Raw genomic sequence first — 57671 nt, forward strand, 5'->3', positions numbered from 1 at the left:
TTTGGAAGAACTTAAAAGAGAAATAATAAATTATATGACGTACTATAACAATTTCAGATATCAATGGAACTTAAAGAAGATGACTCCTGTTCAATACGTGGCCACTGAAAAAGTCCATATTATTTAAACAGAACACCTTTCCTCGATTTTATCGAGGAAAGGTGTTCTGTTTTCTTGTATACTAGTTTTACTAATACTAGGTGGTGCTTTCGATGATTTCTAACCAACAATCTTTGAATCTCAGTCCCTTTATGGCAATCTACGATCTTGTCGTGCCAAAGGATAATATGCTTCGTCAAATCAATGAATTAGTTGATTTTTCCTTTATATATGAAGAATTGCAGAATAAATATTGCCTCGATAACGGTCGCAATGCTGTGCCGCCTATTCGCATGTTCAAATATTTACTGCTTAAATCCATTTTTGATCTTTCGGATGTGGATATCGTCGAGCGTTCTAAATACGATATGTCCTTCAAATATTTTCTCGACATGGCGCCAGAAGATACGGTTATTAACCCGAGTTCCCTAACGAAATTCCGTAAGATCCGTCTAAAAGATGTGGGCTTATTAGACATGCTTATTCAAAAAACAGTTGAAATCTCACTTGAAAAAGAACTCATCCAAAGTAAATCTATCATTGTCGATGCTACACATACAAAAGCACGCTATAATCAAAAATCACCGAAAGAATTTCTTATGGAGAAATCCAAGTTACTTCGTAAAAGCGTTTATCAAGTTGATGAAAAGATGAAAGAAAAATTCCCACCAAAATCAACGACGGATGAACTATCAGATGAGATAACGTATTGTCAAAAAGTTATTCAAACCGTTGAAAATGAAGAGGCGATCCGTAACTATCCTAACGTCAAAGAAAAACTCCACTACTTAAAAGAAATTGTCGAAGATTATGAAGAACACCTGGCCTTTTCGGAAGATCCAGATGCACGTGTGGGGCACAAAACGGTTGATTCCTCTTTCTTTGGTTATAAAACACATATCGCAATGAATGAAGAACGTATTATTACGGCTGCAGTTATTACTACAGGTGAAAAAAATGATGGAAAACAACTTCAAACATTGATAGAAAAAAGCCACGAAACTGGGATGGAAATTGATACAATCATTGGAGACACAGCCTATTCAGAAAAAGATAACATTCAATATGCGAATAAAAACAAATTACAATTGGTGTCAAAACTAAATCCCAATATCACATACGGCACACGTAAAAAAGAAGATGAATTTGAGTTTAATAAAGATGCAGGCATGTACGTATGTAAGGCTGGCCATATGGCGATTAGTAAAGCACGTACAGGAAAAAAAGGAAAGAACAATAATCAAAAACTCACCTATAACTTTGATATTGAAAAGTGTAAAATTTGTCCTTTCAAAGATGGATGTTATAAAGAAGGCGCTAAAAGCAAGAGTTATTCTGTCACAATTAAATCTGCAGAACACCAGGAACAAATCCAATTTCAAGAAAGTGAGGCGTTCAAAGAAAAAGCGATAGAACGCTATAAAATTGAAGCGAAAAATAGTGAACTGAAACATAGACACGGGTACGATGTTGCATCGTCCACGGGTCTCGTTGGCATGCATTTACAAGGAGCGATGGTCATATTTGCCGTCAATCTGAAACGAATTATGACACTCATGAAAGAAACAAAGTAAAAAGAAACATAAAGAAAGGCGACCTTCCGTTCAAAGTTGAACAAAAAGTCGCCTTTTTAGCTTTACATCCGCTTTATTAATTAAAAACGCAAGTTTTTCAGTGGCCTCGTTCAATACAGAAATCACCTTCTCCAAGTGGCATGACCTTTTTTAAAAATGTCCTTTACAAAGGGTACACTTTAATAACTGGTTGACCTTATAATACGAAAGTATATGGTGGTAAATACAAAGTTTCAATTAACAGTAATGGGCATGTAAGTAGTGCATATCCTGTTAAGTAAGAAGGTGAATAAATATGAAAGAATGCTTAGAATTTAAGAGTTATGTTTCTAATTATGTTCCAGAGCTAGGTTATTTAACGAAGGAAGAAATTAAATTTCTTCCGATTGACCACTCGTTAGCGGAATTAGCTGCCCAAAAGGTATTAGATTACGAACAGAATGAGTATTTACCCGGATATATTAAGGTTACGTATGGTCAGCACAGTATACTATCCGATCAACATGAAACGGACGATTTATTGGATACATGGGATGGTTTATCTTACATTGTAAAGAATCAAGCAACTGAAGATAAGTATCCAATCACCCTTTTAGGATATCCTATTGATGTGTTCATCCTAAAAAAACAGAAACAATTTTACTTCGAAATCAATAATGGTAAAATGGTAAAGAGATCACTAAGTATTCCAAAAGAGGAGTTATTAAAATCAATCCTCAAAGGTTATAGAGATTTTATTGATTTTTGTAAAAAAGAAAGCTTGACTTTTGGCGAAGACACCGTTTACAACTCGTCTTTAAAAACTTTGAATAACATCAATAATATGGAAAAAATGAAGAATAAAAAATAAAATAATTCTTATCGTCCTTTAAGATGGACTAAAGACAGTTTTTTCTTTATTCGACTAAAAAGGTTTCTCAGTATTATTTAAATATACTGGAAACCTTTTTTATTAATACTAGAAAAGGATTCTTTATGGTATGGTTAAAAATTTGGAAAAATATACTAATTCTCACATTCACATAAAAGTACTTAATTATTTGAATTTAGGAAATCCCAAGCTCCGTAATCTTTATCAATTAAATCCTTGTTTCAGTATATTTGTGTCAATCTTTAAGTAGTTTTGTGACACTCGTCAAGAGAGGGAGGATGGGTTAACCCTCCTCTTTTTTGTATAAATCGCGTTAAATGACAATTTAACGAAGATTAAAGGTAGTAATAAGAATATCTGTTTGGTATAATAAAAGGACTAGAAATTATCGCTAGTCCTTTTATTGGTATGGACAATACGCACTACTAATTAAAAATAATCAGCGCGGTGAGTAATTCTCTCTAAGCAATACATAACGTGTCGCAAGTTTATGGGCGCAACAAGATATGTATTACATAATTAAGTATCTGTTTTATGCCTGGCTAACGAAATGAAGGAACTCGGGCAGGCATTCGCTCAGCACCAAGTTCCTTCTATTTCTTCTCATTTATTAGTATGACCTTATAATAACAAATAAATTTAATGTTCGCAAGGAGATATCATTTATGATTGCTAAATTAAATAACTCAATCCTCAAGAATGTTTATAATCTTTCCACTGACTCACAGTGCCTATTTGTACAAAAATGGAGTGAAATGTTTTTTTATAAGACGATAAATACATACCAATTTAGACTTAGAAATGCACATACAATTTTAATTGAAACAAAACAAGTATTACAACTGATAAGAGAAGAACAAAATATATCAGCCTCTAACCTTAAAGATCTAACCTTAGAATCCAAAAAGCTTTTAGAGAAAGACTTGTGCTTTAGAAAACATTATAAAGACTTACTCCCCACTCTTCTGAAAGGATTAAAAATTAATTCAACTGATAAAAATGATCTTCTACAACTGGAATACAGACTAAATAATGCTCTTAGATTTATATCAAATACTTACTTACAAAACTTAATAAAGGACTTAGAGATTGCAATAATCTCTAATGATTTTTATCAGGTAGAACACTATTCAGAAATCCTTGCTAGTGAATTGATCCATTTAGGATGGTCACCTAGAAGTCTTTCACGTTTAATAAAATTGTATTTTTTGTCTAATACTTATAAGTATCTAACATTTGAAGAAAAATGGGAAAAGTTTATAAGCTCTACTACATCAAACACTGGTATTTTTCATTGTTATTTTAAACTGAGTAGAAACCAATCAGACTATTTAAGTAAATTAAAGGCTTCAGATTTAAGAGTAGTAAATGGTGAAGAAATACTTAGAACATTTGTTAGTATAAATTCACATATTCAAGAGGATGCTTTTTACATAGTTGAAAATACTGAAGCATATTATGAAGACATCCACTCAGCGGTAGAAAAATGTAGATACCAGCTTGCTATAAGACAGTCAGTACTATCTTATTTTAATATCGAATTGGAGAATTTTGATAATGCACTTGTAGTGTTTCCAAATGAAGATAAAATCGTTGATTATACTTTAGAACAAGGTACTGATTTAGAAGTTGAAACGGATAATGATGATATTCAATCTATAATAAATCTTCTAAATCAAGACAAAATTTTACCCCGAGATAACAGGAGATTAATAAATTTTTTCAGACAGTATGACCTATCGATAAAAGCTATTTCCCTTGAAACAATCTATTCTAATTTATGGAGTTCTGTTGAATCCCTTTTAGTTACCGGGCATCATGGGTCTAATATTGAACATATTAAAAAAATTATCCCTTCAATAATGTGCAGTAGGTATGTTCAAAATTTGTTCAAAAATTTTCTTTATGATTGTTATCGCGCTGGGGTTAAACCGATTATAAAAGGTAAACAGATAAAAACTGAAGATTTTAATTCTCTAAATGATGTTTTCGAAATGCTTACTGATGAATCTGAATCTATTAACTTTCTTAGTTCACTTAATGACTATACCCTACTTAAACAACGAGCAGCTGAACTTTCAAATGAACTAATGAACAGTGAAACATTAAAAGATTTAATGACAAATCACTATAATACGGTTACATGGCAAATTCAAAGACTTTATCGAGTAAGAAATAATTTAGTTCATTCTGCAAAAGCTGAAAGAGATATTAATTTATTAATTGAACACTTACACTTTTATATAAGATCTACAATAAATGAGCTTATTTTTAGATTAAATAATAATGATTTTAATAGTTTGGGTGATTTATATCTTGCTATAGAAGACAATTACTATACGTTAATTGAAGTCTTAAAGAATAATATAAGTAATTCTAAAAAAGGTAGTATACAAAAATTTGATTCTGAACTAATATTTACAGGCGCTATTTTTGGATACAAATGACCTTAAATCATGACTATTGTTTAAACCGCTCTTTTACAAGCAGAAATCAAATCATACTTAAATATGGATTATTAGGGAATACATGGTTTCTATATCGATAGAAAAATTTATTAAAAGCTATCTAAAAAATAACAAAGATGTAAATACAAATGAAATAAAAAAAGCTTTAAAAGGTTCAGTTAAGGATAAGGAAAATGGGACAACGTGTATGAAATGTGGAAATCCAATATGGTCTATTGGTAAAGCTATAGTTGGTTGGAACGGTTGTTTTACTTGTATTACTGGGGAAACAGAGCATGATGATGATTATGAGATTAATGAGGTAAATTTTTAATTATAAATACGATCCTCTCCTCAACCTACACGAAATTTAAAGTTGGTGATTTGTATTGCTAGAACAACACATTGAAATTAACGAATCTGTGATAAGTAAACAATATCCTATATTACGTGACTTCACACTCCACTACTCTTACTATAAAATACTTATCGTAAATTCAAAAAAGCTAAAAGGTTCCGATGTTTTTTGGACCTATACAACCACTAGTCACCTGGCTTATGCAGTACCATTATGGTGCATGGTATTTGGTGCTAAATCCAATGATACGCATTGGAAACATGCTATTAATAGTGAGGAGCTAGTAAATAACTTTCGGGATGGTTTATTATGTCATCTTGGTATGACCAGTGAAGAATGGTTTGAATATTGGAATCAAATTATCGATTTTAGAAATAAGTTCCTTTCTCATAGAGAGTTAAAAAAATTCAACAAAAATGTCCCTTTTTTTCAAAAAGCTCAAGAAGCTGTTTTCTATTACGATAAATGGCTACGGGAGGTTTCACCCCGCAACGGTATAATGATTGAATTCGACACCTTAAAACAACTTGCAGATCAGTATTTAAAGGATGTCGAGGAAACCACTTTACCGATCATTACATAATTATCAAACAAAGAACAAATGTTCGTTAAAATTATATTTAATGTGAAATTCGACAAAAAAACGACAGGAGACAATAATGAATGGCTTCTCAATCACTAGAACAACAGAAACATGAAAAAAGATTAGAAAATCATCTTAATGAGTTTCCTAAATATGTAATCGAGTATGTTCAAGCACAAAAAAGAAAAAAACGTTCCCCCTCTACCCTTCTTGGCTATTTACATGACTATAAGAAGTTCTTCTTATACCTGCTTCAAGAAGGTATAGCGGATTGCGAAACTATTAAGGATATCCCCTACTCTCTCTTAGAGAAATTAAGGAAAGATCAACTTGAGTTTTACATAGATTTTTTGAGAGAAGAAAAGATTGAAGTTCGTAAAGGAGTTAAAAAAAATAGATCTAATGAGGCTATTAACCGAAATATTTCAGCTCTCACCTCTCTCTTTAACTATTTAACTACGGAAACTGAAAATAAAGAAGGCGAATGCTACTTTTATCGAAATGTTATGAGTAAAATAAAAATTGCTAGAAACTCAGAATCTGCAAGCAGACGTTCCAAGAATATGAGTTCGAAAATTCTACACGATAGCTCTATTACTGACTTTTTACATTTTGTAAAGAATATATATCAACAGGAAATTGATGGTAAGCAAAAATCACGATTTACCAAGAATAAGGAACGCGACATTGCTATTCTATCTTTATTCTTAGGGACAGGACTAAGGGTTAGTGAATTGGCCAGCTTAACACTAGATGCAATTGATTTTAATGAATGTCAGATTGATGTTGTTAGAAAAGGGGGTAAAGAAGATACGGTTGAGATTCTAAAAGACTCCTTAGAGGATTTAGAAGCCTATTTAGGCGTTAGGAATGCAAAGTACAAGGCTAAGTCTCAAGACTATTATGTCTTTGTGACGAACTACCAGGGATCGGTTAAACCTATCTCCGTTCGTGCAATACAGAACCTAGTGGAACGATATTCTAAAGCTTTTAATAAAGGGCAACGTTCATTAAGTCCTCATAAACTTCGTCATTCATTTGCTGGGGAACATTTAAAGAATAGCAGTGGCAATATTGTTCTGTTACGAGATCAATTAGGACACAATTCTATTGAAACAACCGCCTTATATACAAATCTAGATCGTAAAGAACATAAGAAAGTTATGAAGAATATGACAGAGTCTAGGAAAAAATAAAATGGGGGTTTTAGTATAGTCTGGAAATTGAAGATAGTTACAATTCCTTTGGTGCTTTCTAAGGTTTCAAACACCTAATTTAAGTAACTAAACACCTAGAGCGATAACCATAAATAGGTTACCGCTTTTTTCATTTTCGTACATCCAACTTATATAATAATTCCTCAAAATCACTCGCAGCATCTTCAATTACGATCCAATAATGATCGTCTTCGAGGCTTGTAAGAAAATAATACTTATTTAGAAAGCTATTGATACACTCTCTTTTTACTACATCGTTACAGTTTATATAATAGGGTGATAACGCTGAGCTAAAGGCTGCTAAACCGCAATTATTCATAATTCCTTCTACCTCAATAATTCCTCCTAAATGAGTTGCATTTGAATCTCCTAATTTATTATGATCTCCTTCAGGACGTAACCACTTTTTTTCAACGGATCCTATGCACTCTTTAACCAGTGTTTCTATTTTTAATGAAATTTCTAATCTTCTCAAAATATATTACCTCTCTCATTTAATAGAAGTATTTTTTTAGTTAATATCCGATCAATACAATATAAAGCTTTCCTTTAATTACGAACGTGAGTTCCTGTATAGTTGAGCTATTACTTATGAAAGATGGTGTTTTAAATGTTAAGAGATAGAAAACTGATTAAGTATCAACCGTTCCTTATACCTGAACACAAAGCTCTATTATCTATAGTGGACAAAGAAATAAATGAACATAAAAAAAAACCCGATCTAGATGAAAACAAATTAGATGAATTTAACGAATTAGTCTCATATGCCATGAGTGAAAATAAAGAATTACTCTTTACTTATTATAAAGATTATAATTTCCATTTATTAATTGGATTTGTCCATTATGCTGATCCTGTTCTTCTCACATTGCGCATATTAGATAAATTTGATTCTCGGACAGACTTGAACCTTAAAGATATAGTGGATATTAGACTCAACTAATAGGAACCAGGTATGCCTAAGTATGTTCCCATTTTCTTGGTGACATAATTCCTTAATGCAGCATTAAAAAAATGGAACTGAGCATTGTAACCTCTTACGTAATATTTATATTCAATAAAGTCCTCGTTAATCGGTATTCCGCTTAGTACCTTAATACCCTGTTCTTTCATTTTTGCTTTGGTTATAGTTAAGTCCCTTCTAACTTCTTTTAGAATACTCTCAAGTAAGTTATTGTACGGTTCGTAGAGCTTAACTGGTGCTTCATGAAATGTCTTGAGGTCATCTTCTATTTGTTCAATTAAGATGCCTAATAATATGTAGTCAGTTGCTATGTCCTTTTCTTCTTCTGATATCATCTGCTTCCTCCCTACAAATATTAGTGATACCAGCATAATTTAATTCATCTCTACTTATCGGAGTTGGTCGTTCTTTTTTTCACCCACTATAATTATACACAAATTAAAAATAGAGTCTGCACTAATGCAAGACTCTAATGTTTTCTACTTTATGATACCCACTCTACAAATGATGGGATTCGAAGTTTCCCGTTTTTCGTAAGGTTTCGGTATTTTACTTTGCATTTCATCAGGGGATCTAGAAAAACAAAGTCTTTATTTTCCTCTATTTTGAGTAATTTACTATTTCGGTAGATTTCTTTTCTAACTTCTGGTGGCGCAAACTCCATAATCCCTAATGATTTACCTTCTTTAGAAGTGAGTAAAACACCGAATTTTTCTTTGCGAACCCCACTTATTAAAACAAAATCATAGTAAGAATAAGCAATCACTTTTCTCCAATTAGGTGAGCGGGCATTAATGGAGTACGGGGAGGTAGCCTTCTTTTGAACAATACCTTCTAACTGATTTTGTTTTGTCAATTCAAAGTACTCTACTGCGTTCCCATAAATCCATTTTGATGGAACGATATTATAATTATCAGAGGGAACGGCTTCTTCTACCAGAGCCTTTCTATCAATAAGAGGAATATTCGTAACCTTTTCTCCCTTGTAATAAATAATATCGAACACAACAAATTGTACTGGTGTTGTGTCATAATTTGATTGAAACCTTCTCATAACTGCATCAAAGTCGGGAGAGGGATTTGCAACAATTAATTCTCCGTCCAGTATGGTTCCGTTAGGTATATCGAGGTTTATTAACTCTGGAAATCTTGAACTTATTTCATTGTTATGTCGTGTATATAATTTTATTTTATTGTCGAATTTTGATAGTAACAATCTAATTCCATCTAGTTTTAATTCTGTGATCCAACTCTTATCGTTCACAGGAGCGGGATATTTGTCTAGTAACATCGGAGATACAAAAATAACAATCACCTCATATGTCATTATACCATTGTGATTGTAAAATATTTACTGGTTATTTATGGTTGTCTGTCACTATTGTCAACTGACACGTCATCATAATAGCAAAAAAAGATAGTGACAAACGGTGTAATTAATGGTATAATTTCTTTATAAAGCACTTATAAAGAAAAATGGCGGTGAAAATAATGAATACTATACTACATTTTGCTGATGCAGCGTTGCAATATTCAAGAGGTAAACAAACAGGACTATGGGGATTGATCGGAATTGTCCTAGCTATACTAACTATTAAGTTCTGGGATAACCTACAACCTATTTTTGAGTTTTTGGGAATAGTAGCTTTACTTGATAAACTTGGTTTAATCCATGAAACGGCACCCGAAATGACCTTCTTTCATATTTTTGTGGCATCAGTGGGACTTTATATTCTGCTCGTAATAGTAGGACTTGTCTTGTTAGGGATTGTAGTAGGTTTATTGGCTTTCTCTCAAAATGAGATTGGTCAGAAGGTAATTTTAGCTTCTCTTTATCTAATCTTCTTGCCTTTTATTGCTTTTTATGGATTATGCAAGCTAATTCTATTTGCTCAAGAAAAACAAGAGGAAAAAAGAGATCCCGAGGCGTATACTGAAAAAAAACGATTAGAAAAAAATAAGAATGTTTTAGACTATTTAATTCATGCGGGTGTGGAGAAGGAAAGGATTCGTTTAGAATATCGTCGTGAATTAGAATTAGATCAATTAAGTTCAAAAGATTGGGAAGCCTATAAGCAGTTAAGAGACGAACCCATTTATCATAAAGAAGATAATTCGCTCTCTTATACTGAAGCCTATAATCGATTAAATAGATTACCTACTACAGGTGATAGTTTCTTTTTGCTAGGTGTTTCATTTGATAGAGAGATTTTCATTTTACTCCCCAGACCTGTTACACCATTGGATAATTCAAATAAATGTTTTTATGGAGAAAAAATGGATATTAAGGGTAAAGTTAATCAGATATTAATTAACAATAAATGGACATTCGAGTTCCAATTAGAAATTAAAAAGGGGTACTCGATTAGTGAGTTGGATTCAAGATCATCTTACACTAATATTTTAGAGGATTTGCCACACAAGACTTTTGAACATTTCCTTGATCCTAGACTAATTGAAGAACTAAAAGAAACGATCGAAACTTATCATACTTCTAGTTTATACAGTACGTTTGTCGAACATATTCAAGATCAATATTTTAACCAAAAAGAGCGCTTAAAACGTCTAATTACAGATGCAGATACAGCTGAAAAATTCGATAGATATGTTCAAGAAATTTCAGACTATAATGCTGGGAACGAAGGTGTAGTTTATCATATTTGGGAAAATAACAAAAAAGCAAACCATTCATACTATTGATAGAAGTTTATTTATGACCAAATGATTAAAAAGTAGTTTTACCTTACTAATAAAAGCTCGGAAGAAGGAAAAATTATTGAAAATATATACTAAAGAATCTTTAATAGAAATTGCACAAACCCACCCTCGATACTTTACAAGTAAAAGAGCATGGAATGAATATGCAAAAGTTCAAGGTTTACCCTCTTCTCAAACATACATTGTTCATTTCGGCTCTTGGAACGAAGCCAAAAATGAATCTAAGCTTGCTCTTACTGCAAAAAAGGGTGCTCCTAAGTATTCATTTGAGGAAGTTCATAATGTACTCACAACACATGGGAAAAATTTAGTGAATCGAAAACAGTGGGATGAATATGCCCATAAACATAAACTACCCACTTATAAAACATTAAAAAAGCATTTGGATTGGGATGAGATTCTAGAGTATTCTAATAAGAAGAAAAAATTCAACCTTACTAATGAAGAACTTTTAAAAATAGCCCTAAAACACTCAGAAACGTTCCTGAGCGCTAGTATGTCTAGTTGGAATGACTATGCCAGGGAAAACCAGTTACCCTCAAGCACCACCTATTATAGAGCTTTCGGTTCTTGGAAACAGGCTAAGATCGTGGTAATAAAAAAAGCACAAGATTTACTCTGTAAAATTAAAGACAAGTGATTGTAACTATTTATACACAGAGTAAGTGTTTGTCTTTAATGTCAGACATAAAATAAAAATTAAGTACATCACTTATATATAGTGGTGTACTTTTTTTTTATTAGACCTCTAAATGACCTCATTTACTACCACAACTATGTAATATAGTTAATTATTTACAGCAATAATAATGTTGTACTATAATAAGAACGTATATTCCTGAAACATACATTCTTATGAGGGGTGTTGTAATGACGAAAATATATTCAGTAAAAGAGGTAGCCGAAATCCTAGGAAAGCACGAGGAAACAATAAAACGGTGGCTTCGTTCAGGTAAATTACCTAATTCATTTAGAAATAGCGATAAAGAAGGATGGAAAATTCCTGAAAGTGACTTATTAAATTTAAACAAAGTTGTTGTTCCTGTCGGAACAATTGAACAACCAGAAGTGGAATCTGATGTCGATGAAACAGAGTTAGTTAAATTGGCATACGAAGCTGTTACCCTTACTTCTCCTACCGATGATATTTTATCAGTTCTTTCTGTTATAGGAATCAAACGAACGTTGGAGATACTCCTTATAATGCAGCAGTCCACAACAAAAGTTAAAAATTCTGACGGATTTATTAAAAAAGCAATTCGTGAGAACTGGAGTCCCACTTCTGTTCCTGTAAAGTTACCAAAAAAGCAAAGTAAAAGAATATATGATTTAGCACAGCGGGACATCAGTAATGCTACAAATTCTTATAATGAGCCTTATAAAAGAAAGGTTCCTTTTTATAATTGGCTTGAAGAATAGGTGGCAAACAATGTGTAAAAAGCAAGGGGGTAACTTTTATGGGAAACTATCAGTATCACTATTGTCCTGAAGGAATTGAAAGTCGTTATGAATTATTGGTCTTTAACGGTGAAAGAGAGCCATTTCTTCCTTTGACAGATCATTACCACGATTGTATAGGAAGAATAGACAAAAGTTCCGCCCTTTCGTATTTGAAATGTCTTCTTCCTTTCTTTAGATGGCTAGACGTGTCAAGTAACTACCAAGGCAAACGCATTCAATGGAATGAACCTCCTGAAATAATACGAACAGCTGTTGAAGATTATCTAATGAATGAAATGGGATGCAAAGTTCGTGAAAAAGACACCTTCCGATTTGTTAATCGTACAAGCAAAAGCCCTAATACGGTAAACCGTTTTCTATCAGCGTTGAAATCATTCTATAAATCTCTTATTCGATTAAAGCAGTACAATTATTCAAATCCTTTGATCGATTCTTATGCGATTTTAGATGAATATAAAAGTCAAACCGAAGGTGTAAGAAAGGATAAGCCTCGTATGCCATCTGAGGCTGGAACGGAAGATGCTAAACCACATAGAAGGCTGACTGATTCATATTTTAAGCTAATTAATGAAGATTGGCAGCCTGAAATTATTGATGATCCTTACCTCCCTTCTCAGGTCTATCAAGCAGGGAAAAAGGTGAACTGGTCACTGAGGGAATTGGTTATAGCTCGTATGCTTTTTGAAACAGGAGCAAGAGCATCAGAGGTTATCGAATTAACTATTGGTGATTATCGCTCACGTAAAAATTTTCAAGAAGCCAATGCATTTAACAAAGGAAGTCACGGCAAAAGAGTGAAATTTATTCGATTTAGCAAAGATACTGTAAAGTTGCTGATGCGATACATCAATAAAGACCGAATCCAATATGACGAATTCCAACGTACTTTTGAAGAATTATCAAATGAGGCTCCAATATTCCTTACGGAACTAGGGACACTCTTTTCATATGAGGCTTGGTATTACCACTGGAGCAGGGCTATAGAAGAATGCGAGATTAAATTAAATCCGCATAAAACACGGCACTGGTTTGTTACTACAAGGTTACGAGAGATATATAATACTTCCAAAACAGAAGCTGAAATTAAACAAAGGACAAATGAACTTATTAAGTACATAAAGTGGAAAAATGCAGATACCATAAAAGTTTACGAACATTATTTTGATGAAGAAAAGCATCGTGAAGCTCACGATCAAATGTTGGAAAATATGGCGGATCTAGAAAAAGAGTATATAGAGCAAACAAAACACAACAGAAAGAAAAAGTCTACTCATACAGTTTTGGAAAGCATCAAAACTGTTGAATTAGACCCTGAACTACAAGACTTTTTAGATGGATTGGAGTGAGTACACTGACAATATTAACCCTTAAACCTCAATCACCTTTTTACGAGAGACTATTGGAAAAAGTTGATGAACAACTTTTGCATTACCGCGATGCAAGAGACGTTTTTGTGCTAGACAAAATGGAGGAAAAGTATTTGAAATACTATATTAATAATGTAGTAGACAAGCCTTGGAACAACCATTTATTTTTTGCTTTGCTAGTTTATAGAGAGAAAAATGTAGATGTTCAGACAAATTATAACGTTGTCCGTATTATTTCCACACGATTAAGTAATTTGTTTGAATACTTTTATTTAACAGAAATGGAGGAACTTAATATTGAAACGCAAATGTACCAATATTTTAAAGGCTCTATTTTCGAAGAACATACAGATAATATGAGGGCTAATTTTTTGTCTATTTACAGATCTTGTTCTTATGCAGTAAAAAAATGAGTTGCAACCAAAATCCCTAAAGAGCAACAAGGTTATTATGAGCAATTTATATTTCAAATACCGTCTTACGATTCAAGGGATTTTTCTTTTACGAAATCTGCTAAAGACCAAGCACAAAACACTCGTAAGAGTGAAACAGACGCTATTGTGCATTTACTTCCTCAAATCAGAGCAGAAGGACACTTTCGCTGGAATCAAATAAATCGACTACGACAAGCCTATTTAAAAGCTTGTGAACAAGCGAAGACAACCAAAATAGAACTACCTTTAGAGTTTCAATACGATGAACCAGAACGGGTTGGTGAACGATTTTATTTTCGACTGTGGGACAAGGTTTCGTTTGTATTAAAACACCAAGACCAGTTTAAGACTCAAACTGTAAAAGCAGCAATAAATCGTACAGCTTCTTATTCATATGAAAACAATCATTATTTCGTAGAGTTTATTAAAGCAGAACGATTCGATGATAACGAAGATGTAGAATCTCTATGGTTTCTAGAGATTCTCGAAATAGGTGTTTTGGGAAAATGGCTTCAAAATACCACTGAAGATGAACAAATAATAGCAAAACGTAAATCGCTTTATTCTTGGGGCTACGGTGATGAAAGTTTAAATGGGAATCCTAACCCATTTGACTCTCAACATAAAGGATTACTCACACAAAGCACTTTTGTTTCTCGTCATAAAGATAAAGCCGAAGGTATTTTGTTGGATGTAGAGCCGATATATGTAGCAGCAACCTTCGGTTTATTAGCATTAGATATATGTACGACTACTGGTGCAAGAATAAATGAATTATTACAAATTAGTAACACGAAAGAATGTATCCGTACCATCAAAGTTGATAACAAATTGCGTTTTTCTCTTTACGCAATTCCAAAAGGACGTGACGAATTAGAAGCTTTTTATATCAGCGAACAAACGATGAAATTAATACAATCGGTTGGACTGATGCTAAGAACTCATTACGGTTCTGAAAAAATCCCAAGTACAATATATCGCGGAGATCGAAAACATCTATTCCCCAAACCTAAACCATATTTTTTCCAGTATCACAATAAGGCATTTAAAAATCATGTTATTTATTCAAGCATTCGCTTTTTATTGCACGGTCAACATTTTGAAACGCTAGAAGGGAAACCTGTTGTGGTGAAAACTCACCTTACGTCACGCTTTTGCAACCGAAGCTGTTCAGCGACAAAAAGTACCAATAGACATCGTAGCAAAGATATTACACCAAAGAGATGTAGGCGTAACTGGTTATTACTCTGAGCCTACACCAAGCCAAGTGGCTCAATCAGTAAGTGATTTGCACGATGTTATATCTGACTATCTTGATATTGATGAAGCTGTATTGCGAAATGGTGAAGAACTTGAAAAGGATCTTGCGGAATATAAAGAAAAAGTTGGCGTGTTAAACAATGTTATTGGCGGAACGTGTGTCACAAACCACGTCTGCCCAATTAAAATGGCGTGTTTAGGTTGCCAAGCAAAAATCCCGCAACCTGAAAAGAAACACGAGTTATTAGAGGTTATTGAGCTATCGAAAGATATGGAGAAACGATATAGTGCAATGAATTTAACGGTTGAAGTTAAGAAAGCAAAAGCGATGCGAAAACACGCACGTAATGAATTAAAAGAAATAGATCTTATTGAAAAATATAGGGAGGAACAAAAATATGAGCCAGACATTCAATTTGAAAAATGAACCAGTTTGGCTTAAAGAAAGTCATAAAAGGCGTAGTAGTCGTTCAGTACAAATAGGTAAACAATCAATTGATCAGTTGATTAAAAAAGGTGATCCTATCACTTATACAACAATCGCTGAACTATCAAAAGAAATTGATCCCGAAGGGAAAGGAATTCATCCAAACACCATTCGTACAAACGAACAACTATATGAGTATTACAAACAACATAGTAAAACTCATAAACAAAAAAAGAATAGCAAGAATAATACGTTTAATGGTTCTCTAACCAACGAGAATATTGAGTTTCATAAAATAAAACCAAACCGAAATATTGATAATACGCGAAGAAAATATCTAAAATTATCTAAGGAAGAACTTGTACAAAGACTAATTCTTGCAGAAGAATATATTGCAGAAAATAATACAAAATGGGTTACGAGTTACTTTGAATCATTTAAGTAGGTGATGCACAGAAAGTATAACGGGCAGTTTAGTTTAAGGAATAATTGTAAAAAAAAGTTAAATGAATGATATAATAATAATAATTCATATTTATATTATGGAGGTGTTATTATGATCTGGATATATATACTGATACCGGTTGTTATTATTGGTGGTATTGCTGTTTATTTTGAAAAGAAATCTGGAATGACTACACCTAATGAAAATAAACAAGCAGATAATTTAGGAAAAGTTTTACAACATAATCAAGTTAACCATTATGGATCAGGACCAGAATGATTTAAACGAACGGGTGCGTTACTACAACAACATTACAATTTCTTGTTGTAGTAAATGAGGTCATTTGTAGTACAAAAAAAGGATAGATAGAGCATAATTTATTCTGCTCATCTATCCTTTATAATTTACCCCTTATAATGTCTGACATTAAATAGAAATATAATGTTATTAAGGGTTTTAAGGAATATCTTGACTTTTAATAAAAAAAATTCATCATGTGCTTTTTTCTATTACCTCAATTAACTCAAGTGGTGAGGTAGTAATTGAATAGATTTCATCATCTTTATCATGGTGTGTAGCGGTTTTTTCGAAAGATAATGTTAGTGTGACCTTTTTTCCATCAGAATAGTGCAGATCAACCTGAGCTTCGTTTGACTCGGAATTAAACAAACCTATCTTATCTTCATAGCCGACTGTCTCAAGCTGACCATTTCTTGAAATTTTATTTAGGAATTCTGCTGCGACTTCTATTTTATTAGGATTATCCATTTCGAACAAATCTGCTGAAACCGTTTCTACTTTAAACGATTGTATAAAGTGATTTGGATCTTCTAAAAGAATAGCGGCAAAAAGAAACTCTACTACCCCCTTCTTTTGTCGATAGCGATTGAAAACATCATCATTTTTACCTTCAAGATGGCCTGTATCTAATTCTTTAGAGCTTATCCATTTAAAGATTTGTTCTTCTTGGCTTTTTACCGTTTCTAGGTCATTAACTACATTCTCTTTCGCAACCGCTAATTCGATAACTTCCAATTCTTCATCTCTATAAATGTAGTAGAATCCAACACCCGCTATGAATAAGAGTACCGTAACACTAAGTATCAATGTTCTTTTCAATTTATCTCCTACTTACATTGTTATTTTGAAACCAACTTCTTCAACTTCTTGTTAAAAGAGATGTACAGCATAGGAATAAGTCAATTTCTCTTAGTCTATGACCAGTTAAATATATTTGTGAGTCTCTAATAATTAGAGACTCATTTTAACGGGATATACAACAAAGGATCAAGAGAGTTTGCATGTTGCTGCCAATTAGGTGAGTATAAACCAAAATGTAAATGCTGACCTGTACTTCTTCCTGTATTCCCCATGTTTCCTAAGAACTGCCCCTTCGATACTTGTTGCCCATCACGAACTGCTCTATGTGTCATATGAGCATACAATGATTCGAATTGTTTCCCTCTGATATTATGTCTAATAATTACACAATTTCCATAAGAAGAAGACATATAGGAACGTACAACTACTCCATCAGCAACAGATACGATGGGTACAGTACCTTTTTTAGCTATATCTACTCCAGCATGTAGCTTACCCCAACGTGGTCCATACCCAGAAGAGATTGGTCCAGCAGCCGGCCTCATAAAGTCCCCGTCAGTTATTGTAGGCATCTCACCATCAGCAGGCTTATAAACTGCCTCTGTTTTGAATTTTTGAGCATTTTTCATAACCTTTTCTACATACCAATTAGCATGGTTATACTGAAAAACAGCTCCCCTTGGATCAGTAGCATATTTATTTTTTGATAGATAGTGAGCTGCAGTGGATATAGCATCTGACAGATTCCAAGGATCTGCCTTCCCATCTCCATCACCGTCCACACCATATCCATTTCCTGATTTAATAACACCCAGACTAGTAATATCTAATGAGGAACTTACAAGTCCACCCCCGATATTATATTTCCATCCAACCCAAGTTGCTGGCATGAACTGCATGTGACTTTGAGCGCCAACTCCTGAAACCATCGTAGCATGTGTGCTAAACCCAGTTTCAACAAAATGAACAGCAGCTAGTGTATACCAATCCACACCATATTTTTTTTCAGCGGCTAGATACATTTCTAAATATTGAGCTGGGACACCATTTCCGGGGATGATCGTGCCATTAAAACCACCAAAATCTGTCCCGAATCCTGAGTTAGCGTTCCCTGACAACCAGTCAGTATAAGCGATCGTCCCGTTACTAAACATGTAATTTAATTCTATTAATCTCTTATCATTCATACCGAGACCATACGTATTTAACATTTGGTCAAAATTTGCGTAGTCCTCAGTTCTAGATTCAGTTGTATTAAATTTTTGATGTCTTGTCTTAGTAATCGTTTTAATTTCAACTACTTTTGATTTTTCAACTTCTCTAGTTTTTGTAATAATATTCTGTTCCGACCTCTCAATAGGAACTACATCAATAACCAATACCTTTTCCTTTCGATACTTCGTGACAGGTCTTTGAATCCAGATATAGATACCTGGGGATTTCTCAATGTATGTATATTCCATCTCAGTATATGGAACGTCCACAAATTCATACCTGGCTACTTCAACATACTCAATATAATCTTCAATTACTTTTTCTTGATACGTTTCAGTTTCGGTCCAAGTATCAGTACGGTAAGTGATCTTAGTATTTGTTTCCCACTCTGTAGTGTATGGATCATGAATAAATGTGGTGTGACCATTCCAAAAATCAACATCATCTAACTTTGTAACCCACTTATCCGTCCGATTAACATCACTCCAGGGCTTACAATTTCCATCTTCACAAACTTGCGTTTTTTTCTCAGTCCACTCATTGTATCGCCCTTCAATAAAAGTGGGACTAAGAGTATCAGACATTTCATTAATTACCTTTTTCTCATCCTCTCTTGTCATTGCGTCAAGCTGTATGACTACAGCAATGAGTTCATGTGGAACTCTATAGGGCCTTTGGATTGAACTGTTCATATCGACCGTTTTATCAGCTTGTTCCACTATATAATTATGGAGATTCCTTTCAGATCCTTCTAAGCCATCACCAGTGCCAAACATAAAAGAAGTCACTAAAGAAGTAATGATTACTAGAAAAATGATTCCTACCACGATTACTATCAGAGGCAATCCTACAGCACCTAAAAGTGAGAGAAGGGTCTTAGCTAAAGCCACTCCTGCCGATTTGAGAGCTTTAGCGGCTACCTTTGCTCCCTTCTTGGCTAATTTCTTAGCAACTTTTTTCCCCTTTTTACTAGCTTGCTGCTTTAATTTATCTTTTGCTATTCTAGCTAGTGGATTCTCTTGTTTTTCTTCAGGAGTCTTCCGTAAACCCATATTACATTGTTCCCCCTAAAGATTTATGCCTGATAGCTTCAAACTCGCTTCTTCTTTCAAGTCGCTTGTTTGACTTAGTTGGGATCAGGTCCTTAGGTTGTAAAGAGGTTGCAAAGCTTGAATTTTCTTCTTTTTCAATTCTTCGATTTTTTACTATACACTTAATTTCTGTTTCTTTATCTTTATCAAGTCGAGCATCACCTGCTCCATATGGAGAAACGCGATAAATTTCCCCTGATTGATCTTGGGCGGTCATATAACTTCTTTCTTTTGTAACAATCATTTTCATATTTTTCATGTTTTTTGAAATAATATCATCCGAGTAATACTGACCACTATCTACTTGCTGGTTGTACGATTGGACCTCTTGAACCACTCTCGGCGTTTTAGGAGTATTACGATTTGCAAGTAATTTACTTGGATTCACATTAATCGCTCTACCAATATTGATTTTTCCACCTGCACTATCGTATTTATAGGCATTTGAATCCTGTACTAGCGCCCCGTCTTGAATATTAAGATCTTGGTATACCATCTCGCCTGTCTTTAAAGAACTATCACCAGCACCGTATCTTGAAACAACCTTTGTCTGACCTGTTTTGTCTCTTACTTGAACATACGATTGATTACCAGTGGTTACAAGTTGAACAGCACCCTTTGCTATTTGCATATTTCCATTTCCATCATCTCTTTGTGCAAGGTGAGAGATATCTGAAACCTCAGAGACTTGTTGGTTAACAGCTTTATTGTATGGATTTATTTTCATTGCTGTTTTAGCGCCCATTTGATGCCCTCTTATACCACCTACTATGCCTGTTGTATAAGATATAGCGTTCTTAAATCCTTCTTGTTTACCTAAGATATTTTCAGCTACATGAGGTTGTGAGATAATATTTTTCATACCTGTTGTAGCGGAAACAGCACTACTCATTACGGAACCAGAATTATTAGATACACCCTGTTGAAAACCAGTTACAGCCCCCTGAGCCCCTGCAATAGCAACCTTTCCTACTTTTGTATCTTTTAAGAAACCACCAATTTCTTTCACACCTGTTGTTGCAACAACTCCACTTAATGCTCCAGATGCTACTGAAGCTACTCCTCTAACCGCAGAGTTTGAAATAATAGTTTTATCCAAAGGAATGTGAGCCGGAATTTGCTTGCTTGCTTCCTGGAGGTTCTTTTTATACACTCCTGGTTGTTCTTGAGTAGACCAAGTTTTTATAGCGTCACTTTCAGAAACTCCGGATTCTTTTTGTTCATTTAAGAATTGAGTTTTCTTCTGATTCGTTTTCATGGTCGCTAATTGCGAAGCTAGGTAAGGTGTATTCACGTCATTTCTTCCATATAGTTGACCTGTTTTCACACCACTTACTGCATTTTTAGCTTTAGTCAGGTAAACCTTTTGGCCTCCCTTGTCTTTTTCAAATTCTAGTTCAATATCCTTGTCCGATGCACCCGGATTTAAATTACGGAAGTTCGTTTTGAACGCATTTCTGTCTGAAGCAAAGGCTTGAGTGGCTACTGATTTAGAAAATTCTTCCCTGTCAATGTTAGCGCTACTAGGATCACTACCATTGCTCATTTTCTTAGTGGCATTATTAGCAATCTTTGAATATTCTTTCCTTTTTTCAGAAACAGCAGCACCCCACGCTTGTGATTTAGATTGATTTCGTGCCGATATATCTGCTTCGGTTATGTTTGGATTAATTGGATTTTGTTTGTCATATTCTTTCATGAATGAATCTTGATTGGATTTTTCCCAATCATTTGTTAATTTATCTGTCACAGCAGATGCAAGTGCGGCCCCATTAACTTTATTTCCACTTTTAGTATTTATACTATTACTAGCACTCTTAGCTCTAGCCAGATATGCCGCTTCGCTGCCATTAGTCTTCTCAAATGCAGAATCGATTGCTTTATCTTCCATATTACGATAATTTGATTTGAAATCTTTTTTATCTGAAGCTAACGCTTGTTCTGCAACCGATTTTGAGTAATCATCTTTGTTAATATATGCATTACTCGGATCGAGACCGTTGCTCATTTTTCCCGCTGTAATATTAGCAATCTTAGAGTATTCCTCTTTCCTAGCAGATACCGCGTCGCTCCAAGCTTCCGATTTCGCTTGATTTCGTGCTTGTATGCCAGCCTCTGACATGTTAGATGAAACAGGATTTTTCTCATCAAAATTTTTCATAAATGAATCCCGATTCGACTTTGCCCAATCATTAGTTAACTTATCTTTAGTAGCACTTGCTAGTGCATCACCTTTTGCAAAACTCCCATCATTTTTCTTTAACTCACCTACAGTACCGCGGGCTTTATTTAAAAAGTCATCTCTCTTAGTACTTACATTTTTGTTCCACATGCCATCAAGTGAACTTTGATGGGCATCGGGAAACTTTTCTTTCATATCCTTCATAAACTGTTCTTTATTATCACTAGCCCATTTAGTAGTATCATTATCTGCTAGTGTATTGGCTAACTTGTCATCAGCGAGTGATTCGGCATTGAAGAGGTCTTTTCCATCTTTAAAACCTTGTTTACCGCCTTTTAGTGCTTGTTGTAAGCCTTTTGTACCTAAAGATACTCCTGCAGTCCCTACTCTACCAGCTATTCCACCAACTGCACCGCCCGCAGCAAATCCAACTGTTGAAAGCAGCATACTTCCCCCTGGTCCCATAGGAGACCCTGCTACAGCGCCAGCCATACCGAAAACAGCTTTCCCCATCTTGCTTGTAATTTCTCCTGCTTTTAGCATTTTTTCTGCTGATAGATTAGATCCAGTATCTGTCCCTGAATTAGATGCCATAGTTGACTTTACACCGTCTGGGGAGTCAGAAGAGTCCATTTGACCTTTTTTGGAGTCTTTAGTCCCGTTATAGGCACCTTTCAGTGCTCCCATAACAGATTTATCCCCCATGGCACCTTTCACACTGCCATACATACCTGCCAAAGCTGACATTCCTAGCATTGCTCCAGCTGTATTTAGTTTGTTGGTCATATCTCCACCTAAACCTATTAAAGAACGCAACGCTTCGGTAAGTGGTATGAAAACAATATAGAGAATAACGGCTTCAGGACCTGAAGCGTCGGTAACTAGAATTGATATTATCCAAAATATAACAGCGTGTATGGATTGGACAAAAATTGTTCCGGTTAGTTCTTTTAGCCATCCTGCAGTAATTCCTTTAGTACCTGGAATTAAATACATCGCAACCATTAATGGACCAAGCAATATTAAGATTATTAATGTTACCTTCCGCATTAAATAATAAAAGTTGGCCCAGATCATTAAGCCGAGTAGTGTTAAACCAATTAGAGCTTGTCCAAGAACATCGTTATTTTGTGGATCAAGTTCCTTTTTGAATTCAATTAAGGCTTCGGTACTTTTAGGATTAAATAAATCCGTTATCATGTAATTTATGCCAAATAAGCACATATATAGCGTAGGGAGATTGAACAACACAATAGCGACAATCGCTAAATCTTTCATAAACTCAATTGCATATGTTCTATTAGAAGGATTAATCCCTACACTAGAGATTTTCATCCCACCAAACATTACACCTATTAGAATAGTAGCAATGGCAACTGCCGTAAAATAGGTTAATCCCGGCTGAAAAATTTTTTCCATTTCCTCCGACGTAAAAACACCAAAAACAAGGAAATCCTCTCCATCTTTACCGTATATAAGTGTTTCGAACATCTTTATATCTTGTAGGGGCTTTATAATCCATAAATACACATCAGCAAAAACGAACTTTAATATGTCTCCTAATTTGTCTCCCATGCTTTCAAACATTCAGGTCACCCCTTAGCCATGATTCATTTTTTTCCGCTTTAACATTTCCTCTAATACCGCTTGATTTGATTCAATAAATGTTAGTTCATCTTCACTAGGATTTGTCTGCAACCAAACGGAGCTTTTACCTATTCTAAGAATACTTTCGCCTTTATCAGGATTACCAAAGAGTATATCGATCTCCCCATCACTCAAATCGAAGTTTTCTTTAACCTTTTTAAGGTCGATTTTGTTTTGTTGCATAAATAAGATTGTAAATGTGGAAGAAAGGATTCCACGAGCTTTTGGATTTTCTAAAATACGAACAAAATCCTGGGTCGCCCAGCATAGCCCACAGTTTCTTTTACGTGCACGCCTTGCAACTTTTTCAAAGAATGAGACTGTTTGCTCATTATCTATGAATTGCCAAAGCTCATCGCAGTAAATATATTTCTTCTTCGTAGCATTATCGCTATTCTTAGCGAAGTATTCCCATAGATAGTTAAGAATGACGTGATAAGCAATTGGGCGTAAGAATCCTTCTTCCATTTGACTAATGTTGAAATTAACAAGACGGGCAGACCCTAGGGATTGGGTAACTCCTTTTCCTAAATATGTTTGGCCATCGAAAATTGGTTTACTTCCATCTTTTAAGAAAGGCTTTATCGTAGCAATTAAACGTGCTGCTCTTTTGTCATTAGCGTAGTTATCTAATAAATATGAAAAAATATCACTTATTGTAGGTTCGGGCTTTCTGACAGCAGATTGAATGAGTTGACCATCAATTTCAACTACCTTATTATCGAATAGAGAGCTTGGGTGTGATGTGATACCTAGTTCATTGAATACAAATGTGATTGCTTCTTCCAAATAGTTCCGCTCAAATACATCAAGTCCTTGATCTTCACTATTTTTACCTCGAGCAATAATATCAAAAAAGGAAAGAATTTCGTTTTGTTTTTCGCGAAGTGGGACGAAACGAACATATGCTTTCCCCTCTTTTTCCACAACTTCCTTGTCGTCTCTATCCTCGAGCCAATCTAATTCTTCATCCTCATCTTCTAGTAAAATATCTGTTGTACTTACTGCACAAGGATTGATACAAATATCCTCTTCCTCACTAATATTTAAGTTGATACCACCTAGTCGTTTTGTTAAAGAAACGAACTCTCCTTCGGGGTCAATTATAGATGCGAAAACATTAGCACCACTTTTTTCTCTAGCAATTTTTAGTTTCATCGCCAATGATTTTCCGCTCCCAGGAATACCGGTGATTCCTATATTATAATTTTGAGGTCGAAAATCCTCGTTTCCAAAGCTATTTATAAATTCTAATTGTCCTGTAATTTTATTGATTCCTAATGGAACTCCACCAAGATACTTGCCGCTACCACTTATAAAGGGAGAAAAAGTAGATAATGCTCTTCGATCAATGTTTCTTAAAGAGTCTGATATTTCATTTCTCCCTATAGGAATGACACTTCTTAAACCCTTTTTCACACGACTCCAAGTGCTAGTAATCTTAAAAAATTGTCCTGACATCTCATCTTCAATAGATTCGCTATAATGGTTAAGCTCTTTCTCAGATTGAGCATATAAAGCTCCTAAAGTAGCTACGTTGTATATATCGTTTTCAGAAAATTGAATTTCTGACATTAATTGTTCGGTATCGAATATCTTTGTTTTCAAGTCATTAATCTGATCAATATTTCCTCGTTTAACTTGGAATGAAAGATTGGATTCCAACATCGTTAATTGACGTTGTAAACTTCTAATAGCATCTGTCTTACCGACTTTATGAACATCAACCAAAACATCTGCTTCACCACTTGAAGTAATAGAATATAGCCAGTTTGTTTGCATTTTTCTTGGATAACCATCGCGTGGAATATAAAATGGTCTGAAATAAGTCGTTGTTCCTAATGATTGCTTAATCATTCCGTAATCTTCAGCATTAATTTTTATTCCATCTGGAGCAATGACATCCCACATGGTAGGTTGATTTATTTCTTCTAATTGTTCTTCTAGTTCTTGATCTTCCATAGTATCTTTCTTCTTTTTAATTATCTTTGTAGGTTTATTTATCTTTTTAGCTGGCTTGCTCTTGCTCTTGTTTTTTAGCAAACTCATTATCAATGCCCTCCTTTACTAATTCAATTCTTGTATCATCCTGATCAGCTGTAACATAAAGAGCTAACATTTCTTGAACACCAAAATCTTTAAATCTATTTTTAACTGCTTTTCGTCTATTGAATGTGTGATATAAAACTTCACAAATACCTTCACTAGTTAATAATTCTACATTCATGCGAGATTTTCTTAATTGTCCTTTTGCTGTATTTAACCTCCGGTATAATTCAGCAAATGCTTTGTCTACAATTTTGTTTTCTAGTTCTTCTTTGTCTTCTGCAGTGATGTCATTTGTTTTTAATTCATAAGTAAAGATAAGATATCGTTTAGTTTCATATCGAGGTGATACTTGCTGCCACTTAGTTAAATCGTCGATCATTGATTTTCCATATTTATTAGCATTTTCAGAAAGGTCATCTGCTTCCATCATATTTTTCCGCATAGTTTCAATGGGTTCAGACAAATCAATGAATCGATTTTGTAGATAGAATTGAACATTGTAATTGATTTGAGCTAGCCATCTTTCGAACGTTACATCAATTGACTCTTGTTCGGCTTGACTCAATAAAAAATAATTTACAGGTTCTACTTCTGCTAATAAAACGAAGCGGTTGTCTTTATATCGAATCATGTGATTGTTGATTTCTTTAATATCTTGAACTAGTTCTTGGAAGACTTTCGGTTCTTGTTCAATATCCACTGAATGTTTTTTCTTTTTGTCTTTCTTTTGAACAAATCTTGTGCCCTCTTCAGTTGAGCCTTCTTTCCAAGGGAAAATCGGCTTTTTCTCCATTTTTCTAGCAAACACCCATATTGCTAATCCAAGGAAACCCATTATTAATATATCTCTCACTTAGGGATCATCCTTTCTCTTTTAGATTTTTGGTCCTTTACGCCAAGTGCCTATTTGATTTTTGTACCCCAACTTTATAATTAAGTAGAAATCATAATTTAAGCTGTATTTAAATTTTTTCATAAAACCTAAAACCCCGGTAATAACCAAAACAGGAATTGCAGAAATGAGACTCATGATCGCACCCACTAGGTAGTTAGAGGTTAGATTAAAGACAAACGGAATATACGCATAAATTAATGCTCCCCCTACAATTATGTAGATGAGTTGTCTTTTCGAAATGATTCCTAAAATCTCTTTTTGTTCACTTGCCATATCTATAGGAACTGTTACTTTTCTCATTGTTTCACCCACTAATTTCTAAAAATAGACCCCTCTAAAAATTAGAGGGGTGTTGTATTCGAGATATACCAGAGTTCTAATTTAGGATTTTTAATTAAGCGCCGAATCCTGAAATCCATCCAGCTATATCATATGCCTTAATTATTACCCATCCTCCACCGAAGGAACTTGCTAAGGAAACAAGTCCCGCGGATCTACGTTGTGGGTTTCCGTTTGAACCAGACAATAACATACCACCAATAATTAACATGATAAGTACCCAAAACCCACCTAGAATCATAATGAACGTAACAATTGAATCTAAGTCATCATAAATCCCACTGTTATCTATTGATGAGTTTTCAGTGATACCAGCTTTTGACCAAGCACTCGCTGATTCAGGAACTACTGTATATGACACGATTGTAAGCGTTAATACAGCAAGAAACATCATAAAGCTCTTGTTTTTAAGTGTTTTCATCCTTCTCACCTCCTTTTTAAAGGGACAAAAAAAATCCCCGAAAAAATCATGATGAACGTAGACTAATAGATTAGTCCGTTCATGATTTTTTCGGGGATTTCCCGCTCTTGTAATTAAATTGATTTTGATACTTTTATGTTAGTAGATTTCTTTAGTAAAAGCAAGAATTTTTTAAGCATAGTGAGGTAGGAAAACAAAAAGGTCTTGAACTTGGAAGAAGCGCTCAAAGTTCAGTATGAATATTGTTACGTCCATTACCGTTGTTAAAATTCATGTTTAATCACGGTTTAGTTGGTATGTAAAATGAGTTCAAAGAAAAAAAAACCACCAGATGTGTAACCTGGTGATTTTTTTAAAACAAAATTAGTTATATTTTTTTAGTAATTGCTCTAATTCTTCAGCGTTATACGGAGTGTACTTAGCGACTTCGTATAGCGGCATACCACTGTCCAATAAGTTTTTCGCTACTTCTAATACCCCTGTAACTTTAGCATCTGATAACCTACTTCTTTCATCCGTAAGAGCTTTTTCTCGCAACTCATACTCTCTTCTAGTTTCAGGATCAGCACTTAGTTTTAATAATTTTTGCTCTGCTTTATTGAGAATTATATCCATACTGATAACCTCCTTCAACTTATATTCAGAAATATCATCTTTTAAAAATAATAACCAGCGATGTAAAGGATTATTCACATTATCGTTTACTTTATTAAACTTTGGAAACTCAATGAAATGAATCTCTAGCAAGTCCGTTAATAAGTTTTTGGTTTGACTCTCTCTTAAGGTATAAGTGGAATGAAACTGTTGATTTTGTAATTCCTTCATACTAAAACCAAGAATGTTGATAGTAACGGTTTTTTGAAGTGATGAATACTTCTTCCCAGATTCAAAATCCTCTACAAAAAGCTTTGACCAATAGAAAAGAGTTCTTGGAATCATATTATTTTGATTTAACAATTGAACTTCAATGTTAAATTTTTCGCCTGTTTTGGTTTTAGCCTTTATGTCCAATATTCCTAACTTATCCTCAACTTTTACTCTATCCAGATTTTCCTTCTCAATCCTTAAATCTATAATATCTGATTTGAGAATTGCATTTAAAAAACCTATTAAGATATCTTTATCCTTTTCATCTCCGAACAATTTCTTGAATAAAAAGTCATTCAATGGGTTTAATCTATTCATATAGTACCTCCGGAACACATTTATTTTACCATATAATTTCCTGGTTTTCATTATTAGATAACCTTTGTACTGAATATATCAAAAGACCCCGATACGCCTAAACAGCGCGGGATCTTTTGAAATTTAGGATTCAAAACTTTAATGTAAATTTACCATCTATAATGTGTATTTACCAACTTTGATGTCACCCGTAATTTTTAAAATAATTTCTTAATTTGTGGAAGGGTGAGATTCAAAAATAAATTATCTAGCCCAATTCCGTCTTTTCCATTCCATATAATCAGGTTTGCTCGATATCCTTCTTCCTTCATTTTCTTAGCGCTATCCATTAAATGTTGTCTTACATATGGATTGTTTACAGCATCAGCATCAAAGCATATGTTAACTTGTCCCACTTCCATTTCCTTCAAAATCGGTAATGCAAGCCTCCATGGATTAACCCCAGGTAAGGACAGAAAGGTTGTTCCGATATCTTCTATTTCTTCTGGATCGTAAAGTTTCTCCACGAAATCACAAGAAATGTCACCTTTAAGCGGTCCTTCTCCTAGCCAAACTGTTTTCGCTTTTAGTGTAGTTCCAGCTTCCCATTTCTTTAACTTTTCTAAAGGAACTGAAACATGAACTGGAGATGGATTACCTGAACCCGTTCCCTTATTTTTATTTGCTGAACTTAACCAAAAATAACGTGTACCTCTTTTTAACTCTATCCATCCTAGTATTTCTTTATCTTTTGAAAAGATTGTAATAGGTTGGTCAAGTTCTAGTTTTTGTTCACTTAGGATATCACCTTCAAAAGATACCTGAACTATATTAGGTTGTTCGATCACTTTAGCAGTTAGACCTTGTTTACGTTCTTGTATCTTCACGTCATTAGGCGGTTTATCAATTCGATACTGCAACCCAACAATTTGATTTTTGTGATTTCGGAAAGGTATTAAAATACCATCCGTCGCATTTATTGTCCAATACTTTCCGTACTTTCCATCTGCAAGATAAAAACCTGGAATACCACTGAAATCATCTATTCCTAATATTGTTTGAATTTCTTTTACAACATTCCATGGTTGTGAAGATAATGAACGATATTTTCTTGTGTGGATCTGTTCTTCAGACAATTGTCTAGTTGAAGAAGTTAAATGTGCGTAATGGCTATCTTTTAACTCTAGACAATCTAGCATGCTCTGAAAAACTGAATTCAAGACACTATCTTCTTTCTTTTCCTCCCCATGATAAGTAGGGAGTTCCTCATCGTTTATTTTTTTCCTTTTCTTTTCACCTTTTAACATATGTAAATAACTCGGTAAACTTGAGTTTTTACTAAAAGGTCTGTCACTTTCAACACGAATACATGCAACAGCATCACCATCTTTATGTTGCATGCAGCCACCTGTTTTCCCGCAAATCGGACAAGCCACTCTCATGAATTCATACCATTCTGGAATTCTTGTTTTTCTAAGTTGATTATTCATACATAAACCATCCTTTCTTAACGTCTCATAACACACCCATTAAATACAATCAGTAAATCGTTTATGATCTATTGGTGGCATTACAGTAATGATTAAAAATTTACTCTTACCTTCTTCTGATAGAACCACCACAATAGGATTTAAGCTACTATCCTTACCCACAATGACATAATTAAAAGCGTTACTTCCAATGTCATGATTAAATCCATACTGAATATCAGTAATTTCTCCACCCATTATTGCACTTACAATGTCTCCTTTGGTATAGCCTCTTTTATACATACGTTGCTTAACGTGTGCACCCATTCGTATATACCCTTCTAAACTCATTAATACCTTTTTAATTTCTTTTAACTTTTCTGATGATCTTTTCATAGGTTTACCCTCCAACTCTCCTTAAAATAAAAAAAGCGATCTTGGAGTGTAGACAAATAGGTACATAAAAATGTACTCATCTACAGATCCAGAGATCGCATTGTTTAATCAAAAACCGCTAACCACAAAGGTTGCAAAAAAAATAAAAAACAGAAGATTAATTGTTTAAAATATATCATTGTCTTTTATTGATTTGCAACCAGGTTATGATTTAAATAGATAACGAATTTTTGCAAGAAACGACCTATTTTTGGGTAGTGCTTTCATTTCTCCTACTATTTTTTTTGGAAAGGAAATCATAGGATTCCTTAAGTTTAAGAGAAGGCTCCTCATACTCAATTAAAGGCTTTCTTTGGTTATAATTTCTGTAGACTTCCTTACTTAATTCAGGTATTTTTACCATAATAGGAATCTCTAGTTCTTTTGAAAGTTCACTTACCTTACTAAATTCATAGTAAATGTTGTAGATAAGGTTTTTGTCAAAACTATATTTATTTAGTGTAGTCTGTATGTACTTTTTCCATGACTTAGTTTCTTGATTAGCACCATCAACGAATATCCATAATTCATCAACATGATCTAAAATATTAAGTGAACTTTCTCCCATTTCTCCTGCAGGAAGATCAACTAAAACGATCTGATGTCCTGATTTAACGTCGTTCAAGTAATCCGCTACAATACTCTCATCCCATTCATTAGACGTATCCTCATGACCAATGGGTAGCCATTGTACACCTTTATATTTCCAATAGGCCTTTTGAGAAGATTGTCCTGTTTTGTCCATAAGTCCTTGAATATAGGATTTCCACTCTTGGGGTTTTGAAGTAAAACGATTGAGGGAATTCTTAAGATTTGGTTTGGTTGTACATCCTTCAATGACAGCTACGGAATAACCACTCTTTGCTAAGTGGATAGAAAAATTGATTGCAAACGTTGTAACTCCTATTCTACCTAGAGGAGACCATAACCCAATCGTATAATTATTAGAATCAGGTGATGAGTCGGGTGCATTAAAAAAGTTAATTCTCATGTTCCTTCTATTATCAAATCTTATATCAATGTCTATATCTGAATCTTTCGATGTAGTGCTTTGGAATTTACTATCTTCTTTAATAAACTCTTCCACTACACTGGAAAGACACTCACCTTCTATTTTTTCTATTACACTACCATCTAATTCAGGATAAGGTTCTTTTAAGTTTACTGGTTTTGAGAGATTTTCTTCATCATCAGGTAATTCATTTTCCTTGGGATCGGTTAAAATATCTTGATCTTCATTCCTGCTAATCTCTTTGCCTTTGGGAGAAGTAGCGGTAGTTGACTGTTTGGTATTCCCGTTTTTAACCCTTTTCTTTTCATTATCAGATTCACTTCCAATTTCTGTTTTTAGATCTGGTTGTTGCACCTTTAGACTTTCTTTGCTATCTAATGGCTTTTCCTTTTCACTATCTTTAGAGGAATTATGGCTTATAGAATATTTTTTATTTTGTAAATCCTTTATATACACAAAGTTCGTTAAAGTTGATACTTCTTTAAATAATGTAATTGGTCCCTTATCTATTCGTTCTACTTTTAATTCATTCTCAATATGCCAAATCTGACCTTTTAACCGTTCTTGATCAATCGTATTGATATCTTCTATAAATGACTTGTCGGAAATGAGTAGATAATAGTCTTCGTATAGAATGGGTTCTAATGCACTTATTTCATTAATCTCAACTATTCTTAAATCTTTGTACTTTCCTTCAAGAGCAGCAATAACAACATCCTTATTTTGAGAAATTGCCAAATAGATTTTTTTCATCTAATTCTTGCTCCATTCTTAAGTATTCATTGATTCTATCTCTTAATTGGTGTGAGAATGGAAATTTGTAATTTTCTACTTGTCCTAAATAACTAGCGGATACTCCTAGATCTTTTGCAAACTCATACTGACTCTTATTTAATCTTTTTCTAAGAATAATGAGTCTTTCAACGTCATTTTCGATCAATTTAATCTCTTTGAATTTATTCTCCATCCTAAGTTCACCCTATTCCATTTCCTATATAACTACAAAAAAACCGCTACACAATAGCCCTCGGTAAAGGGTATTGTTTAGCGGTTTTCGCTTTAATCTTTTAATTGTCTGTAAAAATTATAGCACATATACAAATCATAATAAATGTTAAGAGGTGATAATTTCAAAAGATATACTCTTGACTTTAAATAATCATATTGAGCATTTGAAAAATATCCAGTATAATAGCACCATATTCATTTTTATTTTTGTTTTTTTGCAACCTTTTGGTTAGCGGGTTTTTTCATTAAACGACATTTCGGAGCCTTTGAGGTTCATTTTTTGTATAGTTAGTAGATTTCTGTCTACTATTCTATCAATTTATGAAACTTCAAAGGCTTTTTTGCGTTTACGTAAAAAACATTGATGGATGGATATAACAAAATGAGAGAGGATGTTTTAAAATGGGTGAAAATTGTACAGAGAGAAGTATCGAAGAAATAACGAAAATGTTAGAAGAGCCTTTTGCACCAGATGATATTGAATGGAGAGTTCAACGTACTTTAAAAGTTCAAAATCAATGGAAAGCGATTGTCGTACCTTACGTTCAAAATAGAACGATTCAAGCTCGTTTAGATCATGTTTTTGGTGTGATGGGTTGGGAAAACAGTTTTAAAGAGCTGCATAAAGGTGTTATTTGTGGGATTACAGCATGGTTTAATGGAAGAAGCATTACGAAATGGGACGGTGCTGATATTACAAATATTGAAGACACAAAAGGTGCAGTTTCCAACTCTATGAAAAGAGCTGCAGTTCAATGGGGAATAGGTCGTTATCTTTATAAGTGCACAGAAGAATGGGTTCCAGTTTTTGATGATAAGAAACCTAATTCTATCTATATAAAAGATGACAAGAAGAATCTAAAAGGCTACTGGTTACCACCTCAACTACCTAGTTTTGCTTTACCTAAAGGATTTAAGCAGAAGGCTACAAACGGTAACCAACAGTCATCAGGTAAGCAAACAAATATCACTAAAAACCAAAATCAAAGTAGTAACATTAACAATGGGAATCAAAACGATCGAAATAAAGCGAATAAGAATAATAGTAACAGCAGCGGTTTTAATCAAAATCAACAATCTCACCAACAAAATCATAACAACACACAGGACGAAACAAAGAATGTTTTAGATATTATAGGTCGTACTGAAGCTTTAATTGGCTTGAATAAGCAGCCAGGATATATTGTTAGAATTTTCAATAGAGCAAACCCTAACAATCCTATTGCGCTTCCTATTGATATCACTAAATCTTCTATTGATGCTTTACGCGAGTATTACAAAGCATTAAAGCCTGTTAATGATGTATGTTCAGCTGGGAGAAACTATGGTATTAGTAATGAGCGACTAGTATATTTCGCTCAAATTGTTAAACCGGAAGTTATGATAGATAAATTGTTTAGCCTATTTTTCCAGTTAGATAAGGATGATGTAGGTAAAATTATACAAATGGCCAAAGCAGAAGGAAAAGAGCAACAACGTACTGCATAAGCCATGAGAGTAAGCACAATTGGGAGGTAATCACCTCTTTTTTGTGCTTTTTTTATACAAAAAATTAAACACTAGGAGGATTTTAAAATGAAATTTGAAATTAAACGTGAGGTTTTAAGTGAGGTTCTAAATAACGTTTCCAAATTGATTTCTTCAAAAAGTTCTATTCCAATTTTACAGGGTATTTTATTGGAGGTAGACGAAGACGAGCTGCGCTTAACTGCATCTAATAACTCGGAAACTATCCAACACTCTATTCCAGTTGATGGAGACAGTGTAGAGGTTTTTAAAACAGGAAAGGTCGTTCTACCTAAACAAATTGTAGAACTAGTTAAAAAAGCAAAAAAGAAAGTTGAATTTAACCTAGAGGGGTTTACAACTAAAATCAAGTCAGGAAAAAGTGTGTTTGAACTTAATTGTCTTGATGCAGAGGAATTTCCAAAGCTTCCTGAAGTGAACACCACTGAGCCTAATTTAAGGCTTAGAGGTACACAATTCAGTGATCTTATTAAAAAGACAAGATATGCTGCGAGCACTTCTGAAACTAGACCTATCTTGCAAGGTGTCTTATTCGAAATTCAAAAGGATTGTATTCACTTGGTTTGTACGGATAGTCATCGGTTAGGACAAATAAAACAAACCTGTGAAAATTCTTCGGAATTAAGAATAGTAATACCATCTAAAGCTCTTGATGATGTATTAAAAACGTTTGATCTATCAAAAGACGTAGAATTGTTTGCTAAAGATCAAATGATTTTACTTCGAAATGGTCAAACTATTTACTTTTCAAGATTATTAGAAGGAAATTACCCAGATACTAGCAGACTTATTCCAAACGATTTTAAATCTGAGGTTCAAGTAGATCGAAAGGAATTCCTAAACTCTCTTGAACGAATTAAGACTTTAGCGGATGCTGCTGACAATGGTAAAGGTGGCGTAATTAAAATGCATGTTAATGGGGTTTTGACTATATCCACCCACCAAGCACAAACAGGAAAAGGTAGAGATGAAGTTCAGTACTCATCACTTGAAGGAGAAGATGATTTTACGATCTCTTTTTCAGCAAAGTACATGATCGATGCATTAAAAACAGTTGATTGTGATGAGGTTGTGTTTAAGTACCAGGGTGATATGAGACCCTTTCTTTTAGTGCCTTCTGAACAGAAGTCTTATGAAGAATTGCAACTCATTTTGCCAGTACGAACTACTTAATAAAAACTTAGGAGAGTCATTATGAGACTCTCCTTTTATATTGGAGGAAGAACATGAATTTTGATCTTTCAAAATTTGAAAAAAATCTTAAAGAGCGAGATAAAAACCAAAAGCCTTCGGATCAGTGTGGTATTGCGAATGTCGTCCGCCACATTTGGGATCATGATCCAATAAGTTCGATCAATTTTGATAGTTTTTCAATTAGTGATGCGAAATATGCCTTAGAGGCCATGGAAGTTATTGAATTAGGCGATATTGGAGAAGAAGAGACGTTTTTGTGTGATCCGAAAAATCCATTCGTAATTCATAGAGAAATTGAGTCTGTTGTTTACGGATTGTTTCATTCAAAAAACAAAATCTATACGAGCGATGAAGTCGAATTCTTCATCTAGTAAGTTAGGAGAGTTATAAATGGAAATGGACATTTACGAGAAAAGTTCTCTTGAGGCAAGTATTGGAAATCTAATTATGATAAAAGTCTTTCATGACGCCGGTGTAGATGTTATGAATTTCAGCAATAATTCATTTATGGTTGATATTCAATACAATACTGATGAAGGCTTTAGTATATTCCTTGAAGGCCTTACTTCACTCTTCTGTAATGTAAGTTACTATGATTATGGTGAAATTGAGGATTCTGATGATTTGAAAAATATGATTTCGGATGGAATACCTGAGGCTGCTTATCTAATTCAGGACCCTATCTTTAATAAAGTGTTAGATAGCAAATATAGTGAAGAGTTTAAATTAATAATGCGCGACGAATCAAATAGCTTTGAACATCTTGAGGGAGAAATTATTGAACTCTTAAACAAAGATGGAATTGCTGTGATGATATGGTGGCCAGGCATGTTATATGAGGTAGCTTTATCTCTTATTAACTTAAAAAGAAAAGCAAATGAACTAATCCATCTGCTGGAGAGTGAAGATAATGGAATTCTTAATCAAGATAACAGACAGATTGCGTAATTTCAGCGACTGTGTAGAGGTTATTCAAAAACAAGCAAACGGTGTTGTACTTGGTGAATATAAGATGTCCTTAAACGATATCATAAATTCTTTGACTAATTCTAGTACAGAAGGAAGTACTCATGAAACACCTTTCCTACCGAAAAATTGTGTGAAACTTGTATCTACAATTAACGGTCATGAGGTTTTTATAGAATTACCAAAGCGGAAATGGCAAATAACGTACGGAAACGATACGATTACTGTAGGCTTTCCGAGAATGATTTTTGCTTATAAAGTTCATGGTAAATCGATAAGCAAGTTGAGGATTATTGCATTAAAGGAATCCGGAGCATTAAATGGGGAAACACCTATCTATTACTTTCCTTTCGCTAATGTCTATCATACTACTGCTGAAGTTTGTATGGGAGGAAATGTGTTTCCTGAGATTGAATGTCTGTCACTATTAGAGAAAATGCATTATTTATTCTTTGCAGCTCCTTTTAATGATGATTATGGTTCTATCTCTACCGAGACAAAAACAATGAAACAACTAATTGAGAGTTTAAAAGATAAAGAGTTTAATGATGATTTACTTATGCCTATGAATACCACCATAAATGGTTTCTTTCACTTAAGTAAATAATCGCTTATCAAAAATATTATAAAATTATTGGAGGAAAATAAAGTGACAAAAAACCTAGAGCAAACAAATATGTTTTCACTATTCGGTATTGAAGATGAGTACGAAGTAGAAAAGAAACGCCAAGAGGACGAACGCATGAAAGCACAGGCTGAAATGGCAAAGAAATTTGAAGAGCACAAGAGTAAGACTCCTTCTGCTACTGCTACTTCTAGTTCATCTCCTGCAGCTAAAGTAGATAAGTTTGAAGTAAACACTCAAACAACCATTTACTTCTACACAGAGGTCATTGCAATTACTGAATACTTTTCAACTGAAGAACTGGAGAATGGTATTGGTAAACCGAATAAAGAAGGCGTTATAGAGTATAAAGAGGTTGACGAGAATGAGCTAAAGAAAAGGCTTAAAAAAGATTACCCAGTTATTGATACGGGTGCTCAACTTGTCTATTTAAAGAAAAAGAATGTTGTGTCCATTATCCTTCAAGGAAAGAAAAAAGGATTAAGTGAAGAACATTGTACGAAAGAGTCTCCTACTTCTGGGGGCTCTTTTTCTTCACGAAAAATCCCGTTCACTTTACTCCGTGAATTTATTGCTGTATCCAAGTATTTTTCTGACAGATACGGTACTGAATTCTACGCGGATGTTTATTTCGATAAAGAGATGAAGGAATTCTTTATGGATATACCTAGACAAACTGCCAGCAGATACCTAGTCAGTGTAACGGAAGATCCTATGGTTACAGCATTAAAAGTAATGGAAAGACCATGCATTAAGGTTATGGAAATTCATTCACACCATGTAATGTCACCTTCCCCATCTTCTATAGATGACGAAAATGAAAGAGATGCTATGCCTCTTATCTACGCGATTATAGGAAGAATTAATAACTTTTTTCCAGAGATAACAGTAAGGACATATGATATGAAAACTCATTCTCATGTTTCATTAAGTCCCTGGTCAATCTTTGAGAATCCTTTTATTACTTTTTCAGATCTCCACGATCTAAGTGTGGTGGAGGTAACTGAACATGAGTAAAACTATAAGTCTCTTAGTAAACGACCACTACTATAAGAAAACAAAGATATACCCTTTTATCTGTCAAATTGGTACAGGAGGAAATGGTGGTTATGTTACTCAACAAATTGCACAGATGATGTCAATTTTTCAAATTAAGGGACATTATTTAATAGTTGATCCTGATAGAGTAGAAGAAAAAAACCTAAAAAATCAGTTGTTTATCGAAGCGGATATTGGGAAAAAGAAAGCAGATGTATTAGCAAAACGATACAGTGCTGCTTATAACATTCCGATTAGTAGTTATTCGGAATCCTATATTGAAGATATTCAGTCATTAAAAAATTTATTCAATACGGACTATCAGCAAATTGGGAGTGATTATGAGGTTTTATACATACCCCTCATTATCGGCTGTGTCGATAATAGTTTTACTCGTAGAGTTTTGCACGAATTCTTTGAATCCTCTCGTAGGTGTATTTATCTCGACGTAGGTAATGGAAGTGTAAAGGTACCTAATGATTTCCGGGATAGACCTAGAGATAAATGGACAAAGGAAGAAATTGAGAGCTATGACGAAAGCGGTTGGGATGGCCAAGTAGTTTGTGGTCTTCGTCTTGAAGGTAAGACGATTTTACCCTCTGCAGTTGATGTTTTTCCTGACTTTGCAAATGATCATGATGAAATTGCCCCTTCTCAAATAGCGTGTTCAAACCTTGTATCTATGGACCCACAACGTTTGATTACCAATAGAACGGCTTCATTGGCTGTTGCAACTTATATGAATGAACTATTTGAAAGTGCAACAATTTCTAAACACATGACATTTTTCCATGCTAAAGAAGGATATATGAAGAGTATGCCTGTTTATAAATAATTTGAAAAACCAGCTAACTTAAATGTCGTTAGCTGGTTTTTTTACTCTATAACTGCTGTTTGTGTGAAAAGAACTCTGAACCTGTGTAATCATCTTGAGTACTCATTCCATCAATGTGCATATTAACCGTTTTTATAATTTTATTATTGAAACTACGATCCAACAACCCCTTCATTTTTTTATTCATTTATTAAGATATAAAAGTCCTCTACCACAGCGAAATTAACAGAAATTGCTTCTCTTTTCACATTATTTCGTTCCATAAGACTAAAAAGTATTGCTTCTAAAATCTTTTTGCGTTGATTATCTTGTATGCGGTTGCTCAAATTAATATTAAGTGCATACTTTTTACTATCTTCTACAGGAATTGTAATGATAGAAACTTCTCCAGCTTTATTATCATTTGTGTGAATAGACGACCACCAAGATAGTGTCCAAATTTCAGCCTCTAATGTAATTACAGTACAACTAAGGTGTTGTTGAGGATTTATGAACGTAAGGTCCTCTACGTTAGCTAACAGCCCTTTCATTTCACTTTTGAAGGGTATTAGTCCTCTTTTTTCTCTCTCGTCTAAAATAGCCTGTTTAGCTCCTAAGCATACAATGTCAAATGCAATTTGTTTTAGAATATTTATTACATCTTCATACTTGGTTATTGCTTTCATAGTAAACTGGTGCATGGTATCAGTTATTACAACATCATCAAAACTTTCTTGAGCTAAATCCTTTATTAAATCAGGGATTTGTTCTGTTAGTAATCCTTCGGGTTGACTAAACCACTCATCCTCAATTTTTGTTTCACTATTCGATATTAATTCTCTTATAATATAATAACCATTGAAAAATTGACTCTTTGCGCTCTGGAAGAGCTCACCATCAAAACCTTCTGTATCTACTTCTTGTATTAAACCTTCAAATTTTGATCGATAGTATGCAACCATTATTGCAAATTCCTTATTAAAAAATTCACTGTTTTGAAAGTGCGCTTTTAATTTCTGATCTGTATATTTGAATAGATCCTCAGTAGATTCAATCGTTTTATTCATTGGTTATTCCCCTTTATTTTCGTCTAGTACTTTTTCTTCTTCTACTTCAAATGGTGGTGAAGGACTATCCTCTGAATATTTCCACACTCCATTTTCTTTTACTAAGCTGGTTATGTAATACTCATCACCTTTGTTGGACTTTATTTTTCGATAGAAATATCCTTCTTTCTTATTTTTACTCAACATAACCTTAGATAAAACGTAGGATTCTTGTTGTATTTTTTGCTGTTTATATATTGATTGAACATTTTCAAAGATTAGTACACCAGTATCTTTGTCTTTTACTGTTTCTTCGTGGATTCTAGGCGAACCATAATCTTTAAGGAACTGATAAAAATCTTCAGGAGATTGACTAAATGTATAAAATTCGAAGAGAACTTTTCCGACATAGATAGCTAATTCATTTTCATCTGTGTAATTATCTTTAATTTTTACATTAGTACCGTCGGATATAACTTTACTTTTATCCATTTCACTTTCTTTTATCACATCTTCAATTGGTTTTTCATTACTCTCTATAATTTCTTTTTGCTTTTTATCCAATTCTTCTTTATTTTGATCCTGCAATTCTTGTTTTTCAGAATTCTTCTTCTTTGTTTTTTCTACTTCTTCCATTAACTTGTCGTTACTACATGCAGATAACACCGAAACAGATAATAGAACTATTGCGGCTTTTTTAGTAAGTTTCATTTTAATCCTCCCTTCTATGTGGAAACTCGAAAAATTAACTTATTTATCTCTTGATTGGTCAAATAATTTGCCAATTCTGTACTATCAATTGCATTTATTTCTTCCACATTATCTATAAATAAATTAGGTACATCAGGAATTTTAATTTGACCTCTTCCTGGTATCACTGAAACATGTATACATTTTTCTATACAATAAGTAATTGTTCTCAGGAATCTCTTATCTACATTGGTTGGCACAGAAATACCTTCTATTTTTCTACTTCCAAATAAATTTATACAAAGTATAATAGAGTGATAATTCAGCAGTTTAGGATCTAACTTTTTACTAAAGATCTTATTCCCATCTTGGTACCATTGATGCACTAATTTATTAAGATAAGTATTAGGTGGAATCTTAAACTGGCCCTTTGTCGGTTCAACTAAAACAAAATCGTATAACCCATTATGTTTAAGATAGTTTGATAGATAAAATGACTTGTCCTTTTCAAAAGGGACTTCCAATGTATAATTTTCATCCTTAAATGATGTAACATCTCCGCAACTTATGAGGGAGGCTATTATTAAATTCTCAAGTCCTTTAAAATTTTCATGTGTAATCACATTCCTTTTTCCCACCTTTACGAAAAAAAGCCCAAATAGACACAGCATGAGCTACATCCATTTGGGCTTTTACCCTTATATTAACTTTTAATTTCCTTGATACTATATAGGTATTCTATATTGTTATTTATTGAATTTCAAGGACTTCTTTTTTCATGTGACGCTCGACACTATTTCTAATCAATTGAGCAGCACTATTGTTTTCAATCCCCAATAGATTAGCAACTTGCTCTATACTAAACCTCTTTTTTGTATATAAATAATAAGCGAATGCATGCCTAATGGTGTTAAGAGTAATTTTATCCGGATATCCATAATCCTCTGTTATAGCATTTAAGTGTGTATATATAGACATTAACTCAATAGGAACGATTGATTCATCATGTTTTTTGGTTACAAAAACAAAAGTAGATCCATTAAATTGAGATTCGTAGTAATGGTTAAGTAATAATCCTGCATCCTCACCATCTAAGATTATGGAGTGTTTCTTTAATTTCAGTTCCACACTATCCCCGTGGTCAATTACGCTATCTTTATGGAATTGAAATTCAGTACCTCTTAATCCTTTTGTCGCTAATAAAAAGATTACTTTTCTTAGAACAGAGTAATTGGAATTTCTATTTACCTCTCTCAAGGTCTTTAATAGCATTTCATATGTTATATTACTTATTTTTTCATCAACACTATCTGTATAACGTTTTATCTTTACAGCTGGATCAATCGGGACTTTATCGTTTATCCAAAGATAATCAAAAAATCCCTTTAAAGTAGCTAGTTGTTTATTAGTAGTTTTTATGTTATTTCCTTCATCTATCTTATACTTCAGGAAAGATTTTATATCACTTGGAGTTATTTCATATAATTCCCTTTGCTTACCATATAGGGTGTCTAAATAATAAAGAAACGAATTTATAGTTTTGATATAGCCGGTAATAGTATTTTCACTTTTCCCAGAAGACTTTAAAAATAGAGAGTACCCGAAAGGCATTTTATCACCCCGTATATATTAATTAATGTAAATACAACTACTAAAGATTAAACCCTTTTAAATTATAAACCCTTTTATAAAAGTCTTTACCCTATATGTAGTAAGGAACTATCATTTTTTAATCATATAAAAACAGATTTTGAGATTTAAATTATGTTAAAAGCAAATATATATACTCTTATTCATACGAAAAAATAGAAGTATTGATTTCAGAAAATTCATAATAACATTAATTTAAATATATCATCTATTTATTAACTTATTCTACTATGCTAACAAACTTTTTCTTGTTTTTTTATGTTTAATTTCGATAGATATCCACATTTTCCACATTTCTCAGGTAATTAACATGAATAGATATGCTTTTTTGTGAGTTAAGGCAAAAATATAACATCTATCTATCGAGTATTTTTAAAAATGTCAATTATTATTAAAAATAGTTAGATTTCAGAGCACACTAACGAATATAGTGATCATTAGTTCATTTAGAACAAACTAAATAAACCCTCTTCACTACACATTAGAGAACAGTTTCTAGAAGTGAATTATTTAATTGCAATTTTCCTAATATAACACTTGTATTCATTGATTAAAAAATGTTCAAGATCAAAATCATTAGGAAGGTCTGGTACTACATCTAACCTAGTGAGATCAGCTACTCCCTCCATTAGCAATTTCGCTATTTCTTTTTCGCTTAGACTTTTCAATAGATCCACAATTCTTTGCTCTAGTGACGAATATTCAATTGGATCTACATTACTTCTCACTGCTATTTGTCGAACAATGCCTATCCCTTTAATTGCATCTAATTCACCAATAAAATGATCCTCGTAATTGGCAGGTTCATGGACTGCTGCTTTAGTATGAAATTTTTCTAATATCGGTGTGGCAATCTTACACATTCTTCTAAACTCTCTAAGGGAGTAGTAACTCATCTTAGAGACAAAATCAAACATTCTAATTTCTCGGTCTATTGGCTTTTCCTTGTTATGAGTAATGTAGTTAAGGAGGCCTTCCTCACGAGCAATCTTTGAATAATTAATAATTGAAAGATGTTTTATCGATTGAATAACAAAGTTTTGTAGATCATATGGAAATTTCCCGTAATAATTAACATACTCTTGTATTGCTGATATCGAATGATTGATTGCTGCCTTAGATCTATCTTTTAAAATATATAAAAGTTCTCTAAATAACTTCCCTTTATACAAAACTTCCAATTCGCCAATCTTTTTAAGATTAATTTCTTGTCTAATATATTGGGCTTCTCTTTGGTAAGTTTCTTGTGGTTCTAGCGGTATACGGTACAAATCACCTTTTTTTGCTTGAGAATAATAATACGGATTCAACCTCACCTGTACCTTGTAGAATCGCTTTCCCTTCTTAGTGAGCAATAGTTGCCCAGGGATCTTCTCAAACAATGCCTGGTCATTAACTAATTGAAAACTAATAAGGTCATATAGAACTCTCCGAACATCTGAGTTTTGCTGTTTATGAAGCATACTTTTCAAATCAGACATAATAACATCACTGCATTTTGCCTCAATTCGATCTGAAGCATCTAACACTCGAGAAAACTTAAATTCCTTGTTATTTCCTTGCTGCCATATAAGTGAGAAGTACAGCTTAATATGCGAGATAGATAGATTGGTAAATCCTTTACTAAATACAACTGGGTGAGCAATAACATACCTTTCTACTCTTTCTTTCTCTTTGTTAAAAAAATGGTTAAGTTGAATAGTGTATCTCTTAGTGTATTTATTCTTTACAACTTCTATCAGTGAATTTAATTCAAGCTTTTTCAAAGAGATTTTAAACTCCTGATATGTAATTGGATCATGAAAGAGTTTGCAGAGGCGCTCTGTATATAAATTATGAGGATTTGTTTCACGAATTTGCCCTATCGAGTTACACGCAACGTGTAAAACAATTGTAGTAACAATATCACAAGTTGTTAGATGGTGTAGTGAGCGGCTTCGAGTTGCCCCCTCTTCTACTATAGGGAAAGTAATATCTGAATTATATTTAAGTTCAATATTGTATAATGCTCGTAAAAATTCAGCAGAAAGTGCAACATGTGTATAAATTTTATCTTGTAAACTTGATTCAGTGTTTTGTACAATATCCATCTTGTTAACGATCCTCTCTAACACATTTATTTTAGTGTATATTCTTACACCAAAAATATCTTTAATTACAAAGAACTGGTCAACAAGTCGGTTATTCTCTCACTTCTCTGTTCTGAGGGCAAGAGTTTTCTTTTTCGTTTTTTACCAAAATAAAAGACCAGTGGGTAGTATCTTCGCTGAGCTCAAGTCTCGAGAAAATACTATCCACTGGTCCTGGTTTACCTTGTATGTATCTATTTGCAGAATTCTACTTTTATAATGTTGAATTCAAACTTAAGAAATGGTAAACTATCCTTAGGTTAATAATGTTAGCGATTGTTGTAGCAATCGTGTGGCGTAGTATTTCTCGGTTGATTTCTCAGATCAATCGAGATATTTTTTTGTGTATTTTTTGTTTTTCTATTATTTTTGTAGACTATAAGTTTACTTTTTACTTAAATTTCCAATAAATAGGTACAAAAAATCTAGCCCTATAAATAAATCCATCGAAGATCTGATTGATTTATTCTGGCCTCTTGTTTGTCCTAAAACAAATCATAGCATAAGACACCATTATTTGTGAACAATTAAAACACAAATTGTCTAACGTTGTCATTTAAACTCTAAATCGAAAGATTAATCTTGCTTAAGAAAAAACACCATGATAATATAGCTTTACAACCTAATATTTAAAAACGAACTAGCCAGTAATGCGCTTGTTTGTCCGGTAAAACCCGCACCTAATGGTGCGGGTTTTTGCTTATTTCATGCTCCTCAATTAAGCATTAATTGATCAGTGATGAATCACTAGGTACAAACAATATAAAAAAGCTAGTACAATTTAAGTACTAGCTTACCTTTCATCTTCTATTCCTAATTCTTTTTCAAGCTCGTACTCAAAGTTTTGATTCTTATAATTCCTTATAAACTTCTCTCTCTCTTCGTAGTTTTCTTCTTTTCTAAAGAAACCCACCTTTCGTATCCTAACGGTTTCAGGTTGCTCGCTCCACTTATTAATTGCTTCTTCTTCCAACTTATTATTAATTTTCATTTGTAGCATTGCATTATTAAACTTTTCTTGTCGAATTTCAAGGCTGGATTTAGGTTCTGGTAACATCTTAGAAATACTACTAGCAGCTACTTGTTCAAACCCTTTAAGCATTTCCTTATGCGCTTGTTCTAGTTGTTCTTGTACCTTTGCATTCAGCTTTCTAAATAATGCTGCCTCTACTTCCGCTAGATCCGTACCAGGAGTATTCCCTTCCCATTCTTCCGGAAATGATCTCGTTTCTATAAATTTAGGTAAATTCTGAAATATAACATCTAAGCGCCAATTTTCTTTTCTTTTTTCAAAGATAAAAATACCTATTCGAAGGTCTAAATCACCATAGATTTTCTCCCCAACTGCACGGTTTACATAGTGAACACCCATACTCTCTAACTTGTTAAACCACTTCGCGACAGTATTATAATGAACGGAACCATCAATACTTTCGGTTATCTTTTCAGCAAACTCAGTAATTTGCCATACATTTGTTTCAATATGTTCACTCACAAAGTCACCCTCCTTTATGATGAATCAACGTTGATATGTTAGTCACTCATGATACAACGTTTGTTAATCACTATAAGCAATATAATACATTCAAGTGTTAAGATTGAGCAACTCTTAAATTCTATACATTAAAAATTAGCATCATTAACTATTAATGGTTAATCACTCCACTCTCACTAGTGCTGTATAACCAACTAGTTGTTAATCACTAGTCGAGAGTGTTCTACAAGGTATTAATAATAAAATACCAGTGATGACTCACTCATCATTAATCAAGTGAATGAATATGATTGGTAGTTAATCACATGTGCTTGTGTTGTTGCCAAGCAACGACTTATAATTAATCACACGTGATCGATCGGTGATTAACATATCACTAGTGGCTCATTATAGTTAATCACTTGTGACAAGTGATTAACTAGTGACCGTATTTTTCAAGGGATTTTTGCTTAATTCAGTTGTCAGTTGACGTGATATGAATTTTTCGTTTTATATTAAACTAATTAAGGACACAAATATATATTTGCAATTTTCCGATAATATAGATATACTTTATTTATTAATTATAATACTTGAGGTGAGTTGCATGTTAACACTGTTGAAAGAGAGCACAAAACAAAAATTAGATAAAGTAGTAGTTGCTGTTGCTTTTATAACTACAATAAGTGCAGCTGCTTTTGCTTTAATAAAATGAATAATGTAAAAATAACACCGTCTCATAAGGGCGGTGTTATTTTGTGTTATATTAAATTTATTGTATTAATTAAAGAGTAGTAGGTGCAGAGATGAAACATTATCTATTAAGTCAGAATTTAGATGACTTGATAAGGCATTATATAAGTTCTAAGAAACTAATCTCGTCAAGAGAGTTATGTTCAGTAATAATTAATGATCATAGTGGACCAAATGACAAATTTATATCTGGAAGACCAAAATTGATAGTTCCGGTAACAATTAAATTACTGTCAATGGAAAAAGAAGGTTTTATCATAGGTATTACTAAAGATAATAATGATTGTACGTTTGAAATAGTCGGAGATATGCAGGATAGTAATCCTGAAAATTTAGTAAATAAGGATGAATTTCAACTTACTCTTTTTTAAAAACATTTTTTTAGATTTCCGCTATTTCGTGTAGATATCTTAATGATTTTAAGGGGATTTTTTCATTGAAGGATAATAGAAATAAACATATATGGATTGAGACTGAAGAATGGGCAGAAGGAGAATGGGATGTAGAGGATGACAATCTTGATGTCATTGTAACCTTTTCTGATCGTTCTAAGTGGATTACAAGTTTCTTCACGTATAAAAACATTCTGTCTTAGAGAGAAAAAAATGCAAAGACATGCGAATGTAATAGCGGATCATTTCTTTGGTTAAGCGATATGGTTCTAATTGATATTGCAAGTCGAGAACGAATTGTTGAAGTTATTGAATACTTTCTCGATAATGGTGAGTTTGAGTCTGTTTTTACTCGCTATCCGGATGAGGAAGTTGAAGATGCTAATTTATATCCAAAAGGGTTTTTTAGCTATAAGCTTTAAATTACTCTGTTGTTGTTACTTGAATAAACTGAATCGGTGTTGCGCTAATATACCTTTCAAATAATAAATTTGGGTTGAATTATACGATTAAGCATCGTAAAGATAATATCGCAATTAGGAAATTGTCTCTTTGCTTATTTTCTTCCTTAGTTACTTAAATATTCTCAGCATATTTTCTAAGTATCTACGGAATTACGTTTGTATGTAAAAAAACGCTAGATAATATCTAGCGTTTTTCAAATTACATGTCTTCTATTGGATCATAGTTGTCCTCTTGTTTTTTCTTACTCTCTGATTCAAAATCATCTATAGTATTACTATTACCACTTAATAAAGAATCAAGGTCATCAACACTGTCCACTTGTTTCTTCTTCCTTTTAAAAGTTTGTAATGATGCTAATACATCGTCTTCATCATCTTTATTATCTTGGAGTTCTGTTAAACGATTGTTTTCGACCACTAATTCATTAACACGTGTAGGTAAATTTAGACCTGCAAATACAGTGTAAAAATGAACACCACGAGCTTTTTCATCAACGTATGTTGCGATAGGTTTTTCTCCTGCTAATGGTGCAATTTCATCAACAATTGTTTCAATTTTATCAGTGAATCCTAATGTGAATACTCTCTGAGCAGTAGGCTTATTTGATATTACACTTGCAGCAGCTCGGGTTGCGTTATCCAATTTATATCCATCCGAAAGAATTCCATTATTGATAGAATCCTTAAATTCTGGGACATAACTAGATTCATTTCCAAGATCAATTTTTGAATCCTTAACAGAGTATTTAGATAAAGATAACACTCCAGGAGTCTTTAATAAATTTTCAAATTCACTTGAATCAAAGTGAGAGTCTCCAAATGGTTTAAAGCTTGCAGTAACAACGTTTAATTCATGAAGAGTAGCAGAAACAAAGTTATTACTGTAAGTGAGGTAGTCGGCAAGTGTAGAGTTAGGATTTTCTTTTATGAATTTATCATATAGTTTTTGATTATCTACTAGAATGATAGATCCAAGTCCAGCCATTGCCTTAGAAATTCTTTGAAGTCGCTCTAGTGCATTACTTATTACAGTAGAACCTTCCTTATTTCTTGGAAGCGTAAGAATTAATCCGAATCGCTTTTTAAATCCATTGCTATGAAGTAACTTAATAGCCTCTATAACACTTCCCGTTCCAGTACCACCGCCAAGCCCAGCAACTATCCAGATAAAATCACGATCCATAAACTGTTTTTTTATGGCACCAGTAACTTTTTCCTTTTCTTCTGTAAATGCTTTTTCTCCAGCTTCAAGATCACGACCTGCACCTTTTCCATTACCTATTTGAAGCTTTTCAATGTTGGGGTTAATTATATTTATTTTCTCAAAATCCATATTGTTTGTATTAATTAATAGTCCATTGTAGGGGAAATGGCCATTTTTCACATTAGTCTTTACATTAGCGCACTCAGCAGCGATAGAGCATCCACCCATACCTAAACCCAGGTACCCAAACTTCAAAGAAAAGTGTAGATCATCTCGTTCTAATAAATTTTGTTGAGTTATTGTTGTTGTCATATTATCTATCATCCTTTCCAATTTACCTTAATTTTTTTTGCTTCATATATGCAGTTAACTCATCTGCAAGTTCAGAACGGGAATACATTCTAGCTCTACCCAATTCTTTGACATTGACTAATCCAGCACCCTCTAATCGAGCAGCGTAAATATTTAAGGTGTGTTTAGAAGCGATTAAATTTTCGTTAGTTTTCATCTTCTCTTTATAATAAGTATTAACTCTTTCCATAATTTCTTCCTTTAACAAAGGGCCATCCTTTAAAGCTATTAATATATGTATTCCGTTATTAAGACGTTCACTTAGGATATCTAAAAGATCTTCTTTGTTCAAATTAAGGCCTCCTTCTAAAACGCTATAATAACGGTTATTGACTGCAATTATTACTGTTATTATGACGGTTATAATGTCGTATATATGTAGAATACATTAGTAAATGTATCCAGTCAATACGAAAAACATATATTTTATCAACGTTATAAACCGCTTGTTTCAAGGGTTTTTTAATAACGGTTATAATAACCGACATAAAAACGGTTATTATTAAAGTGATTATAGCGGCTCATTATATTTTCTCTTAAATGATATTAAGAACTTCTGATATAAATATATAGTTATAGAATCTGTACAAAAAAATTACTGTGTGTTATTAAAACTGAATTGATAATAATGTATTTGTCTTAAATCCTCCTCTCACATTCTTAGTCTCATTGAATCCAATTACTTAAATAGCATAGGGTCGTAGAGTCTGGTGGTCATCTAGTCTCTTCAAAACAGATGATAAACACTCTTTATAGCAGAGGACTTGATTTAATCATCGTTTGAGACCCTGAAGTATTACAGCTATAAATCATCTTTAAATCCCAAACATAGCAAGTTAAACATAACACTCCAAACTTAACATCTAATGCGTTAAGATTGACACGTTAAGATTGCCTTGTGGTTATGTTTCAACTGCGACATGGGTTTAGTCTGCTATTAGAAGCTTGACTTTACTCCATTTTGAAATTAGTATCATAACCAGAATTACTTCTAAAAATGTTTATTTCCCAAATTCACTTCTGTACACTAAAATAAAATGCCATTTCGTTTAAATCAACTCTTTTTTATCCCTAGAAGTATGTGTAGAGACTTAATTTTAAGATGTACATCGAAGGATTATCTGCTATAATCAAGTTCTAAAAAGTGCAAGCAAGAAATCATATATATAGGGATGCCCCCTTAATGAATCAACCTTGAAAAAAGGTTTGATTCTTTATGGGGGCATTTTTTAGTTGAGGAGGATTTATGTGGTAAAAAAACGTCATACTTTTGGTCCGAATAGACAGGGGGTGTTTTTGTCTGAAGAAGATATGTATCTACTTACAACAATTGCCGAACAAAGACTGCTAACAACTGAACAGATTCATCAATATCACTCTACTGTTTCTAAAATGAAAATTGATGCATTAAGAGTAAAGTTGATCAGATGGAAAAGGTATAACATTGTACATTCACACGAATATTCGTTAGGGCAAAAAGGTTGTAGATTCAATTATTATAGAATTGGCTTTAATGGTATCAAGGTTTTGATTGAAGAAGGTAAAATTCCTAAGTCGTGGAAAGATATTGAAATCAGTAAATTCTCATCGACAAAGAATATAGAGCACTTCTTAGCTACACAAGAAGTAGTCGTAAAGGGTATTACTAGTATAAAAAACATAAGCTCAGATATTAAATCTCAAAATCCATATTATTACCCTTATGTAGATACCGCTTCTAAAAGCAGATTGATTGTTCCTGATTGGATTCTTAAAAATGGAAATCTCCACTTGAACATAGAGATGGATACAGGAACAGAATCTATTCAAGAATTACAAATGAAGGTGAAAAGTTATATAGAATATTGTGAACTAAATCCCGACCAAGAGCACATTGTATTAATAGTTATTTTAGACGACACTTTTTTAACGAGAAACAAGTATGGTGATGACCGTTCCAGAAGAGTAGGAAATCTAAAAAAACTTTTAATTAATACGCCTGGTCTACAATTAGCAAATTTATCAGTTTATGTACTTCCTTTAAAGAGAATATCTGATACAATAGGTAACCTTCTTCATGGATTAAAGCCCGATAGTGTAAGAAATAAGATAGAATATGCATTGTCTGTTGGAAAAGTACTAGGGGAGTTAAACAATAATTTTGAATACAATATTGAAATTGTTCAAGATAATCTTGTTTTTCCTCCTGATATTAAAAAAGAGATTAAACCAGATGGCGTTATTAAATTAAGTAATACCTCAGGTACTTTTAATGAGTTTGTATTTCTCCATCTTATGGACGAAGGTAATGTCAAGGATATTCATGTACTCAATAATCTATCTAACGCAATCGCAGAAGATATCTATAAGATCAAAATTAATAGAATTATTGCTTTCTACAAAAAGACCGAGGAGAGGATAAATGATGTAATAGGTACTGAATATGAGAATGTGTTGTTAGGTGACTTTAACGAATGGACAAATAGTTTAAATAGTGAACCTGTGTTTTATAAGTTTATTTCCCCTTATAGAATGGAGGATTGTACATATGAGGGACAGTAATGAATTGATGCGTAAAATTCCTTATTTATCTGCATATCTTTTACTTTTGGTTTCTCTTTTTCTAGCAATAAGAGCTATCACTAACTTTTTTCTATTGATGGTTGGTCAGTTTACTAATGAGATTCCTGTTTTCGTACTTTTTGGTAGCCCGCTATATCCAACGATATGGGGTTTAGCAGCGACAACGACACTATTAATAATTACTTGGCTGATCTCAACGAAAGTCAAAAGGTTTCAAACGTTTCTTTGGAGAAAGATTATATTTTATAGCATGTTACTTGGAATCACGTTTTATTACACATGGTTAATCACAGCTCCTGTATATAACGTCATTGTTCCATATCTTCAGATCCGGATAGCAAATTTAGAGATCGTTAACGTATGGCATGGTGTTCTAGTCGGTAATACCGAAAATCTTATGGTATTACTAATGTTTATTCCGCCTATAGTCGTGACATTGATTGTAATATGGCTTTTCGGTCAATATTCTCAGCATAATGAAACGCTTAAGGTAGCCTTTGAGGAGTTTGAGTTTAAGTCTCGAATCTTACAAAAATTCTTTAAAATCGGAGATGAAGAACATTGGCCCGATGTTACATTAGGTCCAGATTCTGAAACTCAGGAATTAATGATTCAACCAGGTAAAGATCGAACGCTTAACAACGTAATCATAGGAAGTATTGGTACTGGTAAGACAGCTGCATTGGTATTACCTATTTTGAACCAAGACCTTCACTGGATGACGAAGTTTATAAATGATTTTCCTGAAATCTATCACAGGGACGATTACAATTCTGAAGAAGTAAAGGGTATGTATTTAAACGGGATATCTGTAATCGAGCCTTCAAATGACTTATGCCAAAAGCTTTTTCAATTAGTTCAAGCACATAAAATACCTGAAAAGTCTGTTTTTTATATTGATCCCACCAACCCTAACACCCCTAATATTAATCCTATGCAAGGGCCTGTGGATCAAGTAGCTGAAGCGTTTGCTATGGTAATTGAAGGACTTGCTGAAGGTGGAGATTCTGGTAATTTTTTCTTTCAGCAGTCAGAACGAAATCATCTAAAACACTATATTTACCTGTTGAAATTACACGAGCCAGATCAAGAAGTAACGTTTGATATGCTCTTAAAAATGTACGAAAGTCCCATATTAGTTAGAGTCATGCATAAAAAATTAAAAGCAACTATCCCTAAAGATATTGAACAAATAGAGAATAGAGATGAACGAAACCACTGGGAGATTGTAAAGCAAATTGATAAGTGGTTTGACATGAACCATCTTCCACTTAAAGCTAAAGGGGGATCAGTAGAAAGAGTGACAGAAGGTGAGTATAGAGGGGAGGATGCTTACTATGATGCCAAAGCGGAATATGTTCAAGGTCTTAGAAACATTCTAAATGACATTGGAGCCAATAAACTGATCAGAAGAGTTCTCTTTGGGAAATCAAACTTTGATTTTGACAAACATCTTGAGTTCGGTGGAGTATTACTCGTCAATACCGCTAAGGGCGAATTGGCCGCACTGTCCAACCTTCTAGGGAAACTCGTACTACTTAGTTTGCAAAATGCTGTTTTTAGACGCACCCCTAATACTAGTAATTTTCATCATATATTAGTAGATGAATTCCCGGATTTTATTTATCGGCCATTTAAAGAGTTTCCCGCTCAATCTCGTAAATATAAAACGATTGTTACGGTTGTAGCTCAAACAGTAGCTCAATTAGCAGATAAATATGGTGAAACTTATATGCATACTTTACTAGGAACGTTAAGGCATAAAATGGTTTACGGTGATATACCTGATTTTGACGCACAATTATTTTCAAAGATTTTTGGTGAAAAAGAACGTTTTGAAGAGACACAAAGTGAACAGACTGTCTCTCCTTTACAAGAATCACCTACAACACGAGGAGGGAACTCCTACGCAAAAACTAAGGAGGCTATCTTGTCTCCAAGTGATATTATTTTCCAAAAACCGTTCCAAGCTGCTGTAAAGATCGTCGCAAACAACAAACCGATTCCAGTTAGACAAATAGATGCGAACTTTGTTCCAAAAGAGGAGTTTAAGGAAGCCCTTTATGAAGTAGAAGGAGCTTATGGAGAGTATTGGTTAGAGGAAAGAGATCGTTTTCTTTCAGGAGAGGTTGTTGAGTTAGTTAAAGAGCCGTTGGAAGTTGATGACGATGAAGAAGTAAACGGAGTCGAGTCTGATAGTAAGAGTGTACAGGAAGTTGATGAAGAAGAGGCGATATTCGAATATGATATCGAACGACCTGTAAGGATAATAGATGAAGGTCCGAAACTAAATAGATTGAGAAGTATGAATGGTAAAAACGAACTTTCAAAGGATGAATCACTTGTTGGTAAAGTCGATGCCCCTAATTTACTTATAGCTGATGAAGTAAAGGAGGGTATTGAATTTGGTGTGAGTGATCAGACAGTGAATGAAGGTGATTCACATGTTAGTGACTCACATGTTGATTCAAAAAAGGAATTAGTGGATTCAAAGAATCCTAGTTTTAAAAACGCACCTACAATTAATGAGGATGATGCATTAAGTGATTTATTTCCTTCTGCTACCTTAAAGGTGTCACCTAAAAAAAAAATAAGCAAACTTTCAATTGATCAAGAGGAATTACTTAAGGAAGTAGAGAAAGAAGTAGCAACTATTACCCCACCTACTAAAAAGAAGGTAACGTCCGATGATATAGATATGCTAATTGGAAGCATTAATGATTAACAAGTGCGTTTGTAGTGAGTATTAGTAGCTTTGAGATAAAGTTGAATCCGTTTTGCCCCTTTGGATATGGTTATCTAAAGGGGTCTTTTTATAGTGAAAAGGAAAATTTACACTTGTACAACTATTGTTGTATTTTGTTATTCTGTTATCCTATTAATATAGAATTTTTTTTATGATAGGGAGATATCGTAAATGCGTGAACAATTAGAAAGAAATGAAAATCTAGATATATCAAATGAAAAATTAAAGGTATTTCAAAAACATTTTCCTAATTGCATTACAAAGGATGGCGCTCTAGATTTCAAAAAGCTAGAAGCGGAATTAGCTGAAGAAGTAGATATCGTGAAAGAAGGATATTCTTTGAATTGGCTTGGCAAATCATATGCAAAGGTTATTGCTAATTTGGAAACTGAAACAGTTGTTTCACCTGATTTAGACCATAATTTATTGGAAGTAAATAAAGACTCACAAAATGTATATATCAAAGGGGACAACCTCGATGTATTAAAGCATTTAGTTAATGCTTACGCTGGAAAAATCAAAACGATATATATTGACCCACCTTACAACACAGGTAGTGACGATTTTGTCTACCAAGACAACTTCATATTCACTCCTGAAAAGCTGGCTGAATTAGCGAACGTTGAAATTGAAGAAGCACAACGAATCTTAGATTTTACTGAAAGAAAATCCAGTTCGCATAGTGCTTGGTTAACATTTATGTATCCTAGACTATTTATTGCCCGAGAATTGTTGTCTGATGATGGAGCTATATTTATTTCAATAGATGATAATGAATTAACTAATTTAAAATTATTATGTGATGAAATTTTTGGAGAAGAAAACTCCAAGGGAAATATCGTAAGAGCTACTGGACAGACAACGGGACAAGATAGCGGAGGATTAGGCAGCTCATTTGATTTTGTACTTGTTTACACTAAAACACTAGATGTTGATTTAAGTGGGATACCTTTAACAGAGCATGATTTAAAAAGATTTGCTAATGAAGACGAACGTGGTAATTATGCATATGACCAAATGAGAAAAACAGGAAGTAACGATCGCAGGGGAGACCGTCCTAACATGTATTATCCTGTGATTGATCCAGATGGGAATGAGGTTTATCCTATTGCCCCTGCAGGATATGAAAGTTGTTGGAGATTTGAGAAAAAATCTTACGAGAGATTGCTAAAGGAAGATTATATTCTTTGGAAGAAGACCAAGCGTGATGATAAAGAAATTTGGTGGCCATATGTAAAATATTATCTAGAAGGAAGAACCAAACGTCCATCACCTTTATGGGACGATCTTGATGGAAATAAAAAGGCGACAAGAGATTTACGAGCTCTGTTTGATGGGAAAAAGATTTTTGATCATTCAAAACCAATTGAATTTATTAGACGCATCCTGCAAATTTCTGAAAGCCAGAATTCAATTGTTTTAGATTTTTTCTCAGGTTCTTCTACAACTGCACATGCTGTTATGCAGCAAAATGCTGAAGATAATGAAGGTAGGAAGTACATTTTAGCTCAAATATCAGAGCCGACCACCGAAAACTCTGAAGCTTATCAATCTGGATACAAATATATTACTGAAATCGGAATTGACCGTATCAAACGTGCTGCTAAGAAAATAAAAGAAGAAACGAATGCTGACATTGATTATGGGTTTAAAATTTTTGAGACCAAACCAATAACTGAACAAGTCTCAGAAAATGATTTGAACAAGATGCTTACCTTTAAGGGTTCTATTGTTAGTGACGATACCTTTTTGAATGAATTTGGTAAAGATACCGTTCTTACGACATGGATGCTTGAAGACGGTCATCCATTAAACATCAATTTAGAAGAAATTGACTTAGGAAACTATACAGCTTACAAAGTCGATAACACAATTTACCTGCTAGATGGTAACTTTACAATTGACGAACATTTAAAGACACTTATTGAAAAAATCGAAAAAGAAGAGCAGTTCATCATCAACAAGCTAGTTCTTTTTGGTTACAGTTTTGCTACACAGACGATTGCTTCATTAAATGACAACATGAAGCATTTACGCAATGGGCGTAAATCTGCTGATATACATGTGGAGGTAAGGTATTAAAATGGGATTCAATTTTGAACGTAATCTCCCCCACCAAGATAAAGCTGTAAAAGCAGTCATTAATATTTTTAAAGATGTTCCATTACGCGAGCGTCATGAGATGATGGCCAATCATCACTTTGAGTTACATGATGACAACCTATTGGACAATATACAGGCCATTCAAAAAGAAAACGGAATTAAGGACATTACGCCTGTTCTAAATGAGCACTTTAATTTAGATATTAAAATGGAGACAGGTACTGGAAAAACCTATACTTATACAAAAACCATTTTCGAGTTGAATCGCGAATATGATCTTAATAAGTTCATTATTGTAGTTCCAACGTTACCAATTAAAGCTGGTACAGAGCAATTTCTCAAATCAGATAGTACACGTCTTCATTTTAAAGAAGAGTATGGAAAAGTCATGGAATTACATGTCTTGAGTAGTCAAAAGAAATCAAAAAACAAGCGTGAATATTTTCCGTTAGAAATCTCGAACTTTGTTCGTGCCACTTACTTTGACAACAAAATTCATATTCTACTCATTAATACAGGCATGTTAAACTCCGTTACCATGAACAAAATCTTTGATGATAGTTCTTGGTTCGGGAGTGCTGAATCACCTTTTGAATTATTAGCTCATACAAAACCGTTTGTTATTATTGATGAGCCTCATAAATACAAGCGATCAGGGAAATCATATGTAAATTTATTGAAGCTCGACCCTCAATCCATGATTCGCTACGGGGCAACATTCCCTGAAAAATCAAGGAGAAATAAAGATTATGAAAATCTTGTTTATGATTTAGATGCGGTTAAAGCATTTAACAATGATCTAGTTAAAGGAGTTGCGATTCATATTCCTGAGTTTGAAGGAAGAAAGAACGCAAAATTAACATTAGTCGGTTTAGATGGAAAAAGCGCATCATTCAAGTATGTTGATGAAAGCAGAGAACGAACATTTCGTTTAGAAAAAGGAGATAGTTTGTCTTCTATTTCATCCGACTTACGAGATATTTCCATTGAAAGGCTAAACAAAAGTGTTGTTGAACTATCTAACGGAATTGTCCTTGAAAAAAATCAAGCTATTCATCCGTCTTCTTTTTCTGATACCTACCAAGAAGTACTCATGAAAAAAGCTATTAATGAGCATTTTGCGAAAGAGAAAGAGTATTTTGCTTTACCAGTAAAAATCAAGCCATTAACGCTCTTTTTCATTGACGAGGTTAAGGCTTATCGTGAGGTAGATGGACGAACACCATATCTAAAAAATACATTTGAGCTTTTACTTAAACAAAAAATGGAAGAATTACTTCAAGAAGGTATTAGTGAAGAGTATGCAAGCTATCTTCAAGAAAGTTTAGCAAATCTCCAAGATACGCATGGTGGGTATTTTTCAAAAGACAACACTGATAAAGACGACAAAATACAAGATGAAATTGATGAGATTTTACGCGACAAAGAAAAGCTTTTAGTTTATCGTTATGAAGACAATTGGAATGTTAGGCGTTTCATTTTTTCAAAGTGGACCCTAAAAGAAGGATGGGACAATCCTAATGTATTTACTATCTGTAAGTTACGTTCTTCTGGTAGCGAAATATCTAAACTTCAAGAAGTAGGTCGGGGTTTACGTCTACCTGTTAATGAAGCTTTGTTCCGTGTGAAAAGTTCTCAGTTTGAGTTGAATTATATTGTTGACTTTACAGAGCGTAAATTTGCTGATGAA

The 57671-nt window shown here is 33.6% G+C and carries 54 protein-coding genes (1 of these 54 running past the window's edge); 31 read left to right on the forward strand and 23 right to left on the reverse strand.

Features of this window, described 5'->3' with window-relative positions; all coding sequences use genetic code 11:
* The 7 genes from ACFFIX_RS20335 to xerS all read left to right on the forward strand — a co-directional run.
* On the forward strand, positions 1 to 127 hold a 127-nt coding region (locus ACFFIX_RS20335; protein ID WP_378937445.1), incomplete at its 5' end, for an IS3 family transposase.
* Between the two features lie 85 nt (positions 128 to 212).
* Positions 213 to 1673 (forward strand): IS1182 family transposase, encoded by a 1461-nt coding sequence (locus tag ACFFIX_RS20340; RefSeq protein ID WP_378937308.1) that lies wholly within the window; start codon positions 213 to 215, stop codon positions 1671 to 1673.
* 295 nt (positions 1674 to 1968) lie between these two features.
* A complete protein-coding gene (locus ACFFIX_RS20345; protein ID WP_378937310.1) occupies positions 1969 to 2523 on the forward strand; it encodes a hypothetical protein in 555 nt (184 codons plus the stop codon).
* A 686-nt stretch (positions 2524 to 3209) separates the two neighbouring features.
* Complete coding sequence (locus ACFFIX_RS20350) at positions 3210 to 4991, forward strand: hypothetical protein (RefSeq protein ID WP_378937312.1); 1782 nt, start codon at positions 3210 to 3212, stop codon at positions 4989 to 4991.
* Between the two features lie 82 nt (positions 4992 to 5073).
* Positions 5074 to 5325 (forward strand): hypothetical protein, encoded by a 252-nt coding sequence (locus tag ACFFIX_RS20355; protein ID WP_378937314.1) that lies wholly within the window; start codon positions 5074 to 5076, stop codon positions 5323 to 5325.
* Between the two features lie 55 nt (positions 5326 to 5380).
* Entirely contained in the window at positions 5381 to 5932 is a 552-nt protein-coding gene (locus ACFFIX_RS20360) for a hypothetical protein (protein ID WP_378937316.1), read from the forward strand.
* Between the two features lie 80 nt (positions 5933 to 6012).
* Positions 6013 to 7128, forward strand: a complete 1116-nt coding sequence (gene xerS, locus ACFFIX_RS20365; RefSeq protein ID WP_378937318.1) for a tyrosine recombinase XerS — start codon at positions 6013 to 6015, stop codon at positions 7126 to 7128.
* Between the two features lie 130 nt (positions 7129 to 7258).
* Here xerS and ACFFIX_RS20370 read toward each other — a convergent pair whose 3' ends face one another.
* Positions 7259 to 7624 (reverse strand): hypothetical protein, encoded by a 366-nt coding sequence (locus ACFFIX_RS20370; protein WP_378937320.1) that lies wholly within the window; start codon positions 7622 to 7624, stop codon positions 7259 to 7261.
* 135 nt (positions 7625 to 7759) lie between these two features.
* On the opposite strand from ACFFIX_RS20370, the gene ACFFIX_RS20375 reads away from it, so the two are divergent.
* The gene (locus ACFFIX_RS20375; RefSeq protein ID WP_378937322.1) at positions 7760 to 8092 is read left to right on the forward strand and encodes a YolD-like family protein; all 333 of its coding nucleotides are present in this window, start codon (positions 7760 to 7762) and stop codon (positions 8090 to 8092) included.
* On the opposite strand, the gene ACFFIX_RS20380 is transcribed toward ACFFIX_RS20375, so the two are convergent.
* The gene (locus ACFFIX_RS20380) at positions 8089 to 8448 is read right to left on the reverse strand and encodes a YhjD family protein (RefSeq protein WP_378937323.1); all 360 of its coding nucleotides are present in this window, start codon (positions 8446 to 8448) and stop codon (positions 8089 to 8091) included. The two genes, ACFFIX_RS20375 and ACFFIX_RS20380, sit on opposite strands and share 4 nt — an antisense overlap.
* Before the next feature lie 149 nt (positions 8449 to 8597).
* Positions 8598 to 9419, reverse strand: coding sequence for an ATP-dependent DNA ligase (locus ACFFIX_RS20385; protein ID WP_378937447.1), 822 nt, complete (start codon positions 9417 to 9419; stop codon positions 8598 to 8600).
* A 185-nt stretch (positions 9420 to 9604) separates the two neighbouring features.
* On the opposite strand from ACFFIX_RS20385, the gene ACFFIX_RS20390 reads away from it, so the two are divergent.
* The 9 genes from ACFFIX_RS20390 to ACFFIX_RS20430 all read left to right on the forward strand — a co-directional run bounded on the left by ACFFIX_RS20390 (position 9605) and on the right by ACFFIX_RS20430 (position 16504).
* Positions 9605 to 10813, forward strand: coding sequence for a hypothetical protein (locus ACFFIX_RS20390; RefSeq protein WP_378937325.1), 1209 nt, complete (start codon positions 9605 to 9607; stop codon positions 10811 to 10813).
* A gap of 76 nt (positions 10814 to 10889) precedes the next feature.
* Positions 10890 to 11471 (forward strand): hypothetical protein, encoded by a 582-nt coding sequence (locus ACFFIX_RS20395; RefSeq protein ID WP_378937327.1) that lies wholly within the window; start codon positions 10890 to 10892, stop codon positions 11469 to 11471.
* Between the two features lie 230 nt (positions 11472 to 11701).
* Positions 11702 to 12250, forward strand: coding sequence for a helix-turn-helix domain-containing protein (locus ACFFIX_RS20400; protein WP_378937328.1), 549 nt, complete (start codon positions 11702 to 11704; stop codon positions 12248 to 12250).
* Between the two features lie 38 nt (positions 12251 to 12288).
* Positions 12289 to 13638, forward strand: a complete 1350-nt coding sequence (locus tag ACFFIX_RS20405) for a tyrosine-type recombinase/integrase (protein WP_378937330.1) — start codon at positions 12289 to 12291, stop codon at positions 13636 to 13638.
* A 53-nt stretch (positions 13639 to 13691) separates the two neighbouring features.
* Complete coding sequence (locus ACFFIX_RS20410) at positions 13692 to 14072, forward strand: hypothetical protein (protein ID WP_378937332.1); 381 nt, start codon at positions 13692 to 13694, stop codon at positions 14070 to 14072.
* A gap of 147 nt (positions 14073 to 14219) precedes the next feature.
* Positions 14220 to 15344 carry a hypothetical protein gene (locus ACFFIX_RS20415; RefSeq protein ID WP_378937334.1) on the forward strand — a complete coding sequence of 375 codons (1125 nt, stop codon included), beginning with the start codon at positions 14220 to 14222 and terminating at the stop codon, positions 15342 to 15344.
* A 16-nt stretch (positions 15345 to 15360) separates the two neighbouring features.
* Positions 15361 to 15780 carry a hypothetical protein gene (locus tag ACFFIX_RS20420; RefSeq protein ID WP_378937335.1) on the forward strand — a complete coding sequence of 140 codons (420 nt, stop codon included), beginning with the start codon at positions 15361 to 15363 and terminating at the stop codon, positions 15778 to 15780.
* Positions 15752 to 16225: a hypothetical protein gene (locus ACFFIX_RS20425; protein WP_378937337.1), complete on the forward strand. Its 474-nt coding sequence runs from the start codon at positions 15752 to 15754 to the stop codon at positions 16223 to 16225. Before ACFFIX_RS20420 ends, ACFFIX_RS20425 begins: the two co-directional genes overlap by 29 nt.
* A gap of 111 nt (positions 16226 to 16336) precedes the next feature.
* Positions 16337 to 16504, forward strand: coding sequence for a hypothetical protein (locus ACFFIX_RS20430; protein WP_378937340.1), 168 nt, complete (start codon positions 16337 to 16339; stop codon positions 16502 to 16504).
* A gap of 213 nt (positions 16505 to 16717) precedes the next feature.
* Here ACFFIX_RS20430 and ACFFIX_RS20435 read toward each other — a convergent pair whose 3' ends face one another.
* From ACFFIX_RS20435 to ACFFIX_RS20490, 12 genes are all read right to left on the reverse strand, one after another.
* Complete coding sequence (locus ACFFIX_RS20435; RefSeq protein WP_378937342.1) at positions 16718 to 17344, reverse strand: hypothetical protein; 627 nt, start codon at positions 17342 to 17344, stop codon at positions 16718 to 16720.
* A 140-nt stretch (positions 17345 to 17484) separates the two neighbouring features.
* Entirely contained in the window at positions 17485 to 19593 is a 2109-nt protein-coding gene (locus tag ACFFIX_RS20440; RefSeq protein ID WP_378937343.1) for a peptidoglycan DD-metalloendopeptidase family protein, read from the reverse strand.
* Position 19594: 1 nt separating this feature from the next.
* The gene (locus tag ACFFIX_RS20445) at positions 19595 to 23401 is read right to left on the reverse strand and encodes a type IV secretion system protein (protein WP_378937345.1); all 3807 of its coding nucleotides are present in this window, start codon (positions 23399 to 23401) and stop codon (positions 19595 to 19597) included.
* Positions 23402 to 23413: 12 nt separating this feature from the next.
* Complete coding sequence (locus ACFFIX_RS20450) at positions 23414 to 25510, reverse strand: VirB4 family type IV secretion system protein (RefSeq protein ID WP_378937348.1); 2097 nt, start codon at positions 25508 to 25510, stop codon at positions 23414 to 23416.
* On the reverse strand, positions 25470 to 26363 hold the full coding sequence (locus tag ACFFIX_RS20455) for a hypothetical protein (protein ID WP_378937349.1): 894 nt from the start codon (positions 26361 to 26363) through the stop codon (positions 25470 to 25472). The genes ACFFIX_RS20450 and ACFFIX_RS20455 overlap by 41 nt, the downstream gene beginning before the upstream one ends.
* A gap of 21 nt (positions 26364 to 26384) precedes the next feature.
* Positions 26385 to 26705 carry a PrgI family mobile element protein gene (locus ACFFIX_RS20460; RefSeq protein ID WP_378937351.1) on the reverse strand — a complete coding sequence of 107 codons (321 nt, stop codon included), beginning with the start codon at positions 26703 to 26705 and terminating at the stop codon, positions 26385 to 26387.
* A 94-nt stretch (positions 26706 to 26799) separates the two neighbouring features.
* Positions 26800 to 27165, reverse strand: coding sequence for a hypothetical protein (locus ACFFIX_RS20465; RefSeq protein WP_378937353.1), 366 nt, complete (start codon positions 27163 to 27165; stop codon positions 26800 to 26802).
* Between the two features lie 363 nt (positions 27166 to 27528).
* Positions 27529 to 28350: an Rpn family recombination-promoting nuclease/putative transposase gene (locus ACFFIX_RS20470; protein WP_378937356.1), complete on the reverse strand. Its 822-nt coding sequence runs from the start codon at positions 28348 to 28350 to the stop codon at positions 27529 to 27531.
* 197 nt (positions 28351 to 28547) lie between these two features.
* Complete coding sequence (locus tag ACFFIX_RS20475; RefSeq protein ID WP_378937358.1) at positions 28548 to 29819, reverse strand: hypothetical protein; 1272 nt, start codon at positions 29817 to 29819, stop codon at positions 28548 to 28550.
* A 39-nt stretch (positions 29820 to 29858) separates the two neighbouring features.
* On the reverse strand, positions 29859 to 30194 hold the full coding sequence (locus ACFFIX_RS20480; protein WP_378937360.1) for a DUF4258 domain-containing protein: 336 nt from the start codon (positions 30192 to 30194) through the stop codon (positions 29859 to 29861).
* Between the two features lie 244 nt (positions 30195 to 30438).
* Positions 30439 to 31998 (reverse strand): hypothetical protein, encoded by a 1560-nt coding sequence (locus ACFFIX_RS20485; RefSeq protein ID WP_378937363.1) that lies wholly within the window; start codon positions 31996 to 31998, stop codon positions 30439 to 30441.
* Positions 31964 to 32212 carry a helix-turn-helix domain-containing protein gene (locus ACFFIX_RS20490; RefSeq protein ID WP_378937364.1) on the reverse strand — a complete coding sequence of 83 codons (249 nt, stop codon included), beginning with the start codon at positions 32210 to 32212 and terminating at the stop codon, positions 31964 to 31966. The genes ACFFIX_RS20485 and ACFFIX_RS20490 overlap by 35 nt, the downstream gene beginning before the upstream one ends.
* A gap of 443 nt (positions 32213 to 32655) precedes the next feature.
* Here ACFFIX_RS20490 and ACFFIX_RS20495 point away from each other — a divergent pair, with 443 nt between their 5' ends.
* From ACFFIX_RS20495 to ACFFIX_RS20525, 7 genes are all read left to right on the forward strand, one after another.
* Positions 32656 to 33741: a Rad52/Rad22 family DNA repair protein gene (locus tag ACFFIX_RS20495; protein WP_378937366.1), complete on the forward strand. Its 1086-nt coding sequence runs from the start codon at positions 32656 to 32658 to the stop codon at positions 33739 to 33741.
* An 87-nt stretch (positions 33742 to 33828) separates the two neighbouring features.
* Positions 33829 to 34953 (forward strand): DNA polymerase III subunit beta, encoded by a 1125-nt coding sequence (gene dnaN, locus ACFFIX_RS20500; RefSeq protein WP_378937368.1) that lies wholly within the window; start codon positions 33829 to 33831, stop codon positions 34951 to 34953.
* A 53-nt stretch (positions 34954 to 35006) separates the two neighbouring features.
* On the forward strand, positions 35007 to 35345 hold the full coding sequence (locus ACFFIX_RS20505) for a hypothetical protein (protein WP_378937370.1): 339 nt from the start codon (positions 35007 to 35009) through the stop codon (positions 35343 to 35345).
* Positions 35346 to 35364: 19 nt separating this feature from the next.
* Entirely contained in the window at positions 35365 to 35922 is a 558-nt protein-coding gene (locus ACFFIX_RS20510; RefSeq protein WP_378937371.1) for a hypothetical protein, read from the forward strand.
* Positions 35885 to 36547: a hypothetical protein gene (locus ACFFIX_RS20515; RefSeq protein WP_378937373.1), complete on the forward strand. Its 663-nt coding sequence runs from the start codon at positions 35885 to 35887 to the stop codon at positions 36545 to 36547. The genes ACFFIX_RS20510 and ACFFIX_RS20515 overlap by 38 nt, the downstream gene beginning before the upstream one ends.
* Positions 36548 to 36589: 42 nt before the next feature.
* Entirely contained in the window at positions 36590 to 37582 is a 993-nt protein-coding gene (locus ACFFIX_RS20520) for a hypothetical protein (RefSeq protein ID WP_378937375.1), read from the forward strand.
* The gene (locus tag ACFFIX_RS20525) at positions 37575 to 38438 is read left to right on the forward strand and encodes a ThiF family adenylyltransferase (protein WP_378937377.1); all 864 of its coding nucleotides are present in this window, start codon (positions 37575 to 37577) and stop codon (positions 38436 to 38438) included. Before ACFFIX_RS20520 ends, ACFFIX_RS20525 begins: the two co-directional genes overlap by 8 nt.
* Before the next feature lie 179 nt (positions 38439 to 38617).
* On the opposite strand, the gene ACFFIX_RS20530 is transcribed toward ACFFIX_RS20525, so the two are convergent.
* The 6 genes from ACFFIX_RS20530 to ACFFIX_RS20555 form a co-directional block, all read right to left on the reverse strand.
* Positions 38618 to 39484, reverse strand: coding sequence for a hypothetical protein (locus ACFFIX_RS20530; protein WP_378937379.1), 867 nt, complete (start codon positions 39482 to 39484; stop codon positions 38618 to 38620).
* A 3-nt stretch (positions 39485 to 39487) separates the two neighbouring features.
* On the reverse strand, positions 39488 to 40174 hold the full coding sequence (locus tag ACFFIX_RS20535; protein WP_378937381.1) for a hypothetical protein: 687 nt from the start codon (positions 40172 to 40174) through the stop codon (positions 39488 to 39490).
* 14 nt (positions 40175 to 40188) lie between these two features.
* On the reverse strand, positions 40189 to 40776 hold the full coding sequence (locus ACFFIX_RS20540; protein ID WP_378937383.1) for a hypothetical protein: 588 nt from the start codon (positions 40774 to 40776) through the stop codon (positions 40189 to 40191).
* A 127-nt stretch (positions 40777 to 40903) separates the two neighbouring features.
* Entirely contained in the window at positions 40904 to 41764 is an 861-nt protein-coding gene (locus ACFFIX_RS20545; protein WP_378937385.1) for a tyrosine-type recombinase/integrase, read from the reverse strand.
* Positions 41765 to 42309: 545 nt separating this feature from the next.
* A complete protein-coding gene (locus ACFFIX_RS20550) occupies positions 42310 to 43893 on the reverse strand; it encodes a hypothetical protein (RefSeq protein WP_378937387.1) in 1584 nt (527 codons plus the stop codon).
* Between the two features lie 832 nt (positions 43894 to 44725).
* Complete coding sequence (locus ACFFIX_RS20555; RefSeq protein WP_378937389.1) at positions 44726 to 45427, reverse strand: hypothetical protein; 702 nt, start codon at positions 45425 to 45427, stop codon at positions 44726 to 44728.
* Between the two features lie 785 nt (positions 45428 to 46212).
* Between ACFFIX_RS20555 and ACFFIX_RS20560 the strand changes: the two genes are divergently transcribed.
* The 3 genes from ACFFIX_RS20560 to ACFFIX_RS20570 all read left to right on the forward strand — a co-directional run bounded on the left by ACFFIX_RS20560 (position 46213) and on the right by ACFFIX_RS20570 (position 46973).
* Complete coding sequence (locus ACFFIX_RS20560) at positions 46213 to 46530, forward strand: DUF3895 domain-containing protein (RefSeq protein WP_378937391.1); 318 nt, start codon at positions 46213 to 46215, stop codon at positions 46528 to 46530.
* Positions 46531 to 46595: 65 nt separating this feature from the next.
* Complete coding sequence (locus ACFFIX_RS20565; protein ID WP_378937393.1) at positions 46596 to 46754, forward strand: hypothetical protein; 159 nt, start codon at positions 46596 to 46598, stop codon at positions 46752 to 46754.
* 60 nt (positions 46755 to 46814) lie between these two features.
* Complete coding sequence (locus ACFFIX_RS20570) at positions 46815 to 46973, forward strand: hypothetical protein (RefSeq protein ID WP_378937395.1); 159 nt, start codon at positions 46815 to 46817, stop codon at positions 46971 to 46973.
* A gap of 241 nt (positions 46974 to 47214) precedes the next feature.
* Here the strand turns inward: ACFFIX_RS20570 and ACFFIX_RS20575 are convergent, their stop codons facing one another.
* Positions 47215 to 48531 carry an FtsZ/tubulin family protein gene (locus tag ACFFIX_RS20575; protein ID WP_378937396.1) on the reverse strand — a complete coding sequence of 439 codons (1317 nt, stop codon included), beginning with the start codon at positions 48529 to 48531 and terminating at the stop codon, positions 47215 to 47217.
* 22 nt (positions 48532 to 48553) lie between these two features.
* Positions 48554 to 48862 carry a hypothetical protein gene (locus tag ACFFIX_RS20580; protein ID WP_378937397.1) on the reverse strand — a complete coding sequence of 103 codons (309 nt, stop codon included), beginning with the start codon at positions 48860 to 48862 and terminating at the stop codon, positions 48554 to 48556.
* A 956-nt stretch (positions 48863 to 49818) separates the two neighbouring features.
* Between ACFFIX_RS20580 and ACFFIX_RS20585 the strand changes: the two genes are divergently transcribed.
* The 4 genes from ACFFIX_RS20585 to ACFFIX_RS20600 form a co-directional block, all read left to right on the forward strand.
* Complete coding sequence (locus tag ACFFIX_RS20585) at positions 49819 to 51111, forward strand: replication-relaxation family protein (protein ID WP_378937399.1); 1293 nt, start codon at positions 49819 to 49821, stop codon at positions 51109 to 51111.
* Positions 51098 to 53857, forward strand: coding sequence for a type IV secretory system conjugative DNA transfer family protein (locus ACFFIX_RS20590; protein ID WP_378937401.1), 2760 nt, complete (start codon positions 51098 to 51100; stop codon positions 53855 to 53857). Before ACFFIX_RS20585 ends, ACFFIX_RS20590 begins: the two co-directional genes overlap by 14 nt.
* 192 nt (positions 53858 to 54049) lie before the next feature.
* Positions 54050 to 55960: a site-specific DNA-methyltransferase gene (locus ACFFIX_RS20595; RefSeq protein ID WP_378937403.1), complete on the forward strand. Its 1911-nt coding sequence runs from the start codon at positions 54050 to 54052 to the stop codon at positions 55958 to 55960.
* Between the two features lies 1 nt (position 55961).
* A protein-coding gene (locus tag ACFFIX_RS20600; RefSeq protein WP_378937405.1) for a type III restriction-modification system endonuclease crosses the window boundary here: on the forward strand, positions 55962 to 57671 show its 5' portion. It continues 1200 nt past the right edge of the window; only the first 1710 of its 2910 coding nucleotides appear in the window; the start codon lies at positions 55962 to 55964; its stop codon lies off the right edge, out of view.

The organism is Metabacillus herbersteinensis (assembly GCF_042433335.1).
Lineage (GTDB): Bacteria > Bacillota > Bacilli > Bacillales > Bacillaceae > Metabacillus > Metabacillus herbersteinensis.

What these genes read in the sequence shown, in the direction of transcription:
- ACFFIX_RS20475 (WP_378937358.1), bottom strand. Translation starts at nt 29,819, where the DNA reads ATGAATAATCAACTTAGAAAAACAAGAATTCCAGAATGGTATGAATTC.
- xerS (WP_378937318.1), top strand. Translation starts at nt 6,013, where the DNA reads ATGGCTTCTCAATCACTAGAACAACAGAAACATGAAAAAAGATTAGAA.
- ACFFIX_RS20380 (WP_378937323.1), bottom strand. Translation starts at nt 8,448, where the DNA reads ATGATATCAGAAGAAGAAAAGGACATAGCAACTGACTACATATTATTA.
- ACFFIX_RS20550 (WP_378937387.1), bottom strand. Translation starts at nt 43,893, where the DNA reads ATGGATATTGTACAAAACACTGAATCAAGTTTACAAGATAAAATTTAT.
- ACFFIX_RS20480 (WP_378937360.1), bottom strand. Translation starts at nt 30,194, where the DNA reads ATGAAAAGATCATCAGAAAAGTTAAAAGAAATTAAAAAGGTATTAATG.
- ACFFIX_RS20445 (WP_378937345.1), bottom strand. Translation starts at nt 23,401, where the DNA reads ATGTTTGAAAGCATGGGAGACAAATTAGGAGACATATTAAAGTTCGTT.
- ACFFIX_RS20375 (WP_378937322.1), top strand. Translation starts at nt 7,760, where the DNA reads ATGTTAAGAGATAGAAAACTGATTAAGTATCAACCGTTCCTTATACCT.
- ACFFIX_RS20405 (WP_378937330.1), top strand. Translation starts at nt 12,289, where the DNA reads ATGGGAAACTATCAGTATCACTATTGTCCTGAAGGAATTGAAAGTCGT.
- ACFFIX_RS20390 (WP_378937325.1), top strand. Translation starts at nt 9,605, where the DNA reads ATGAATACTATACTACATTTTGCTGATGCAGCGTTGCAATATTCAAGA.
- ACFFIX_RS20525 (WP_378937377.1), top strand. Translation starts at nt 37,575, where the DNA reads ATGAGTAAAACTATAAGTCTCTTAGTAAACGACCACTACTATAAGAAA.
- ACFFIX_RS20340 (WP_378937308.1), top strand. Translation starts at nt 213, where the DNA reads ATGATTTCTAACCAACAATCTTTGAATCTCAGTCCCTTTATGGCAATC.
- ACFFIX_RS20460 (WP_378937351.1), bottom strand. Translation starts at nt 26,705, where the DNA reads ATGAGAAAAGTAACAGTTCCTATAGATATGGCAAGTGAACAAAAAGAG.
- ACFFIX_RS20485 (WP_378937363.1), bottom strand. Translation starts at nt 31,998, where the DNA reads ATGAAAAAAATCTATTTGGCAATTTCTCAAAATAAGGATGTTGTTATT.
- ACFFIX_RS20450 (WP_378937348.1), bottom strand. Translation starts at nt 25,510, where the DNA reads ATGAGTTTGCTAAAAAACAAGAGCAAGAGCAAGCCAGCTAAAAAGATA.
- ACFFIX_RS20345 (WP_378937310.1), top strand. Translation starts at nt 1,969, where the DNA reads ATGAAAGAATGCTTAGAATTTAAGAGTTATGTTTCTAATTATGTTCCA.
- ACFFIX_RS20505 (WP_378937370.1), top strand. Translation starts at nt 35,007, where the DNA reads ATGAATTTTGATCTTTCAAAATTTGAAAAAAATCTTAAAGAGCGAGAT.
- ACFFIX_RS20515 (WP_378937373.1), top strand. Translation starts at nt 35,885, where the DNA reads ATGGAATTCTTAATCAAGATAACAGACAGATTGCGTAATTTCAGCGAC.
- ACFFIX_RS20425 (WP_378937337.1), top strand. Translation starts at nt 15,752, where the DNA reads ATGAGCCAGACATTCAATTTGAAAAATGAACCAGTTTGGCTTAAAGAA.
- ACFFIX_RS20430 (WP_378937340.1), top strand. Translation starts at nt 16,337, where the DNA reads ATGATCTGGATATATATACTGATACCGGTTGTTATTATTGGTGGTATT.
- ACFFIX_RS20440 (WP_378937343.1), bottom strand. Translation starts at nt 19,593, where the DNA reads ATGGGTTTACGGAAGACTCCTGAAGAAAAACAAGAGAATCCACTAGCT.
- ACFFIX_RS20595 (WP_378937403.1), top strand. Translation starts at nt 54,050, where the DNA reads ATGCGTGAACAATTAGAAAGAAATGAAAATCTAGATATATCAAATGAA.
- ACFFIX_RS20490 (WP_378937364.1), bottom strand. Translation starts at nt 32,212, where the DNA reads ATGGAGAATAAATTCAAAGAGATTAAATTGATCGAAAATGACGTTGAA.
- ACFFIX_RS20470 (WP_378937356.1), bottom strand. Translation starts at nt 28,350, where the DNA reads ATGAATAGATTAAACCCATTGAATGACTTTTTATTCAAGAAATTGTTC.
- ACFFIX_RS20350 (WP_378937312.1), top strand. Translation starts at nt 3,210, where the DNA reads ATGATTGCTAAATTAAATAACTCAATCCTCAAGAATGTTTATAATCTT.
- ACFFIX_RS20510 (WP_378937371.1), top strand. Translation starts at nt 35,365, where the DNA reads ATGGAAATGGACATTTACGAGAAAAGTTCTCTTGAGGCAAGTATTGGA.
- ACFFIX_RS20355 (WP_378937314.1), top strand. Translation starts at nt 5,074, where the DNA reads ATGGTTTCTATATCGATAGAAAAATTTATTAAAAGCTATCTAAAAAAT.
- dnaN (WP_378937368.1), top strand. Translation starts at nt 33,829, where the DNA reads ATGAAATTTGAAATTAAACGTGAGGTTTTAAGTGAGGTTCTAAATAAC.
- ACFFIX_RS20530 (WP_378937379.1), bottom strand. Translation starts at nt 39,484, where the DNA reads ATGAATAAAACGATTGAATCTACTGAGGATCTATTCAAATATACAGAT.
- ACFFIX_RS20560 (WP_378937391.1), top strand. Translation starts at nt 46,213, where the DNA reads ATGAAACATTATCTATTAAGTCAGAATTTAGATGACTTGATAAGGCAT.
- ACFFIX_RS20590 (WP_378937401.1), top strand. Translation starts at nt 51,098, where the DNA reads ATGAGGGACAGTAATGAATTGATGCGTAAAATTCCTTATTTATCTGCA.
- ACFFIX_RS20535 (WP_378937381.1), bottom strand. Translation starts at nt 40,174, where the DNA reads ATGAAACTTACTAAAAAAGCCGCAATAGTTCTATTATCTGTTTCGGTG.
- ACFFIX_RS20575 (WP_378937396.1), bottom strand. Translation starts at nt 48,531, where the DNA reads ATGACAACAACAATAACTCAACAAAATTTATTAGAACGAGATGATCTA.
- ACFFIX_RS20570 (WP_378937395.1), top strand. Translation starts at nt 46,815, where the DNA reads ATGGTTCTAATTGATATTGCAAGTCGAGAACGAATTGTTGAAGTTATT.
- ACFFIX_RS20400 (WP_378937328.1), top strand. Translation starts at nt 11,702, where the DNA reads ATGACGAAAATATATTCAGTAAAAGAGGTAGCCGAAATCCTAGGAAAG.
- ACFFIX_RS20545 (WP_378937385.1), bottom strand. Translation starts at nt 41,764, where the DNA reads ATGCCTTTCGGGTACTCTCTATTTTTAAAGTCTTCTGGGAAAAGTGAA.
- ACFFIX_RS20465 (WP_378937353.1), bottom strand. Translation starts at nt 27,165, where the DNA reads ATGAAAACACTTAAAAACAAGAGCTTTATGATGTTTCTTGCTGTATTA.
- ACFFIX_RS20495 (WP_378937366.1), top strand. Translation starts at nt 32,656, where the DNA reads ATGGGTGAAAATTGTACAGAGAGAAGTATCGAAGAAATAACGAAAATG.